The sequence below is a fragment of the Kribbella sp. NPDC002412 genome (genome assembly GCF_053592935.1).
The window spans coordinates 1-57,454 of sequence record NZ_JBSFBL010000050.1; the positions used below are offsets into that span (position 1 = coordinate 1).

Here is a 57,454-nt window from a genome sequence, read left to right on the forward strand (position 1 = left end):
CGCGAAGCCGACACGGACGCTTTCGGGCGAGCCGTCGGCGGGCGCCTCGGGCACCAGCCGGGTGTGCGGGTTGCCGACGACCTTGGCGGCGATCTCGAGCGCGGTGGCGCGGGTGATGGTCGGTGGCTGTGCCGAGCTCCCGAAGTGCGCGAGGTACAGGTCGTCGACGACCTCGGCCACGAGCGGTCCCAAGTCGTCGACCAGGGTGACGCCGGCGTCGGTGTCGCCGGCGACGCCGAGTGAGCGCAGTACGAGCTGGCAGAACTGGTGGGTCGTCGCGATGGTGGCGGCGTCGAAGTTGGCGAGCGCGTCGCGGAGGAGGCGCCGGCGCTCTGCTACTTCGCTCGCACTGCCGCGCGTGAGGTGGCCGAGCAGACCGGTGTCGCCGGCGAATCGGTCTGGAGTAGCGGTGGCCTGTTCGGCCTCCAGCAGTTGGGCACGCACCCGCTCGCGGAGCTCCTGGCTGGCTGCACGGCCGAAGGTGATCAGTAGCATCTCGTCGAGCCGGGCGGCGCCCTCCGCGACGTACCGGGTGACCAGCCCGGCGAGCGCATACGTCTTCCCGGTGCCGGCGCTCGCCTCCAGCACGGTGGTTCCGGTGGGCAGCGGACCGAGGAGGTCGAACGACTCGATCACGGCGCCCCCTGCTCGAAGCGCAGCATCGGTCCCCAGAGCCGGGCGGCGTAGGCCCCCAGCCTGGTCGATTCGCCTGGTTGCTCCTCACCTGGCCGCGGCGGTTGCAGCAGCACGTTCAGCGGGGTGTTGGGACCCCAGACCTGGACGTGAGCGCGATCGGCGTTCTCACCGTCGTACTTCGACGGACGCCAGCGCCGGCCGGCGGCGGTCATCGGGTCGCCGTTGGTCCGGCGGGCGTCGTACCAGGCGTACGACGTCTTGAGCGGCAGCGGCAGTGGTTCCCGGCGACCGGCGTCGTAGATCGCGACCAGGTCGGCCAGCAGCGCACCGGCCTCCGCGCCGATCGGGCCGAACCGCTGCGTTGCGGGGTTGTTGCCCCGCGCTGCGCGGCCGATGACGACACTCGTCCAGTTGTGGTCCTCGTCGTTGGCGGACAGCGCGAGGAGCTGCACCCACGCGCTCAGCAGTTGCTTGGCATCCAGACGGGAGTAGCTGACCGACACCAGCCGGTACGCGTACAGGCCGGGCACGGTGCCGGTGAGGCGCCGGCCGTTGCCTAGGTCAACATCCACGTCGAACGCGCGCGGACTGCCCTGCCGATGGGGATGGGCGGCGATCGCGAGCCCGCGGGCGGCATCACGGATCTCGGTCGCGGTGCGCCAGCCCAGCCTGCCGGGCGGCAGCGTTCCTCGTCGCCACTCCGCGTTGAGCGCGACGTCGGGGTGGATGCCGGCCAGCATGTCGCGGAGCATCCGGTCGCCGACCGACCACTTCTCCAGATTGTCGATCTCGACCGGCATCGCGTCCGACACCCCGTCGACCTCCCAGGGCAACGTCAGGTCGAGCGCCCGGAAGAACCCTTTCACCGGATCACGGAAGAAGGCCAGCAAGTCGGCCAACGCCACGTCGTCGCCCGCGGGCAGAGACAGCGGACCGGCCAGGAACTCCGGCCGCGGTGGCCGGGATCCCGCCGCGGCCCGCCCGGCGACCAGCGCGGCCGGGTCGAAGGTGAACGGACCCGGGCGGCCGAGTCGGCCCGGTTCGAGGTTCTTGCCGTCGAAGGGCTGCAGCGGATGCCTGACCAGGACCGCGTCGCGGACCTCCGACTCGGTGCAGCCGTCCAGAGCATCGAGGAACTCGCCCAGCGGTACGGCGGGCGGCCGCGGCTGGCCGGTGTACTCGTTGGCTCCGGTGTAGGTGATCACCAGTGACTCGGTGGCGGCGAGGATCGCGTCGAGCATGAGCTGGCGGTCCTCGCTGCGGACGTCGCGTTCGCCGGTGACCGGGCACCTGGCCAGTACGTCGTCGCCGTCCGCGAGACCGAAGCGCGGGAACACGCCGTCGTCGAGCCCCAGCAAGCAGACCACGCGGTGCGGGACCGAGCGCATCGGCACCATCGTGCAGACGGTCAACGTGCCGGTCCGGAAGTTGGCGCGGGTCGGTCGCCCGGACAAATGGGCGGACAACAGCGCCCGGACGTCGGGCAGCCTCAGCGCCGTACCAGCGAGGCTGCCGGCATCGGCGGCGACGCCGGCAAACTCGCGCTGGACCTGGCCGGTCTGCCAACTGTCGTCGGGGCCGACCCGGGTCAGCTGCTCGATGCCGGCGCGGAGTGCGTCGAGCCATTCGGCGAGCGGCCGGACGCCGTCCAGACGACTCGCGATCAGCTGCAGGCGGTCGACGTACTCCGCGAACCGGCCGGCCAGATCGATCCGGGTACTGCCGACGTCGTCGAGCGGAAGCGCAGTGCCGATCCAGGCGTGTGCGTCGGCAGACATCGTCACGCCGCTGACCACCCGGTCGAGGCCGAAACGCCAGGTGTTCTGCGGGAACGCGTCCAGGCCGAACGGCCGGCGGTCGTCGCGGTCGAACGCCCACCGGACACCCGACTCGCGGACCCAGGCGGTGATGGTGTCCAGGTCGTCGTCGGTGAACCTGAACCGGAGGCGGACCGGCTCGGCCTGGGCGAGGTCCAGCACCTGGCTGGCGGTGGCCCGGCTCCCGGCGAGGTCGAGCAACTGGGCGGCGATCCCGAGCAGCGGATTCGTCTGGGTCAGCGACCGGTCTGCCAGCTGCACCCGCAGCCGGTGGGCGGGATGACTGTTCCCGCCGAGGTCACCGAGCCCGAACCGGGCGGTGATCAGCGGGGCGTAGGTCTCGATGTCGGGGCACATGACGAGAATGTCGCGCGGTTCGAGCGTCGGATCGGCCTGCAGCATCCCTAGCAGTACGTCGCGCAGTACGTCGACCTGCCGGGCAGCGCCGTGACAGGCGTGCACCTGGACGCTCCGATCGTCCGCCGTCAACCGCCGACCAGCGGGGGAGACCTTGTTGTCGCGCAGGTCCTGCTGCAGCCAACCCAGGAGAGTGTCCGGTGCCGGAGGCGGCGCGGAGTGGTCGTCGACGGACGACGTCGTCGCGAGCGTCAACTGCAGCTCGCGACTGTCTCGTCCAAGCGTGGCCAGCAGCGGGTGGTCAGCCTCCTGATGGCTCTTGTCGAACGATCGATCACCTTGGGTGGTCCCGGCGGCCTTGAGGCGTTCCCACAGCGCGTCGCTGGGATGCGGCAGCCACAGGTGTACGTCGCGATGCTCAGCCAGCGCGGACAGCAGCTCGACCTCCGTGATCGGGAGCCGGGTGTGCCCGAACAGCGACAGGCGCTCCGGAAGGTCGAACGACGTGGGCCGATCGCGGAGCTCGGTGAGCGTCTCGGTGTGGCGCGCGTTCGGCGGTGGCGCATCGATTCGGTCGGCCATTCGTCGCCAGAGCTCGGGCTGCCAGGCCAGGTCGTCGTCGATTGCTGCTCCGCGGCCGTCGGTGTTGCGGCCTTTAGTCCAGTCCGCGAGCAGCGTCGGCCGCTGAACGGCGTACGCCGCGAAGAGCCGTGCCAGCCGGGCGGCGACCGCATACCGCCGGCCGTGACGCAGCTCGGCCTCGGTCCCGGTGTCGAAGTGGCCGAGGTGACGGGCCACCGGCTCGCACCAGGCCTCGTCAAGGGACTCATCCAGTACGGCGAGCAGCGGCCAGGCCATCGCCTCGGCCGCCCACGGGTCGTCGTCGCCGAGCCCCAGCACCGCGGACACCAGCGACCGCGGCGATATGAACCGCACCCCGGCGCACACCCCGTCGCCGCCCGCCGGCGCCGCCCCCAGCCGGTGCGCGAGCCGCTGCGACAGCCATCGCTCCACGCCCCGGGCCGGCACAACGACGAGCTCCTCGGCGAACGGATCGGCCAGCGGCTCGGCGAGCAGGTCACCCAATCCGCGCGCAAGCACGTCCGTACGCTCCGCACGGTGCAGAAACAGCGTCACCGACGCAGCATCCCACGCCCCACCGACGCACCGTGGGACCCCCGATCAGAGCAGCGCCGCCGGCCCTCCTCATCGACCTGCACGCCGAGCAGGCGCCGACGACGGGGTGGCGCAGGTGCTTGCCGCCGGTACCTCGGCCGGCGACGGCGTGCTCCGCCCACGACTCCTGAACTCGGGGTCCCCGGCAGAAAGCTCGCCGATCAGAGCGGCGAGCTGTTGTGAACGATCAGCCGGTCCGGTCCTGGGTGGGGCGCTTCAGCGTACGACCTGCACAGTCGCCTCCCGGCCGTCGAGGCGTTCGAGTTGCTCGGTGGTGGCGTTGTAGGTGCCGAGGTGGAGTGTCTGGTCGGAGAAGCCGACGCCTTCGGTGTTGTAGTAGAAACCGAGGTTGCCCCACGGTACGAAGTAGATGAGATGGCCGTTCTCCGGGTCGGATCCCGGCGATCCCTCATGCTTCAACGGGCGCGGAAGATCTGCGATCTTCTCTCGGCCGTTGAACTCCTCCAGCGTCAGGTTCAGCGGCAGCATGCTGAGGAAGTCACGGGTGGCCGGGCTGTCCTGACCTATGGTCACGTCCACCGCCTCCGACCCCGCCGTGAACCGGACGACCGTACCCACGACGTTTTGGCCGGCACTGTCCGAAGGCGTGCCGGATGTCGTGACCGTGCCGGTAGTGCCGGGGCCTGTCGACGAGGTACTCGGCGCGGCGGTGGGGGTAGTGGCCTGATCGGCTGAAGGTGCTTCGCAGGCGGCAAGGGTGAGCGTCAGCGCGAGCGCTGCCGCGAGATGCTTCTTCCGCATCCGATGGAACCTTTCCAGTCAGGCCGCGCCCGCTCGGGGCGCGGACAGTCTGACTTCATCCAACCTGCCGCCACGGCGAGAAGGGAGTTCCTGCTGAAAGGCGTACTGACAGGGCACCTCTCCGCCGCCCCTGCGCTCGTCGTGGACATCGTCCAATCGCGGCGGGCGGCAGAGACCTCGTCCGCCGATACCGCCTTCGGGTGCGACCTCGTCGATGCGATCCAGGTCGGCGGCGGTCAGCTCTTGGTGAGCACATCGATCGTGTCGATGTCGAGGTTGCGCAGGCTGTTGTCGACCACCTCGCGGACGGGGTTGTCTGCCGGGCGAGTTGTCAGAGGGTGGGGCATGATGTCTCGCATGGAGCACCCTGACCTCGGTTCCGAGCCCGGCGGGATCGCCGAGCGGCTGGCGCAGTTGGCGGTGGAACTGCATGGCACCGAGGGCGTTGAGGAGACAGCTGAGACCGTGCTGCAGTTTGCTTTGCGGGCGCTGCACTGTTCTCACGCGGGTGTGGCGCTGGCTGCCCAGCGGCGCCCAGCCGAGGTGCCGGCCACCACCGATCCGATGGTTGCCGACATCGTCCAGTTCCAGCTGGCAGCGGATGCCGGTCCGCTGGTGGAGTCGATGAATCACCGCGCCACCGTGGTGGTGGCCGACACAGAGACCGAGCAGCGGTGGCCTGAATGGGCAGCCAAGGTCCGAGCGCTCGGGGTGCGCAGCGTGTTGGATGTGCCGATGACGACCGGTACGGGGACTGTCGGCGTACTGGCGTTGTACAGCACCGAATCGGGCGCGTTCGGGCGCGATGACGAGGCCATCGCCGAGCTCTTGGCCCGGCACGCCTCGGTCGCGGTCGACAGTGCCCGCACCGAGCAGAACCTGGCTCGGGCCGTGGACGCACGGATGGTTGTCGGCCAGGCGATGGGGATTCTGATGGAGCGCTACGGCATCGACGCCGGCCGCGCGTTCGCCGTACTGCGGCGCTATTCGCAAGACACGAACACCAAGTTGCGCGACGTCGCCCAGCGGCTGATCGACACCCGCCAACTCCCGCGCAACACAGGCGAGACGCATACGGAGAGAGCCATCCTCCAGAGCGATGGCGATCAGTTCGACCGGCGGCCGGCGTTGGATGTGAAGGTTCGGACGGATCGCTCGGTCGCCGAGACCGCGGCTTCGAGTGGTCCGCGTCGGTAGTAGGAGCGCCAGGCGAGCGCGATGGTCAGGGCGACGATCACGTGAACGATCAGAAGCGCTGCATCGTCGGCGTCATATCCGACTGTGCCGAGTGCGACGACATGCAAGGTGTAGAGCGTGAGCGTCATGCCGCCGGCGGCGGTCAGTGGCGTCAAGAGGGGTGCTGCGACGCGGACAAGCAGTAGGCAGGCGCCGAGCACGGCGAGTGCTGTGCCGATCGTGTGGAGCAGGTCGAGTGGCGTGCCCGAGTGCGGACCGGACACGGCGAGCCACCACCAGGAGGTCGTAGGAGTGGTGCCGCCGAGGGAGGTCGACAATCTGCGCTCGGCCACCGGACTACCTACGATCCGGTCGAGGCCACCGAGCGGGTGCAGCAGGGTCCAGGACACAGCCTTGGTAAGGATGGCCAGGCTCGCGCCGCCGACGAGCAGGCTCGCAGCCACTCGCGTTGAGCCGAGAGCGAGCCGGCCGACGGCCAATCCAGCCAGCAGGTAGGCCATCCACGGCAGCACCGGGTAGTACCCGGTCAGAACCAGTTCCGTGACTAGTACGCGGGGTTCGGCGAGCGAGCCGAAGGTCGGGTTGCCGCTGCCGGATCCGTACAGTGACGAGCGCACGATGTGGCTCAGGACCGGCGCGAGCAGCGCCCAGCCCACCGCGAGCGGCGCGAGCACTCTTGCGCCGAGCGACAGGAAGGGAACGGCGCAGACGAACAACAGTGCGTAGTACACGAGGATGATCGCGACAGGTGTGTCCACCGCGCCGAGCGTCAGCCCCAGAAGTGCGATCAAACCTGCACGGACGATGAGCCCGCTGCGGGTGGCCAGCAGGCGCCTGTCCGAGTACGGACGCGGGCCACCGGTTGCCAAGGCGAGACCCACGCCGGCGAGTACGGCGAACAACGCCGACGCCCGCCCACTGGCCACAACATAGGCAGTACTTATCTGTCCTGTCTCGTCCACGGCCGGAATGATGTGCACCGACATCATCCCGAGCAGGGCGATGCCGCGAGCGGCATCCACACCGGACAACCGGGCACCGATGGCTGAGCTGTGCTGGGAGGTATCGGTCGGCACCTGCTGCAGCACCATCTTGTCTCCTCTGCCGGTGCCTTCGTGGGCGGCGTACGCATACAGCAAACACGGAGACAGCGAAAGCCAGTGCAAAGATCCGGGCGCTCACCGAGTGGCGTCACGTTGTTACGCCTGACCGCTGGACCGGGTACTCGGTTGTTTGGGACGCGTTCTCGCTGGGCAGGACCGGTTCGCCGCCGGTGACGAAGGCGGCGCGTGGGTGTTGTACGGCGGCCAGCGAGAGGATGTCCCGGCCGAACACGGCCGCTGTCAGCCAGATCGCGAGGACCCGGACCTTGCGCTCCCAGCTGGGTGCGGTTGAGATGGCGCCGATGCGACACCGCCGCGTGCCGTGCCTCGATCGAGCCGGCCAAGACCTCGGGGAGGAACGGCTGGTAGGTCATGTACGGCTCGCGCGGTGTACCAGCAGCGGGCTGGGGCGATGGTGGACGAAGGTGACAGGGGCCGGGATCGCTTCGAGCAGGCGACCGATGGCGGATCTGGATCGCCACCGGACGACCCGGTTTTCGGGTACGGCGAACACGACAAGCGCGGCGGACCGTGACGCCTGCGTCAGAAGGGATCCGTGCGGGCCGGTCAACGGCAATCGCTGCAGATCCACGTCGAAGAAGACCTGCACATGTTGCCGCAGGAGGTCGTCGAGGGTGGTCCCACTCGCCGTGGTCGCGTCTGGTGGGTCGGCAAGCACGGTGACTCCGATCCCACGTCGGTGAGCCGCGTTGAAGGCAGCTCCCAGGACAGCCCATGCCGCGGTTGGATCATGACGCGAGGGCACCACGGCGACCACTCGACCGGCGGCGCGCCCGTGAGGCGGCGTCTGGGCGAGGCCAACCACGGCGACTGGTCGCCGGGACCGTGCGGTGACCTGCAGGGTCACCGACTTGCTCCAGCGGCGGGAGGGACCACAGTTGGCCGCGCGACCCAGCACGATCAGGTCCGCTTCGTCGCCCTCGAGGGCGATCGAGCGGCCGGCCTCGCCGGTGCTGATGCGAGTGGCGATCGCAGGGTCGGGTGCGACCCGGTGGGCGCGCTCCGCAGCCTTGTCGAGCACTCGGCGGCCGGCGTCGTACGCGCCGGCGTCGCCCGGCCCGACGTAGGCCAGGCCGAACGGGTCGCAAGGTATGACGTGCAAGATGTGCAGGTTTGCCTGCCGAGCCGATGCCTCGGCCGCCGCCCAAGCGACTGCGTCGAGCCCGTCGGTCTCACGGTCAACGGCGACCAGGACGAAAGTGGCGGTTCTGGACCCGCCCGCGCGTACGGCGTCCACGTGATGCATGGGTGGCTCCCTGGGACGAGGACGCGGGCTTACCCGGCAGCCTTCAGGTACGGAGCCAGGAAGGCGCCCAACAAGGCGAGCATCTGCGCGGGTGCCTGCTCGGCAACCCAATGTCCGGTGCCGGCGATGACCGCGGTCTGGACATCGGTCGCCGCAGGCTGGATCCCACCTGCCGCGGCCGCACCCCAGCTGTTTTCCCCACCGATCCCGAGAACCGGAATCGTCAGCTTCGTCTTCTGGCGCTCGCCGTTCTGCGCCAGGATGGCGTCCCAGGCACGGTACAGACCGAAGCTGGCTCGCAGGGTGTTCCGGTCCCGGTTGTACAGGCTGACGTAGTAGTCGATGGCGTAGTCCGGCAGCGTCGTCCCACCGCCTTGGATGGCGAACTCGTAGCGGTAGAAGGCGTCCGCGTTGCTCCTGACCATGTCGACGATCAGTTCGTCGTCGACCCGGTTGAACGGGATGTGCCACAGCCTGTTGTTGAGGAACTCGGGGACGAAGAGCGGCGGCGGGGGGTGTTCGACATCCACCACTCCTGGTGGTCCGGGGATCTCCGCGACGACCAGGCGGTCGACGCGGTCGCGATGGTCGGCTGCCAGTGCGTACCCGATGATGTAGCCGGTGTCGTGGCCGACCACAGCGAACCGCTGGTGGCCGAGTCCGGTCATGAGGGAGGCCAGGTCGTCGGCCAAGGTGGCTGCGTCGTAACCACTGCGGGTCTTCTCGCTCAGCCCGATGCCGCGCTGGTCGACGGCGACGACGGTGAAGTCGCGAGCCAGTGCCGGCATCAGGAAGCGCCACGCGTACCAGTTCTCGGGCCAGCCGTGCACCAACAGGAGCGCGGGACCGTCACCGCCGATGACGACGTGCTGGCGGATGCCGTTGGCCTCGACGAACCGGCTCTTGAACGTTCTGGTGAAGCCGGCCGGCAGCCTCGGGGCGGTGGAGACCGACCCGAAGCCCTCCTGCAACCGCTTCGGCGCCGCGGAGGCAGTGGACGTCGCCAGCCCGCCGAGCAGTGATACCCCGGTGGCAGCCGCGGCGGTGCCGACGAAGCCTCGGCGGGAGAACCGGGGCCTGCCAGGGGGCGGCGACGACTGATCGCTGACGACCTCGGCCGGTGGTCGTGAGGGCGAGGTGCTCATGGTGAGACTCCTTCGAAAGGGACAGGTTCGGTGTGATCTGCCGACCACACCGAGACTGGCCGCCTCCACGCGCTGTTGCGCCCGTGAGCTTCCCTGGTCCCTGCCCTGGTCCCCGGGCGCAGGGTTGTGGCCCGTGTTCGGCCCGTGGGTGCGCTGACCCGTGGCCGGACCAGTGCCTCTGCCGGGCGCCAGGCGTCCCCCCGTCGATCCACGCTGAACGAGGCACACCCGCTAGGACAGCAAGGGAGCGGACCATGCGGATCTTCGTCGCAGGAGGAACAGGGGTCGTCGGTCGGCCTCTCGTCCAGGCACTCGTCGACTGTGGCCACCAGCTGACGGTCAGCAGTCGTCGGCGCGAGAGCTTTCCCCTGGTGGAGCGACTCGGTGCGCGGCCGGTCCTGATGGACGGGCTCGACGAGATCGAGGTCGGCCAGACGATCATCAAGGCCGAACCCCAGGTGATCGTCAATCTGATGACTGCCCTGTCGGCACCGTCCCAGGACTACGGCACCTGGCTGGCGGCGACCAACCGGCTGCGGCGCGAGGGCACCAAGATCCTGATGCGCGCGGCGCGTGAGGCCGGCAGCCTGCGGGTGGTCGCACAGAGCGCCAGCTTCATGACGCAGCCCGGATCAGGGCCGACGGACGAGTCCACACCGCCGTACCTGGAAGGGCCGGGGCCGATCGGCAGTCACGTCAAGGCGAACATCGCGGCCGAGAACCTGGTGCTGGACACGCAGGGGATCGAAGGAGTCGTGCTTCGGTACGGATTCCTGTACGGCGAGGGCACCGCGATCGGTCCTGGTGGAGACATCGCCAACGCGGTCAAGTCGGGTGAGATGCCGATCGTCGGCGACGGCGCCGGCCATTACCCGTTCGTTCACGTGCGCGACGCGGTGTCGGCCACGGTGCTGGCGGTCGACGGCGGTGGTCCTGGTGTCTACAACGTCGTGGACGACGAACCTGCTCGCCAGGCCGAATGGCTGCCCTACCTGGCCCAGCTCCTGGATGCCCCGTCCCCGATGCGCGTGTCCGAGGAGGAGGCCGAGCGGACGTTCGGCGTCCAGTCCGTCTACTACGGCAACCACCTGCGCGCGGCCAGCAACTCGAAGGCCAGGTCCGAGCTGCGGTTCAGGCCGCAGTACCCCTCGTGGCGGGACGGCTTCCGGAAGGTCTTCGGGTGAGTACCTTCGAAGAGCCGACTGGGCCGCGCGCTGGAGGAATTCCAGGAGTTCAAGACCTATGCACAGCTCACCGGCTGACAACCCGCCGGCAGACGCGTCCGTCCATGACGCCGTCCGACGGCTCGAGGGCCGAGCGAGGAGGGCATCAGGAGGTTTGCGTTGTGGCATGCGCCGAATTCGGGACGGACTGGCGCAGCTCCCTGCGGGTTTGAACGCCGAGCTTGGTGTAGACCTTGCGCAGATGCCATTCCACGGTTCGGCCGCTGAGGAAGAGCGCGGCGCCGATCTCGGCGTTGGTGAGTCCGTCCGCGGCGAGCCGGGCGATGTGGGTCTCCTGCGCGGTGAGACGGCCCGCGGACTCGACTGCCCGCCGGCGCACAGAATCACCCGTCGCGGCGAGTTCCTGACGTGCACGCTCGGCGAATCCCTCCACGCCCATCGCGCTGAACGTCTCGAACGCCAACCGCAGTTGAGTCCGTCCTTCGGCGCGACGGCCCTCACGTCGCAGCCACTCGCCGTACCGGAGCTGGGCCCGGGCGCGCTCGACGTGCAGCGTCGTGTGCGCCAGCCTGTCGGCCTCTTCCCGGTAACAGTCTTCTGCCGCTCGACCTGACTGCAGCAGGGCTCGGCGGCCGGCTTCGACGCCCAGTGCCGCATCGGTACCGCTGGCCTGTGTGAACGACGAGAGCTGTTCGAACGCCGAGGAGGCTGCCGCGGTGTCGTCGCTGTGCACGCCGGCTTCGACGACTTCGGCGAGGGCCCACTTCGGAGGCCCGAGCTCGAGTGGTGACGCGGCGGCCAGCCGGGCCGCGGTCAACGCGTCCGCGTGCCGCCCCAGGCCACTGAACATGATCGCCTGGAACCAGCCGATCATGTTGAGGCCCACTCCTTCGCCGCGAGCCGTGACATCGTCGAGCAGTTTCCGGAAGCGCGGCTCCGCCCGTCCGGCGTCGCCGCGGAGGGCGCTGAGGCAGACCTCGCCGTACGGCAGCATCGTGTTCTGCCCGCCGGTTACCTCGGCGATCCAGGCGCACTCGGCGACCAGGGCCTCCGCCTCGGCGAGGTCGCCGCTGTACAGGTCGTAGATGATGCGGCTGTTGAGGGCGACCGGCAGCACGCTCAAGGCACCGATCTCGCGAATGGCGTTCAGGTGCCGGCGCGTGAGGACGTCCCAGTTGACGTCGTCGAAGAGATCCGTCGCCGCGCAGGCGGCGAGCCACGCGAAGCGCACGGACTCGTCCATGGTGAGCTCGTCGGTGCCGAATGCGCGTACGACGTCGAGCAGGCCGGGCGCGGCTGCCGCATAGCCGTCGGTGTAGAGCACCGCGATGCCTCGCAGCAGCAGATCGGACTTGCCTGCCGATTCCGGTAGCTGGATCTCGCGCATCGCCTCGGCAACCTGACGCATCCCGATGCCGGATCCGGCCGCGAGCCGGCCGGCGAACATCGCCGCGGCGAAGGCGTCCAGGTAGGTCTCCTGTGCCAGTTTCGGGTCGAGCCGCTCGAGTTGGGCAGCAGCAGCCAGGAGCAGCGGGAGCCCTTTGTTCCCGCCTTCGGAGTAGTGGGTGATCTGTGCCTGCAACAGGTCCACTCGAGCGCTCTCGGTCTCGTTGAGCGGTCCGGCCTGCGCCTCGGCGAGCAAGGACAAGGCGTCGTCGAAGACACCGGCTGTTGCTTTTGCGCGCGCGGCGGCCAGTGATCGCCGAGCTCGGTGGTCCGGCTCAGGTGTGAGCGTTGCCGCGGCTTCGAGGAATGATGCCGCCGCGCTGAGCCCGCCGCGGCCGAGGGCACGGTCCGCCGACTGCTCGAGCGCAGTCGCGACCGATTCGTCGGGACCGGTGGCGGCGCGAGAGCGGTGCCAGGCCTGGCGGTCCGGGTCCGCAACCGGGTCAGTGACATCGGCGAGAGCTTGGTGGACGGTGCGCCGCTCCTCCGGAGCAGCGGCACGGTAGACGGCCGACCGCACGAGCGGGTGCCTGAACTCGACTCGATGACGCAGTTCGAGCATGCCCGTCGACTCGGCCGCTGAAATCGCCTCCGCGCCGATGTCGAGTCGCCGTCCGGCGCGACGTACCAGGTCGACGTCTCCCACCGGGTCGGCGGCGGAGAGGACGAGGAGTTGCCGGGCCTGATCGGAGAGCGAGTCCAGCTTGCGGAGGAACCGTGCCTCCAACCGGTCGGCCAGACTGGCGCTCGGAGTGTTGTCGTCCACGGGTGCCCGGCCGGGCGCAGCCAGCTCGCGCGGGAGCTCGAGCAGTGCGAGCGGGTTGCCGTGCGACTCGGCCACGAGGCGCTCCTGGACCTGGGCGTCGAGCCGGCCGGCCACCACCGAGTCCAGCAGGTCGGCGGCATCGCGGTTGTTCAACCCTTGCACGGGCAGCTGCGGTAGTGCGGTCAGGATCGGCTGTTCGTCCGTCGTACGGAGAGCGAAGACCATCGCAACAGGCTCCGCACGAAGCCGGCGGGCGACGAACTCCAGTGTTTGCGCGGATTCCTGGTCGAGCCACTGGGCGTCGTCGATGACGCAGAGCAACGGCTGGTCCTCGGCCGCGGAGCTCAGCAGGTTGAGCACACCGAGTCCGACGACGAACCGGTCGGGCGGGGTGCCTGACGCCAGACCGAATGTGGTGTCGAGTGCCGTCCGCTGTGGAGGTGGCAAACGCTCCAGCCGGTCGAGGAAGGGAACACAGAGCTGATGCAGGCTCGCGAAGGCGAGCTCCATCTCCGACTCGACACCGGCTGCCCGGCTCACTCCGTATCCGTCGGCATTGTCCAGCAGGTATTGCAGCAGGGCCGTCTTGCCGATTCCCGCGTCGCCGCAAAGAACCAGAACCTGGCTGTGCCCGTCTCGGGCATCATCGAGCAGTGAAATCAGCGACTCGCACTCGGTACGGCGTCCGCGAAGGCCCGGCCATCTTGGGCCGACAGTCATGACCACCCCATTCGTCGCGATCCAGCAGGGCAGATTAGGCCTCGGCATGGGGCGACGTCGGAGCCTGGCGCAGGTTTCACTCTGGCACCGACTCCGGCTGCGAGCAACGATTCTCAGTCAGACGACCGGAGGTGCCGGCGGTCATCCTGCCGTGGTGCCCCGAACTCCCCGACCACCCTGCCGAGGTCGAGCTCGGCGCCCATCGGCGTCTGCAGGCCGCGTTCGAGGAGGTATCGCAGCCGTACGGCGTTCACCGGCCGCCACGCGGTCTGGAGCAGCGCGATCATTCCAGGCCCGAGCTCCTCGTCGGCGGGCAGCGACGCGAGGTCCAGCAGTGCTTTGGCACCGGCGATCACGGTTTTGTCGAAGCCGGCGATACGGCGTGCGAATCGATCGACGAACTCGTTGAGCTCGGTGTCGGGGACGACCCGGTTGACGTAGCCGTACTGCTCGGCGAGCGCAGCCGGGAAGTCGTCGGCACCGAGGACGATCTCGGCGGCTCGCGCACGGCCGACCAATCCGACCAGGCGGGCCATCGCGCCGCCGCCGGGCACTGCGCCCATGCCGACCTCCACCTGGCCGATCACGGCGTTGTCGCCCGCGAACCGGATGTCGGTCGCCAGCAGGAACTCGCTGCCGGCGCCACGGGCCCGCCCCCGGACAGCCGAGATGGTGACCGCGGGGACCTTGCTCAGCCGGACCAGGTTGTCCAGGTAGGGGTGCAGTCCGGTCGGGCCCGGCCTCATCGCAGCCAGCAGGCTCCGGTCGGCGGTGATGTCCCAGTGCGCCATGAAGAAGTCCGGGTTCCAGCTGTCGAAGACCACAACCGTGAGTGCGGGAGCCTCCTCGATCCGGGCCACGAGGTCGCCGAGTTGCTCGATCGTGCCGAGGTCGATCAGGTTCACCGGTCCGTTCTCGAACGACGCTCGCCAGTAGGCGTCCGAGATCTCGGTGACGTGAAACTGCGGAGCGTGCATCGAAGATCTCCGATCACGAGACACCCGCCTGGGGTTCCATGTCTCGACCATCACTCACCGTGCACGTGATGGCGCCAGTACCAGGCACTGGCCGATGTACTGGTGTGTCGGCGGTGGGCGGCCTGGGCGGTGCGCGCCATCGGGCATTGCGCGTCGCGGGGATCCGATGCGAGCGTGAGACGACTGTGCTTGGAGGGGGTCGTGTCCCGGAGAACCAGCCGTCCCCGGCCGCACTTGCGCGGCCGGCGCGAGGAGTGCGAGATGCTGGACCGTCTCGTTGCTTCCGCGCGTGGAGGCGGTCACGGTGTTCTCGTCCTGCGAGGTGCGCCCGGCATCGGCAAGAGTGCCCTGCTGGAGTATGTCGCGACAGCGGCCACGGACTGTCGCATCCTGCACGTTGGTGGCGTCGAGTCGCAGATGGAGCTTGCCTTCGCAGGCCTGCACGAGCTGTGCGAGCCGTTGCTGGGCATGCTCGGCCGGCTCCCAGGGCCGCAGGCTGATGCCCTCTCGACGGCGTTCGGTCTGCGCGAGGGCACGCCCCCGGACCAGTTTCTGGTCGGGCTCGCGACCTCGACCTTGCTGTCCGAAGCTGCCCGGGACGGTCCGGTGGTGTGCACCGTCGATGACGCACAGTGGCTTGATCAAGCCTCTGTGCGGACCCTGGCCTTTGTTGCGCGCCGGCTCGCGGCCCAGTCCATCGCTCACTCCGTCGCCTTGGTCGCCGCCGTGCGAGCGGGCGAGGGTGTCAAGATCTGGGCAGGTCTTCCGGGTCTGTCACTGCGTGGTCTGGCCGCGCCGGAGGCTCGGGCACTGTTGGAGTCAGCTGTCAGCGGGCGGCTGGACGCACGCGTGCGAGAGCGCATCCTGGCAGAGGCGCACGGGAACCCGCTGGCGCTGCTGGAGTTGCCGCGATGGTTCACCGGGGCTGAGCTCAGCTTCGGTCCGGGGCCCGGCAGCGCGGCCGGGAAGCGTTCCCTCACCAGCCGGATGGAGGAGGGATTTCGCGCGCGGCTCGAGTTGCTTCCGCCCGAGTCGCGTCTCCTCCTGGTGACTGCGGCGGCAGAGCCGCTCGGTGATATCCGCCTGCTGTGGCGTGCGGCCGAGCGGCTCGGCGTCGGCGTGGATGCCGCCCGGTCTGCCGAGCAGGCGGGCCTGATCGAACTCCGCGAGACCGTGCGGTTCCGGCACCCTCTGGTGCGTTCGGTGGCCTACCGCTCGGCCACTGCAGCAGAGCGTCAGGCGGCGCACAGGGCGCTGGCGGAGGCCACCGACCCGCGGGCGGACCCACATCGACAGGCTTGGCACCGGGCATGCGCGGCTACCGGCCCCGACGAGGCGGTAGCCGCGCAGCTTGAACGCTCTGCTGATCGCGCACTGGCACAAGGTGGACTGGCCGCGGCAGCCGCCTTTCTCGAACGGGCCGCAGTCCTGACGCCCGACGCCGGCGACCGGGTCCGGCGTCGGCTCAATGCGATACAGGCCATGATGCATGCCGGCACCCTCGAGACCGCGTCCCAACTGCTCGTCGTGACCGAACACGGACCGCTCGACGAGCTCCAGCACGCTCGTCTCGACGTCCTGCGCGCCCAGATCGGGCTGGCGGCGAATCAGAGCCGCGAAGCTCTCCCGTTGCTGGTGAGCGCTGCCCGCCGCTTGGAGCCGCTCGACGTCGAGTTGGCCCTCGACAGTTATGTCGACGCCTTCACGGCGGCCTGGTTCGGCGGACATCTGGCCGCCGAGCCGGGCGCGATGGCAGTTGCGCTGATGGTGCGCGACGTACGGCGGCCGACGCGGCCACGACGTGGAGACGACCTGCTGCGCGCACTCGCAACCCTCTTCGGCGACGGCTACGAAACCGCGGCTCCGTTGCTCCGCGCCGTTCTCGAGGCGTTCGACAGCGACGACATTTCGGTGCAGGACGCGGTCCGGTTCCTCTGGCTGGCGACGGTGGTCGCGATCGATCTGAGGGACGACCGGGCTTGGGACCGGCTGACCGGCCGGCACCTGCAGATCGCACGGGACTCGGGTGCTGTGAGCGCCTTGCCACTCGCGCTCAACTCGCGCGTCTTCGTGGACTTGTACTCCGGCGACCTGCCCGCCGCGGCAGCGTTGGTCCACGAGGCCGACGTGGCGACTGAGCTCGCGCAGATCAGGATGACGCCGTACGGCGCTATCGGCCTGACCGCGTTCGAGGGGCGCGACGGCCACCCGCAGAGCTTTCTCGCGTCGGCGCGGCGGGAGGCTGCAGCGCGCGGCGAAGGACTCGGTGTGTCTCTGACCCACTGGGCGAACGCGCTGCTGAGCAACAGCCTTGGCCGGTACCCCGCGGCTCTCGAATCCGCACGGGCGGGCGCCGCCCACCCCGAGGAGATGGTGGTCAGGTCCTGGAGTCTTGTGGAGCTCGTGGAGGCCGCAGCCCGAACCGGCGATTCTGCCACCGCCGCAGCTGCCGCCGAGCAGCTTGCCGAGACGGCTCGGGCCGGTGGCACGGACTGGGCGGTGGGTGTGGCGGCGCGTTCGGAGGCCCAACTTGACGGTCCGAACGCGCACGAGCTCTACCGCGAAGCGGTCGACCGCCTTGCGCGCACGAACCTGCGCGCCGAGTCGGCTCGGGCCCGTCTGCTGTACGGCGAATGGCTCCGGCGCGCCGGTCGCCGGCTCGATGCACGTGAGCAACTCCGTGCTGCGTACGACGCGTTGGCAGCGATGGGAATGGAGGCGTTCGCCGGCCGGGCCCGTCGCGAGCTCGGCGCCACCGGCGAGACGGTTCGCAGACAGCTGGAGACCCAGCCGGAGCTCACGGCGCAGGAACTGCACATCGCTCGCCTCGCGGCGGACGGCTTGACGAATGGCGAGATCGCCTCGGAGCTGTTCATCAGTCCACGCACCGTCGAGTGGCACATCCGCAAGGTCTTCACGAAGTTGCGTGTCACGGCGCGTCGACAGCTGGGAGACGCGCTGCGGGGAATCAACGCGGCGCCCTGAGTACGACGACCATGCCTGCCGCCCTGCGAATCGACTGCCTTCTTTGTCCGAGATCGAGCCCGCCTCCCGATGGAGACGCCCGATGGTGCTCGCATCGGGCGTCTTCCGGTGGGTACGGAACGACCTCGTTCGTCAACGCAGTGCGCGGAAGGCGGCGCGTACTTCGGCCGTGAACAGGTCCGGCTCCTCCCAAGCGGCGAAGTGGCCGCCCTTGTCGACCTCGTTGAAGTAGGCGAGGCCGGGGTAGACCGTCTCGGCCCAGCTGCGCGGAGCGGCCCAGATCTCGCCGGGGAAGGTCGAGAAGCCGACGGGAACCTGGACCGGCGGCGGGGTGTGGCCGGCCGCGGCGTGCAGGAACTGCCCGAACTCCCAGTACCAGCGGGCGGCGGACGCGCCGGTGCCGGTCAGCCAGTACAGGGTGATGTTGTCGACGATGTTCTCCCGGGTGAGGTTGCCGACGGGCTGCCGGTCGACGAACGCGCGAGAGATCTTGTAGTAGCTGTCCGTGTCGTGGTCGAGCATCCAGGCTGCCAGCCCGACCGGTGAGTCGAGCAGGGAGTACCCGATCGTCTGCGGCCGGGTGGACTGCTCCAGGAAGTAGCCGAAGCCGTCCGTCGTGAACGTCTTGAGCGCGGCGTGTGCCGCGCGTTCCTGCTCGGTCTCCGCCGGCAGCAGGTCGACGATGCCCAGCGCCGTCGCGAGCAAGTTGACGTGGATCCCGACCAGCCCGGCCGGGGCTTGGCGACCCATCGCGTCCGTGACCGCCGCGCCCACGTCGCCGCCTTGAGCCACGTAGCGCGTGTAACCGAGGCGGTCCATCAGCTTGGCCCATGCCTGAGCGATCGGACCGTTCTCCCAGCCGAGCTCGGTCGGCTCGCTCGAGAAGCCGTAGCCGGGCAAGGACGGCAGCACCACGTGGAACGCGTCGTCCGCGCTGCCGCCGTGCGCGGTCGGGTCGGTGAGCGGACCGATGGTGTCGAGCAGTTCGATGACCGAGCCGGGCCAGCCGTGCGTCATGATCAGCGGCAACGCGTTCTCGTGCGGCGACCGGACGTGGATGAAATGGATCTCGACTCCGTCGATCTCGGTCGTGAACTGCGGCAGCGCGTTCAGTCTCGCCTCGCACCTGCGCCAGTCGTACTCACTCGTCCAGTAGCGGGCGAGCTCCTGAAGCGTCGCCTGCTGGACGCCCTGTGAGCGGTCCGCGACAAGCTCCTTGGTGGGCCAGCGCGTGGCTGCGACCCGCCGGTGCAAGTCGTCGAGCTGCTCCTGCGGAATCTCGACCTGGAACGACTGAACTCCGGTCGCGGTGTCGACGGTAGTGCTCATGACGCCTCCTTGGAGACCTGATGCGGTCGGTGACGCCACCAAGCCTGTGTTCGGTCACCGCGCGAGGCACCCGTCGTACCCCCTGGTCTGCCCCCGGGTCTGCCCACCCCACCCGTGCACTCCCGCTCGTTTCTTGTCTGCGGTCGGGGGTCATGAGGAAGGTTGGAAGGTTGTGGTGAAGGTTCGGTAGAGGGGGCGGCTTTCGGTCCATTGGGTATCGGGCGTGGACCAGTAGATGCCGTAGGCCTGGTTGTCGCTGGTGACCACGCCGCGGATGAGGACGTGGCGGCGGCCGGAGGGGGTTGCGTAGGTGAACTCCCAGTCGGCGGCCTTCTCGAAGTAGTCGACCGGCTCGATCCGGATGCGCTGGTAGTCGGCGTAGCTGTCTTGGCGGCTTGCTTCCTGCTGACGCCAGTCAGCGACCGGATCCGGCCTGGGTTGGTCGGTCTGGTCGATGAGCAGGAAGCGTGCGCCGCCCGGCTCCCGGAAGTAGACGCGCACTCCTCGCCGCTCCACCGTCCAGCCGGTCGGCACTGCCAATGAGAATCCGGTCGGGTCCGTGTGCCGCTCAAAGCCGGCGGGCACCGAACCCGGCTCGGTGGCGGGAGACTCCGCCGAGGTGGGGCGGCTGCTCGGAGAGGCTGGTTTGCTGGTAGCGGGCGAGGATGGCTGGCGTGTGGTTGGCGGCGGCGTACTCGAAGACGCTGCCGTACTGCGGGGCGCCGTGCTGACTCCACTGGCCTGCGGTGAGACGGGCGACTGCGACTGACTTCCCTGGTTGTCGTCGACCGCTCGGAACAGCGCCCAACCGACCAAGGCGACCGCGACCACTACACATGCGAGCATCGCACCGACAACCTTCGGCAGGTTTCCGTTGGACGACTCCCTCTCTTCCGACGGGGCCGAACCGGGTGCAGCGATCGGACCGCCGGCCGGTGTCGCCACCGGCGTACCGTCTCCGGTCGGCTGAGCATCGGCGTACTCCGGCGGCGGCGTAACGACCGGCGGAATCGGCAGCACCCGCGTCCGCTGACCACTGTCCACCTGCGAGGTGTCGACAGCGTCAGCTCCCGGCGAACCGACAGCAGCCTCCGACCCCGTCTCGGCCTGGTGAAGGAGACGCCTCGCCTCCCAGACGTCGATGCGATCCGCGGGGTCCTTGCGCAACAGACCTTCGAGCGCCGGCCAGAGCGGCCCCGCCAACTGCGCTGGGTCGGGCTCCTCGGTGACAGCGGCCGCCAGCGTAGGAAGCGTGGTTCCCCGGTCGTACGGCGGCCGCCCTTCCACCGCGGTGTAGAGCGTGGCGCCCAGCGACCACAGGTCCGACTCCTTACCAGCGCCCCGGCCCTGGATCCGTTCCGGAGCAATGAACGCCGGTGACCCGAGCAGCGTGCCCGACGTCGTCAACGACGGATCGCCCTCCAAGGTGGCGATGCCGAAGTCCGTCAGCACGACCCGCCCGTCTCCGGTGAGCAGCACGTTGCTCGGCTTGACGTCACGGTGCAGTACACCGGCGCGGTGTGCGGCGTGTAGCGCGGCCAGCACCTGCAGGCCGATCCGAGCCACCTCCCCAGGCGGCAACGGTCCGTACTCGCGGGTCGCCTGCGCCAGCGTGGTGGATCGGACCAGCTCCATCACGATCCACGGACGGCCGTCTTCTTCGACGACGTCGTACACGGTGACGACATTCGGGTGACTGAGCCGGCCGGCGGAGCGGGCCTCACGCAGGGTGCGCCGCCGCAGGACCTCGCGTTCCTCATCGGGCAGTTCCGGCGGCAGCAGGATTTCCTTGATCGCGACCGACCGGCCGAGGAGCTCGTCGCGGCCCTGCCAGACCACGCCCATGCCCCCGCGACCCAAGACCGACACCAATCGGTACCGCCTGGCCAGGAGGTGGCCCGCCATTGTCGAGTCGGTCATCGTACGGCGCCCTCCGACACTCCTGCCAGGACCAAGCGAAAGGCCTAGCGGCCCTCACCGGAGCTCCCCGCACCTACAGGTGCCCACTCCACCTGGTCACGACACGACCCAAGGTGAACCTGACCCAGCGTCGCCGGGTGGACTGTGACGGTTCACCTGGTTGGCGCTGGTGGTCTACTTGGTCAGTTCGGTGCGATGACGGGACCAGAAGCCGCCGTTCCCGCGGGAGAGTTTCTCGTACGGCGGGACGGTGTAGACCCGGATCCGGTTGTCCAGGAAGTCGGAGATCGCCAGCAGGTCGCCGTACTGGCTGATGTCGAGCCCAGTGGTCTGGTTGCCGGCCACGATCGCGTCCAGTGGTCGGCCGGTCCTGGCGTCCAGGACGACCACCGAGCCCCATTCGGGGCCTGGGATGTAGTAGCTCTTCGGATTGTTTCGGCCGCGACAGGATACGTACAGCACTTTGCCGTCCGGGCTGAGGTCGATGGTGTTGGGATGATCATCGACCTTTGCCAGCCGCCGTACCTTGGCGGAAGCCAGGTCGACGACGTAGACGGAGGCGGTGCCCATGTCGCTGGCGTAGAGCCGTCGTCCGTCGCCGACCAGATGCCGCATCGCGCCGCCCGTGCGGAGCAGGAGCTTCTGGTTGCCGCTGCGGAGGTCGATCCTCGCGAGTTCGCCGTTGTCGTAGCCGGCGACATAGAGGCTTCGGCCGTCCGGCGAGGGATAGAGGCCGCGTGGAGTGTGCACGGTGGGGATGACTTTGCGCACCCGCCACGACGGTAGGTCGATGACCGACACGTCGTGGCTGTTCCAGTTCGCCGCATACAGTGTGCGTTCGTCCGGCGACAGCGATAGTACTTTCGTCCAGTTGCCTTGGACCTCCAGGCTGCGCCGCACTCTCCGGGAGGCGGCGTCGACCTGCCAGACGGTGCCGGTCTCCATCTGCGACACGTACGCCGTCTTGCCGTCGCGGGTGAAGATCACTTCGACTGCGCCGCCGTGGCGGCCGAGCCGGATGCCTGCCAACTTGGCACCCGATACCGCGTGGTGCACGGCGACGCCGTCGCCGCCGAGCAGCGTCACCCAGAGTTCTTTACCGTCGGGGGTGAACGCGACCTGCTTGGGTGCGCGCCCGGTGGCGTAGCGGTTGACGGAGCGGACCAACTGGCCGGCCGGGTCTTTGAACCGCGTACTGGCCGGGACCGTCGGAGTCGGCGGCGGCCGGGTGGCGCTCGGTGTCGCCGTCCTCGCGGAGGCCGGCGCCGGGGAAGTCGGAGAGCCGCTGACGGGAGCGGTGGAGCTGGGCGCCGACGACGGTGCCGAGGTGAGACCCGAGCACGCGGTCGCGGTCAGCACCGCGGCCGTGCAGAGCACTGCGGGAATCCCGCTCAGCCCGCGCATTGAGCCAGCATAATCATCATTCCGACCCCAGCAGGCGATGCCTGACGCGTCGTACCTCGGTGTCCCGACCACCGGGAGGCCTGCCCGAGCGCTCGAAGACCGTCATGTGGCCATCGGCGCGAAGAGCTTTCCGGCTCCGCGGCCGAAGAACCGGCCTGCTCGATCGATCCAGAAGTCCTTCGCTGCGCGGGCGTCGCCGTTGACCCCGGACGCGATGTCACGGGCCAGGCCGAGACGTTCGGCCTCGGCGAAGTCGGACTGGACCCAGACCAGAGCATCGGTCACATCGGTGAGCTCGCGCCGGCCTGCGCCAACGCCTTCGACGAGGACCAGGTCCAGGCCCGCCGGTACGTCGATGGCACCGGGCCGGTCGTGGATGTCCCAGGCGGGCGGCCGATACGACACCGCATCGCCGCGTCGGACCGGACCGAGGACACCCTCTGTCAGCAGATCGGTCCACCCGAACATCGGGGCGTGCCAGGCCACATCGTCGATGTGGATGATGGTGGAGTGCGGTACGGCGCCGGCCAGCCGGGTCGCGAAGGTCGACTTGCCGCCACCACTCCGGCCGTCGACGGCCACGACGTACGGATGGGATGACCCGGCAAGGATGCCGGCCGCGAGGTCTGTCAGTTCGACGACCTGCCAGGGACCGGCGGGCGGCTCGCCCGGACCGGGCTCGATGATCACGACCCCAAACTAGCCGGACATCCTGCCGGATAGTCGCGATGTGGCGTTGACGCCTTGAGAGCGCGCGGCACAGGATGAGGGCATCCCCGGGTCAGGACGGCTGTTGATGTCGTCAGCCTGGGGGAGGGGAGGCCGGTCATGGCCACAGCAGAAGTTCTGGCGGCTCCACGAGGTTCAGCCGAACGCAGCTCTTGAGACCGCGTCGCGCCGGCGCTCCTGACCGGCCTGAGCATCACCATGAACCGCCCCGCTAGGTCGCGACTCAGGTTGCCGATCCCACCGCATGATCGACGAAAGTAACCCCCTGTCTGGCTGATCACCACTTTCGACGGACAGAAGGATGTGAGCGACGTGGCCCGAGTCTTCTTCTACAGCCCGCACCCCGATGACGAGACGCTGTCGGCCGGGCTGGCGCTGGTCTGGTATCTGGCCCACGGGCACGAGGTGCACGTGGTCACCATGAACCGTGGGGGAAACGGCGGACCTCTGGGGTCGTTCAATGGGAGCAACGTGTGCAACTGGGCCGAGCACGCCTACAGGCACAATCCTGGCCGCGAGGGCTACCCGACCTTGTCCCCGGCCGCGATCGGTGCGGCCCGCATCCTGGAGTGCCGCTCCGCCATCGGGGCCATGGCCACCGTGACCCCAACTGCCGGATACACCGCCGGCGCCCTGTATCACCACGAGGGCGGGCTGCTGGATGCGTACGGAACCAGCCCGACCGGCGTGAACGACGTGAAGGTCATCATCGCCGGTTTCGCGGCCAGCCACCCGAACTCGTTCCACCACACGATGTCCTATACCGACGACCACCCCGACCACGCCGCCTGCGGCGAAGGCCTGCGGCAACTGAAGCTCGAGGATCCGAGCCTGGTGAACTCGCGGTTCTTCGTGTCCCGGCTGTACTGGGGTCCGAGTCCGCCGCGACCGGCCGATGTGGCTGCGGCACCTGGACTCGCGTGGTTCAACGCCGGTGCCCGTAAGGCCGAATTCGACTCGGTGCTGAGGAACCGGGTGGTGAAGGCCTTCAGTGCCTGGAACCCCGCGGCCGGCTCGTACGCGGTCGGATATCACCAGGTGGCCGGCCAGTTCAGCAGCAACTTCGGGCCGTCGGCATCGATCGCCAACCTCTGGCACGCCTGAGGTCTCGTCGTAGGCTTGTACGCCGCCTCGACGATCTGCGCAGGTAGAGCGACATCGTGGAGGTCATGCGGCGGGGTTGGCCCGGTTCAGGACGTGGTGGGCAGGTTGGAGAGGAGTTCCGGCAGGCGAGCATGTGTCGCGCGCAGTACGTCGCCGTACGCGCGGATCTGCTGGGCCATCGCCTCGGGCCCGCTGGATTCGAGAGCTTCGTGCAACCGGGCGGCTGCAGCTCTGTCCGCCGGTTGGCCCCGCTCGAGCACCGCGCCAAGATGATGCCTGACCACCGTCCCATGGCTGTCCATGTAGTAGCCGTCCGGAATCTCGCCATCACGGCACCAGCCGATCAGGACGAACGCGGCCTGCTCCCTCCAGTCGAGCTCCAGCTCGACGAACGCCTGACCTAGCGGATAGACAAGGGTCGCCTGGAACGGCTTGTCTATTCGCTGCCTCGCTGGGGGCGTTGATTGATCGAGGAAGCTGAAGGCTGTCACGGCCAAGGCAAGAAGATCATCCCTGGTAGGAGCTGACTCGGAAGTCATTGGTCTCGCCTTCCCGGAAGATCATCCATCGCCGGCTCCCCGGAGGAAGTGGCCGCACCAAGGAGGATAGGCCTTGTGTCGGCCGGTACGACGGTGGTCGTCGCCTTCTGCCTCCATGGGTGCACGGACGTCCGGGTAGCCACCGAACCATCCGGCCGCGAACAGCAGGTCCGCGCCGTTGACAGGTGCCACCTCGATCTCGACGACGACCTCGTTGACGCCGGGTCGGCCCCGGGGCATGCCCGGTGTGCCTGGCGGCAGGCGTGATCTGGCCCGTGATGAGATCGGGCCTGTTGCGAGACGCTCAGTCGGCGTCGATGGTGATCAGCACTTTTCCGACCGTGCCCTGCTCGACGGCGGCGTGCGCGGCGCCGGTGTCTTCGAGGCGGTAGCGGTGCAGTGGGAGGCCGGCGTCCTCGCCGACCCGGAACGCGCCGTCGCTGATCGCCTGATTGATGTCGGCGGCGGCGTTCGCGATCCATCCCCACCCGACGGTGTACAGCAGGACGAACTGGTAGCGGGCGTTCAGTGCCATGTTTCGCCGTACGTCGAGATCGAACGGCCGGCCGCCGTCGTTCGCGTAGATCGCGATCGTCCCGCGGGTCCGGAGGACTGCCAGGTCCAGCTCGGAGTTGGCGCCTGCGGCGACTTCGACCACGAGGTCGACGCCGTCGGGGGCGAGCGCCTTGATCGCGTCGGTTGCGTCAGGTTCGCGGTAGTTGACGACGTGGTGCGCTCCCGCGGCGCTCGCGAGCCGCGCTTTGGTTTCCTTGCTGACGGTCGCGATCACGTTCGCGCCGGCCCAGCGGGCGAGCTGGATCGCTGCGTTACCCACTGCACCCGCACCGCCGGCAACCAGAACTGTCCGGCCTGCCATGGCCCCAGGTGCCAGCCGGGCTGGTCCGTCTTCGCCGACCGTCAAAGCGCGGTGGGCTGTCAGGGCGGGAATACCTGTGCTGGCCCCGAGATCGAAGTCCGCGCCCGTAGGCAGTGGGAAGATGCGTTCGGCCGGTAGGACCGTGAACTCCTGCGCTGTCCCGCTGGCCGGGCGACCGTCTCCAGCCAGGGTGACCCATACGTGGTCGCCGACGTGGAGGCCGTCGACACCGGCGCCCAGTTGATCGACCACTCCGGCGCCGTCGTGATTCGGCACCGTCGCCTCCGCGACGTCACCACCGAATCCGCCGCTGCGCGACTTCCAGTCCGTCGGGTTCACCCCAGAGACCATGACCCGGACACGGACCTCGCCGTACCCCGGTTCTGGGATCGGTGCCTCGTCCAGCTCCAGCACGGACGGATCGCCGACGCGCGTGTAACGGATCCTTCTCATGCGATGTTCTCCTCGCCGCCCGCCAATCACTGTAGGCCGGTGCCGAGGTGCGCGACACCCCGTTAGTACGTCGACACGCGCGGCGTCAGGCGGTGTCGGCTGCTCGCTCCAGGAGCGACCAGCGGGGATCGTCGTCGGTCCAGTGGTTGACGAGGGCGTTGACGGCGAGCTGATGGATACCGCTGTCGAGCACGCCGAGGTCGGCGTTCTCGGCGCGCAACTGGTCGGCGAACGCCTCGAGCGCGGTGCCTTTGCCACAGCCGCGGCGAGCGGAATGCCGCCGGTCTCAGCGCCGACGATGAGGTGCACCTCCAGCTGACGTGCGAACCTTCACGGCTGGGGCTGGGAGGTCGTGCAGCAGGCGTGGGTCGCCGTACGCGTTCTCCACTGAGAGGTTTGCGTTGGCCACGGCTCCGCGGGGTTGCAATCTGTTGGAAGCTCATGGTTCGAAGGTCGCGCGCCGCGGTGCGCGGATCTCGGCCCGTTGTCGGCCGACGACGTACTCGGCATCGATCTGCTCAGGGATCCGCCGAGTGTCCGGATCACGCGTCCGGGCGTACCCCGAGTTGACTCTTGCTGAGGGGAGGTCACGAACGATTCTTCGTGCCCGCGCGAGGTCTGGCTCGTCGCCAGGGGCGCTCAGTCCGGATAGCCAAGATGTGTACGGACGTGCGCGCTGTTGATGCGTGGAGGCGGGTACCGGTGGCTCAGATGTGAGAGGAGGCCCGTCATGTCGACACCGTTCCTTCCGGATCCCTCCGACCCCACCGGGCCGTTCCCGGAGCCCGATGTGGATCCCGACATGCCGGCACCCGATCCCGGAGCCGACCCGGATCGACGGCCGGACTTCGATCCGAACCCGGACCTGCCCGGTCGGCCGGACGCCGACCCGCTCGGATGAGGATGACCTGACGGGGCTTCAGGTTCCCCTGCGCCGCTTCACCCCTGTACGTGTTGGAAGGAGGGGATCGACGATGACGATGAGCGCGTTTGATCCCTGGAGTTACCGGCCGGAGACCGGCTACTCGTCCGGGCTGGACCTGGTCGGGTACAAGATCGCGGCGGTCGACGGCGATATCGGCAAGGTCGACCAGGCCACCTATGAAGCCGGCACCTCCGGTCTGGTCGTCGACACCGGACCCTGGATCTTCGGCCGGAAGGTACTGCTGCCCGCCGGTGTGGTGGACCGCGTCGACACGGAGGATCGCAAGGTCTACGTGGACCGGACCAAGGACCAGATCAAGGACGCCCCCGAGTACGACGAAGACGCCGGGATCGACGACGACTACCGAACCCGCCTCGGCGGCTACTACGGAGACAGCTACCGGTAGATCCCAGGCCCTCTAGGCAACTACGTGGCCGCCGGCATCTCGGAGGCGACCAGCACCTGTGCCGGCGAGCTGGCCTCGAAGAGCATCGTCGCGTCAACAAGGACGATGAGGCGCCAACCCTCACCGGCTCGTGGGGATTCGGCCGTCGGGTGGTGAATCGATCGTTTGAGGGCGCGGGGGCGTTCGGTGGCTGGAACGTGAGGGGTCGGATGGTGGTCGGTGGTGCGTGATCGGCGTCACGTGGGTACCGAAGCTCCACTGTTCCGTCTGGAGGAATGTCATGAGTGAGGATGCAGAGCTGGTTCCGTTGTCGGATGAGGAGCTGAACGCCCAGGTCGGCAGTGTGTTGCCGGACAAGGAGGTCGTTTCGATCCTCGACCTCAACGTCGATCTCGCGCTTGTCATTGATGCCGCGGCACCGATCGAGTTGGCGGTGGCCGCGAACGCGAATGTCGCCGCGCCGATCGACGCGGCTGTCGGCGCGAACATCCTGTCCAGTGGCTCCGAGGCCCAGGCGCTGGCCGATCAAGGTGTTCTGATCACGCAGGGCATCGATGCGGACGCGAGCGCTCACGCTGTCCAGGTCAGCGGGATCGATCAGTCCGCCGACCCGGTCGATTCCGGGTCCTCCACGCCGGTTGAGGGCGGCCCCGCTGCGTCTACGAGTGCTGCGCCGAGCGCGGGGTCAAGTGCGGCGTCTGAGCCGGTCAGTGGCGCGAGCACGCCCGCCGGTGGGACCACGACGCCGTCGGAGGAGACAGCCGGCGCCGAGCCTGCGGCTGCCCCTGCGGTGGTTCCGGACACGGGGTTGGAGACTCCTGACACGAGCCAACTGCTGGACGGTAGCCTCCTGGCTGTCAACGTCAACATCGATGCCGATGTCGACCTCGCCGCTCCTATCGCCGGTGCCGTGGCGGCGAACGCGAATGTGGCGGCTCCGATCGATGCCGCAGTCGCGGCGAACGTGGGCGCTGTCGACAGCCAGGCGGTGGCGATCGCGCAACAGGACGCCATCATCACCCAGGACATCACTGGTTCAGCGGACGCCAGCGCCGAGCAGACTTCCGACATCGACCAGTAGCCCGGAACAGTGTCCGGTCCGGAGGAGGATTCGACGGTGCCGGCCGACGCTGCGCGCGTCGTCCGTACCGTCGACTCGGCGACCCGCGGTGTGCCTGTCCGAGCGGCTGATGTGGTGCTGTTGGGTGAGATGGCCGGATCGGGCTATCGCACCCCGCCGGCGCTGGTCCGCCGCGCCGACGGGCAGATGATCCAGCTGACCACGCTGTTGTATCTGGTGCTGCAGGCGATCGACGGTCATCGTGACAACGCGCAGATCGCGGAGGTGGTCAGCGCAAGATACGGCCGGTCCGTGTCGGCGGCCAACGTAGCGGACCTGACGCAGAGGCTGCAGCCGCTTGGCCTGGTGCGCGGCGCGGATGGGTCGGAGCCACGTGTGCGCAGGTCGAATCCGCTTCTCGGGCTGCGGTTCAGGTATACGGTCACCGACCCGCGTCGTACCGAGCGGATCACGCGGCCGTTCGCGCGGTTGTTCGGTCCGCTGCCCGTGGTGGGCTTTGTTGCGTCGTTCGTGTATGTGTGCTGGTGGCTGTTGTTCGACAAGGGGCTGGCGTCGGCGGCGTATGAGGCGTTCCACAGGCCCGGTTTCTTGCTGCTGGTCTTCGCGGTGACCGTGCTGTCGGCGGGATTCCACGAGTTCGGTCATGCGGCGGCCGCCCGGTACGGCGGGTCGACGCCGGGCGCGATGGGCATGGGCTACTACCTGTTCTGGCCCGCCTTCTACACCGACGTCACAGACTCTTACCGGCTCGGGCGTGGCGGGCGCATCCGCACCGACCTCGGCGGCTTGTACTTCAACGCGATCGTTGCGGTGGTGACGGTCGTGGTGGCCCAGGTGACCGGGTACGACGCGCTCCTGCTGGTCGTGGCGACGCAGATCCTGCAGATGATCCGGCAACTGCTGCCGACCATCCGCTTCGACGGCTATCACGTACTCGCCGACCTGACCGGCGTACCCGACCTGTACCACCACATCAAGCCGACCCTGACCGGCCTGCTGCCCTGGCGCTGGCGAGGCCGCGACAAGCGGGCGCTCAAGCTGTGGGCTCAGGCAGTCATCACCGTGTGGTGCCTCACCGTCGTGCCGCTGATGCTGGCCGTGTTGGTCATGACCGTGGTGATGCTGCCCCGGGTCCTGGCCACCGCCAGGGCGAGCGTCGAAGAGCAGTGGGCGATGCTTGCCGGTGGCTGGCGCGACACGGACCTTGTCGAGGTCCTGGCCCGTGCGCTGTCCATCGTCGCGCTGGCGCTGCCGCTGCTCGGCCTGGGGCTGCTGCTGTGGCTGCTGGTCGGCAGGATGGTGAGGTCGGTGTGGCGGCGTACGGCGGGTAAGCCCGCGCAGCGTTCAGTCGCCGCGATCGTCGCGTTGACGATCATCGCAGCGCTCGGCTGGTTGTGGTGGCCCGACGGCGACCGGTACCGGCCGATTACCCCGAACGAGCGAGGCACGATCACCGACTTCATCGATCGGGCCGGGCACACCACCTCGCAACCCCCTACCGGCCGACGACAGTTGCACGAAGGAGAGGTCAGCCGGACACAGGTCGTCTGGCCGACCGGAGTGAAGCGACCCACTCGTCAAAGCCCGACGCTGGCTCTCGTCATGGTGCCTCGTACGTCGGGCAACGCTCGCGTGGCCGCACCGTCGACCCCATCGCCAACCGCCGTTGCACCCACAGCCACGGCAATGCCTTCGAGCGGCCTGCCTGGACGGGACGACCCTCAATCACCCAGCGCTCCGGTGTGGGTGTTCCCCTTCGACAAGCCACTACCTGCGGGGCCAGGCGACAACCAAGCGTTCGCCGTCAACACCACAAACGATTCCGTCATCTACGACATCGCGTTCGCTTTGGTTTGGGCCGAGGGTTCCTCAGGTCCGGTGACGAACACCAACGAGGCCTACGCATTCGCGAGCTGCACGAACTGCGCGGCGGTAGCCATCGCCTTCCAAGTTGTGCTTGTCATCGGCGACGCCGACATCGTCGTACCCCAGAACCTCGCCGGAGCGCTGAACTACGACTGCGTGCAGTGCCTGACCTACGCACTCGCAACCCAACTCGTCGTGACACTGGACCGCGCGCTCTCGACCGATGGCATTGCGGCACTCAACCAGGTCTGGGCGCAACTGGCGGACTTCGCGCGTTCGATCCAGCAGTACCCGTTGTCGGAACTACGCGACCGGCTCAGCTCCTTCGAGCAACAGATTCTCGACGTCATCGCCGCCGACGGAGCGCTCACCACGCCCGAAACTGCGACGCCGACAGCACAACCAGGACAGTCCCCGACAGAGGGCGGTGAGGAGTCGCCCGGCGCCGAAACCCCCACAGCCTCACTCACCCCGAGCAAACCGCCACAGGTCGCGCCCACGAATACGCCAACGACGACGCCGCTCCCAGCACCCACACCAACCACAGCCACGTCCAGCCCGGGGGATCAGACCACACCGACTCAGACCACACCGGATCCATCGACCTCACCGACCCCGACAGAAACCCCGACCCCCACGCCGACTGAGACGGAAACACCGACCGCCACGCCAACAGCGCCCTGACCCTTGAATCAGCGCGATGAGCGTCTGGTGGATGGTGTTCGGGTTCGCGAGGTTCGCCATGGCTCCTCGGCGACGCCTGCGCGGCTGGCGAGGGCGGCACTGGGTGCTTCATCTCCCGGCGTGGGCCAGTAGCCGGCCCGAGCAAGCGCTCGCCCGTGGTCTTCCTGCTCGATGCGGACCTCGGTGAGCTGGCTGGCGAACTGGCCGGGCCACGAGCCTAGGAGAGGACCGGCAGCAGGTACACCGCCCCCAGCGCCGGACGTGGCTGTCCTCGCAGCCGGCGGCTTCAGCGCTTGCTTGCCAGCGCCGCAAGGGTGACGTTCGCGTCGGGGTACTGGGGTGTGGGGGTTCAGAGGAGGAGCCTCGGAAGGGCCGGCGCTGCGCCGGGTAGGACTGGGAGGCTCTCGCGTGGGGAACGCCGAGTCTGTCGGCCCCGCGGTGGGGTTGAGGCATCCGCTGCCGGGCGCGCCGATGATTGATCAAGGTGGCCGGCCGGGCGGGTCGCCCATGGATGCTGCGTCGCTTCAGTCGCGCCGGTGGAGGGGACGCAGGCCTGCGGGTGCGGCCGGTGATCGCCGTTTAGTTGCCGCGCCAGGGCGTGCCTCCGGTCATCACCTCCTGGGAGGAGCATGCCGAGGACCCCGCCTGAGCGGTCCGAGGGGGCGCCGTGACCGAAGTGCCGGAGTGGTGGGGGAGCTACGGCCGCATGCCCGTAACGGCACGCTCGAGCTGCTCGGCCTCCGGACCGGTGAAGCCCGATCCACCCGCCGATGCCTGCACGACCTCATCGACGCCGCCGAGCATCACGCGCCGGCAGCCCTGGACGATGTGGAAGCCCCACTGGTGGAGCGCCTGCGGGCGCTTGGTCCCGAGCGCGTAGTCCCGTGGTTTGCGGAGGTGTTCACAGCATGCAGCTCATGACCCTTCCGGGCGTCTTCGCCCCGATCTCCGACTCGTGGATGCTGGCCGACGCCATTCGCCAAGAGGCGATTGGTCCGGGCGGGCAGGCGCTCGACGTCTGCACCGGCAGCGGTGTCCTCGCCCTGACTGCGGCGCAGTGCGGTGCCTCCTCGACCGCGGTCGATGTGTCTCGGCGTGCGCTGCTGACGGTCCGGCTGAACGCGGCTCGGCACGGTCTGCGGGTCCGGACGGTCCGGGGGCGGACGTTTGGGCCGGTGGCCGGGGAGCAGTTCGACCTGATCGCGAGCAACCCGCCGTACGTGCCGTCGCCGCGGCCCGACGTACCCCGCCATGGCGCGAGCCGGGCATGGGAGGCGGGCAACGATGGACGCATTGTTCTCGACGCGCTGTGCGATGCGGCGCCCGCTCACCTGCGCCCCGGCGGGGTGCTACTGCTCGTGCACTCGTCACTCATCGGCATCGACGCGACTTTGCAGCGGCTGCGGCGCGCCGGTCTGGTGGAGGTCGAGGTGCGGGCGAGTGCGCGGGGTCCGCTGGGTCCGCTGATGCGGGCGCAGCAGGCCGCCGGGACGATCCCCGCCGACGTCGACCACGAGGACGTGGTGATCATCCGGGCCACCCGCTGCCGAGCTCAGCCTGCCGCGGTCTCGGTGTCGAAGCTGCAGGATGAGCGGAGTCCGCAATCTGGTTGATCTGGTAATGGGACTAGTGCGGTACGGCAGCCCGATGGCAAACCGCGAAGCGCCGGTCTGTTGAGCAGTCAGGACCGGTGTGCCCGGCGCCGAGGAGGGTGTCGCGGGACGAGCGCCACTCGACCCGACCAACGACAGCCGAACGAGCAAGCCGGCGGCGAGCGTCACCGCGTAGTGCCGAGCGTTGTGCCGAGCGCCCGGATCGGGCCACAGCACGGTCGAGTGGGAATTGGCTGGTGTTGGACGCTGCCAATCGGATGTGCGCATGGCGTCGTCACCTGCCTCGAGCCAGCCAGTGGTCGACACCTCTTCGGAGAATCTCGGCTTCGGCCCGGTCGCGACTGCGCTACCTGGCCCGCTGTCTCGACGACACAACCCCCGCAACAACCGCATCCGCGTCCCGTGACAGGCGGTGACCCGAGGCACCTGTCGTTCAGTCCGATCCGGCTGATCTGGGATATGAGCGGACTTGGCCCGGTACGGCGACTCCGACCAGATCGCCTGGTTGAGGTGCACTGTGACCGGGGACGCGCGCTACGAGGCGGGTCGTGGTGTCGGTGAGGTCGAGGCGGACCATGGCGTCCGGTCCGTGGTAGGCGACCGAGACCACGCGTGCGGCCAGGCCTGACGGAGCGCCGAGTGCGAGCTGCTCCGGCCGGATCATGACGAGAACCTCGTCAGTCGCCGGTTGGGCCAGTTCGAGTTTGCCCAGAACGCAGTCGACCACGCGGCCGTCGGCGAGCCCGGGCAACAGCATCGTGTCGCCGAGGAAGGCGCCTACCTCGGGGGTTGCCGGATCGTCGTACACCTCGGCGGGGCTGCCGATCTGAGCGAACCGGCCGTCGAGCATCACCGCCACCTGATCAGCGAATGAGAGTGCCTCAGCCTGGTCATGGGTGACGAGGACGGTGGTGGCGCCGCGCTCGGCGAGGGCGGTGAGGGTTGCTTCCCGGGTTGCGGCGCGCAGCGCGGTGTCCAGGGACGAGAAGGGCTCGTCGAGCAGTACGACGGCAGGTTCGCGGGCCAGCGCCCGAGCCAGGGCGACTCGCTGCTGCTGACCGCCGGACAGTTCGTCAGGGCGGCGCCGGGCCAGGTTTGCGGACAGTCCGACGAGTTCGAGCAGCGGGCCGATCTGGGTGCCGCGGCGGCGCTCGGCCCGGGGGAGTCCGAACAGGATGTTGGCGGTGACATCGAGATGCGGGAACAGCGCGCCGTCCTGACGGACGTAGCCGATCCCGCGGCGTTCCGGCGCGACCAGCGTCTGTCCGTTGGTCAGGACCTTTCCACCGATCTCGATCCGGCCGTGCGCCGGCCGGACGAATCCGGCCAGCGCTCGCAAGAGCGTGGTCTTGCCGCTGCCGGACGGCCCGAGTACGGCGGTGGTCCCGCCAGGGCGCACCTGGAGACTCACCCGGTCGAGCACTGGTGGGCCGCCGTACCCGACGGTCAGGTCGCTGATCTCGATGCCGGCGCTGGTCATCGCTGGTCCAGGATCTGTCGGCGCAGCAACACGGTGAGTGGGGCGGACAGGGCGATCATGGCTGCGGCGTACGGCGCACTGGCCACGTAGTCCAGTTCGTCGCTGGCCGACCAGAATGCGGTCGCCAGGGTCTCGGTCCCGGTCGGGGCGAGCAGCAGGGTGGCGGTCAGTTCGGTCACCGTCGCGAGGAAGACGAGCACGAATCCGGTCAGCGCGGAGGGGAGCACGAGCGGAAGAACCACGCGGGCAAAGGTACCTGGCCCTGACACGCCGAGCGACCGCGAGGCCTCGATCAGTTCGGTCGGCGCCGCGGCCAGACCGGACCGCCAGGCGACCATCGCTCTGGGCAGGAAGAGGATGGTGTACGCCGCGACGGCGAGCGCAGCTGTTTGGTACACGGGCCGGGCCCACTGGACCGCGAGGGTGACCAGCGCCAGCCCGATCACCACGCCGGGGAGGGCGCTCGCCACGTAGGTCACGCGTTCCAGCATCACCGCCAGCCGGGATGGGTAGCGGTGCAGCAGCCAGGCCCCTGGCAATGCGGCGACGGTTGTCGCCAGTCCGGCGAGCAGGGCGAGACCGATGCTCGATCCGGTTGCCGCGAGCAACGATCCGGTGTCGACAGCGTTGCCGACGATTGCCCGCTCCAGCCAGCGCAGCACGATCACGGCGGGCACGAGCACAGCCAGCCCGACCAGTACGGCGAGCGCGCCGAGAGCCGGAACGGTCCAGGCGCCGAGTCGGTGAGCGACTGGCCGCTGCCGCGCGCCAGGCCCGAGGCGGGCGATTCGCTTCCGGCCGCGCAGCGGCACCTCGACTGCTAGCAGGCCGAGGCAAAGCACGACGAGTACTGCGGCCAGGAGGCTGCCGGCGGCGTTGCTGAATCCGACCGCGAACTGCTGCAGGATCGCTGTCGTGAACGTCGGGTACCGCATCATCTGCAACACCCCGAACTCGGCAAGCAAATGCAGCGCGACCAGCAGGGCACCGCCGGCGACTGCTGGTCGCAGTTGGGGAACCACCACTCGCAGCATCGCACCCAGCCCGGAGACCCCGAGTGAGCGAGCGGCGTCGAGGTGGCCCTGGTCGAGTGCGCGGAGTAGCGCGGCCGCCGGGAGGAAGACAAACGGATAGTAGGCGAGGGCAGTAACGAACACGGCGCCGCCGAGTCCCTGGACCGATGGCAGCACCGAGGTCCATGCGTAGCTACTGACGAACGCCGGGATGGCGAGTGGCATCAGCAGCAGCGTGCGCCAGAAGCCGGCGGCAGGCAGCGTGGTCCGCTCGACCAGCCAGGCCGCGCCGCAGCCAACGACAACGGTGATCGGCACGGTGAGTGCGAGGAGCAGCAGAGTGTTCCGGAGCAGTTCTGCGGTCCTTGGCCGGAACAGGAGCCTCGACGCCTCCGCGGCGCCGGCAGACGCAGCCTGCCCGAACACCACAAGCACCGGTGCTACAAGCAGTACGGCAATCAGTACGGCGGCCACAAGCACCAGCCGCGGCGTCCGCGTGGACTGGACGACCGGCGCACTGACTGCCGGCTCGTCGTCCCCGACGAACGCATCGGTGCGAAGGTCAGAGGATGCCGGCATCGGTCATCAGTCTGCTGACCTCGTCGGAGTTCAGCGTGAAGGGGTCGACTGGCGGCGCCTGCAGAGTGTTCAGCGGTGGCAGTGCGGGCGCAGAGGCGACTCCGGTGCCGACCGCGTACTCCATCGACTGGGAGTCAACCAGCACCTTCTGGCCGGCCTTGCTGGTGACGTAGGCCAGGAACTTGCGTGCCTCGGCGGGCTTCTTCGAGCCTGCCAGCACTGCGCCGCCGGACAGCGACACGAACGCGCCTGGGTCCTGGTTGCGGAAGTAGTGCAGGGCGGTGTTGCCGCTGCCCTCCTTGGTGCCGGCCTGGTCGCGGTACCAGTAGTAGTGGTAGATCACCCCGCAGGGGATCTCGCCGGCGTTGACCGACTTCATCGTGGCGATGTTGTTCTGCAAGGCGCGCGCATTGGTCTTCAAGCCGCCGAGCCATTCGGTCGTCTTCTGCTCACCTTGACCGGCGAGCATTCCAGCGACGATGGCCTGGAAGTCCGCGCCGCCTGGCGCGCAGCCCCAGCGGTCCTTCCACTCCGGTCCGGCGAGCTCCATCAAGGACTTCGGCAGGTCCGCCTCGGCGAGCTTGGACGGGTTGTAGACCAGCACCGTGGACCGGGCGGCGATCGAGGTCCACGCCTTCGAGGACGGAACGAGGTTGGCCGGCACCTGAGCGCGGGTCGCGGCGTCGACCGGTGCGAGCAGCTTGTTCCGCTCGACCAGCGTCATGGCCGGGCTGTTCTCGGTGAGGAACACGTCGGCCGGGGAAGACGACCCCTCCGCCACGATCTGGTGACCCATCGAGGAATCCGATCCCTTGCGGATCTGCACCTTGATACCGGTCGACGCGGTGAACGCTTCGACCCAGGCCTTCGTGAGGTTCTCGTGCTGCGAGGAGTACACCTGCAGCGATCCGGGGTCGGCGACGTACTCGCCGTCCTTGGACTTCGACCCGCACCCCACCAGGCTCATCGTCCCAAGGGCTCCGAGGCCGGTCAGGAATGTGCGTCGACGCATGGTCGGTCCTTTCTCACAGGGTGCATCGCCGTTCCACGACGGCGGATCAGGGTGCCGCCGGCCGGATTCGGCAACGGCAGCCGGCGCAGCGCGTAGGTGCTGACCGCGCAGAACACGAGGCCGGCGACGAGTGCGGCGGTGAACTGGGCGATCGGGGTGTCGAAGAAGGCGAAGATCTGGAACTGCACCAGGTAGATGTGCAGCGAGGCAGCCGCGAGGACGCCGAGCGGTCTGACCAGCAGGCGTGGAACCGGCACGGTCGGCAGGAACGCCAACAGTAGGAGTCCGGCCTGGATCGTCAGGTTGCGTTCCCACGAAGGAAAGAAGCCGATCGTCGCCGAGGCTGCGATGAGCGCCGTGACGAGCCGGCGACGCCGGGTGTCCGCGACCGCGATCGCGAGGCCGGCGACGAACAACCACGCCACTGTGCCCGGCAGCCCGCGGACTGGCCCGTCGAACAGCGCGAGTACGAGGTAGCGGGGCACCAGCAGGACGGCGAGTGCAGCCATCGCGGTGCGCCAGGGATCGGCGGCGTACGCGGCCCGCACGCGTGGAACAGCCAACACCGCGGCCGTGATCGCCGACACCAGCAGGAGAGCTTCGACAAACCAGAAGATGTTGATGTCCCGCGGCCGAACCAGCCAGTGCACCAACGCCAGATTCGACCAGTGGATGGATCTGAATCCGAAGACCATCACCGCGGCCACCACGACCGCGGGTACGGCGATTCCGATCGCAGCCCGGGTGGTCCGTCGTACCCGATCGGCCGTTGACTGTGCGGTGAGGACGTACCGGGCGAACAGGAATCCGGCGACCGCGAGCAGGACGTGCGCACCGCCCGCGAGGCGGAACAGTCCGACGTGACTGCCGCAGATGGTGATCACGGCCGCACCACGCAGCAGCACGGTGGTCTCCACGCGCTGGGTGAGGGAACGCCAAACCGGTCGCTGGTCGTCATGCCGAGCGGCAAGCTCCACCAAGTCTCGGACCGGCCTGTGGTGCCAGTCGGCCGGCAGATGGCCAAGCAGCCGGGTCAACCCGAGCGACGCCGCGACATGGTTGAACGAGTCGCCACCGAGCTCCGCGAAGGATCGGTCCGGATCGATCTCGCGGCGGCCGATCAGCGGTGCGAGGACGTTCGTGACCGCGGCGAGCGAGTCGCCCGTGGTGACCGTGACGTTCCCGGTGGCGAGGTGCAACGCGGCGCAGGCTCGGCGGTCTGGTTTGCCATTCGGCAGCATCGGGAGGTCGGCGACCTCGTGGACCGAGACCACGGACGAGCCGAGGCCGGACGCGGACGCCGCCCGATGCTGGATCGCTGCCGGCTCCTGTCCGCAGGCGCGATAGGTGATCTGCAGCTGATCGTCGGTGCCGGTGACACAGCACGGGACGCCGTCGGCGCGCAGCACGCGCTCGACGCGGCCGAGGTCGATCCGGATGCCCATGATCTTCACGTAGTCGGAGCGCCGGCCGACGATCCGGACCAGACCGTCGGCGTCGATCCGGGCCAGGTCTCCGGTGCGCAGCTCGGTGTGCATCCGGCCGAGCGCGAGGTCGTCGGGTTGCTCGGCGTACCCGAGCATCACGCCAGGACCGGCGAACACGAGCTCGCCGACCGGGCCGCCGGCGGGATCGAGGTCGCTGGGCTGCTCGATGCCGTTCTGGTCCAACCGGAACGTCGAGCCGGCAACCGGCCAGCCCACGGCGTCCGGGTACTGACCGGTCAGTTCCGGTGGCAGCACCGCCATCCGGGCGGTCGCTTCGGTCTGCCCGTACATGACGGCCAGCCCCCAGCCGCCCGCGCGGCCACGTGCGTCGAGCTCGCGAACGCGTGCGGGCGGCAGGGCGCCGCCGGCTTGGGCAAGCAGCCGCAGCGACGGTAGGTCGTCCAGGATTCCCTGTACGTCGAGCAGGTCGACCACATGTGGAGTGGCAGGGAGCAAACTGACTCGGTTCCTGCGCAGCTCGTCGGCGAAGGCGGGGTCGGTTACCGGTCCATGCCACAGCACCGTGGTCGCGCCGGCCCTGAGCTGGGCGTGCAGGACCGAGAGACCGAAACAGTAGTGCAGGGGGAGCGATGTGACCGCCCGGTCGTCAGCGCTGATCGACAGCGCTGAGACGATCGCATCCGCGTTGCTGATGAGGCTGGCGCGGCTGAGCCGCACGAGCTTGGGTGAGCCGGTGCTGCCGGAGGTACTCAGCAGGAGAGCGAGTTCCGGGTGAAGCTCGTGCCGTGGACTGGCGTCGTGGTCCAGTGGGCCGCCGGTCGCATCCGCGAAGGAGCCGTCCTCGCAGAGCCAAACGTCCGGCGGATAAATGGCCGTGATCGAGGCGTGCTCGGCCGGAGTGACCAGCGCGACGTGCCCAGCCTTCAGGACGGCGAGATAGCCGAGCACCAGATCGCGCTCGGCAGCGAGCGGAACGTGTACCAGCCGGCGCCCGGTGTGAACAGTGGGAAGGCTGGCGGCGAGCGCGTCGACTCGTTCGTTCAGCGCTCGATAACTCAGCGGTCCGGCCGCGTCGACGAGGGCTGGGTGGTCCGTCTCGGCGGTGTCGGACACCAGGACGGCCCCGGCCGTCAGCCGGGCTTGCGGTGGGGACACAAGGTGAGGCTAACCTAAGAATTCGTGACTGCTCAACAACCTGCGATCGTGACGGTCTTCACCGTCGGACTGACCGCAGCGGACGTCGGGCTGCTCGACGTACTCGACGATCGGGAGCGCTTGCGGGTGGCCCGTTGTGCAGGTGAGGCGGATCGCGGTCGGACGCTACTCGGCGCCGCCTTGCTGCGAGCGGCCGGGGGCGCGCTGCTCGGCATTCCCGCCGCAGAGCTGAAGGTGGACCGCGCCTGTGCCGAGTGCGGCGGCTGGCATGGCCGGCCGACGATCGTCGGCGCCGATCTGGACGTTTCGGTGTCGCACAGCGGCACGGTGGTGGTGGTCGCCACGCTCGTCGGTGGCGGCCGCGTCGGCGTCGATGTCGAGCGGAGAGCCGGCCGATCGACGAAGGAAGCGCTTGCCTGGACGATCGCTGAAGCCTGCTTCAAGGCGGGCGGTGCATCCGGTCTGACCGTCCACGAACTTCCGAACCCGGCTCCTGGCCACGTGCTGACACTCGCCACCGACCGGACGGACGCCGCGGTCGAGGTGCTCGACGGAACCGCGCTGCTCACCGAGTTACTCGTCCACAGCAGGAAGTGAAGACTCCGTCGCCCGTACCCCTGCCGGCTACTCGATTGGAGAACTTGTCCGGGCTGCCAGCCGCGGACGATTCACCCTCTCACGCAGGCGGCGTACCCTGACCGTGGCCGCGGGACCAGGTCCGCCAACTGTCCGAGCGCGATGCCGAGGTCGTGCGGAGGTGGTCAGCGGTCGGGCTCCATCGGCGCGTCCTGATGCTGTTCGAGCAGGTGAAGCACCGGTACGCCGAGATGGCGGCGAGCCTGGGCCGACCAGTCGATGTGGAGCAGGTCGGCGACGACGTGCGGGCGGGTGAGGACGATGACGCCCTGGCCGTTGACGCGTTTGATCTGCTCGACGAGTTCGTCCACAGGTCGCCGATGGGTGATCAGTCCTTCCGCGTCCTGATCGAGTGACCGAAGCCGGTCGAGGCTGCGTTCGACCGCTGCCGTGGCCTGGGCATCGACGGCGTGTTGGGCATCGTGCTGGGCCTTGAGAGCTTCTTCGTCCGATCCGATGGAGTGGCGCGTGGTCACGATGCCGTAGAACTCCGTTCCGGCGAGCTTGGCAAGGGACGTCTCCACTCTGCGCTGTGCATCCGCGCAGGGAATGATCACGTGGAACCGCACGTGGTCCGGCGCATTCGCGCAGAGCTCAACCACCCGCTGCGCGTCCGGCACACTCAACTCTTCCTCGACCAGCAGGACGACGTCGTACATCGAACTCACCTACCCTCGACGTCCGCTCCACCCGCCAGTACCCACATCCGTGGTCTGGCGAGCGGCGCTCAGGGAGACGAGGTGTGGCGGCGGGTGGCCAAGGCCAGTGCGCCGAGGAGCGCGGGAACCGTGATGGCGACCGGGAGTGCTCCGCCCGTGTCGAGGGTCTCGCGGCGGGACACGGTGACGTGGACGGGCGGTCCGGCGACGAGCGCGCCGTTCTTCGGGATCAGTACGACGTACACGGCGAAGCGGCCCGGGTTGACCGCCTGGAACTCCCAGTCCATCGAGGTTTCGCCGGCCGGCGCCGTTCGGGTGACGTCTTGGGACCAGTCCTCGAGGTCGACGTACACGCCGTCGAGACTGACGACGTTCAGGTGTGCGATCGCCGGCCCGGTGACGACCGATTCGACTGTGAGGGTTTGTCCGATGACGGCGGTGAGGTCGTCTTCGCCCATGGTGATGGCCGGATCGGCGAGCAGTACGGCGGCGATCAGGCTCAACGTGGTCATCGCAACCCCGCTGTCAGCCGGACGAGTCGTGGACCGGCCACGATCAGGATCGTCGCGACGGTCAGTGCGACCACGGTCGGAGAGGCCAGGTAGCTGAGGTCGTGTGTCCAGCCGCGCCGGTTCACGAGAATCTGGGAGATGTAATGCATTGCGGATCCGATCGGGTTGACTCGGGTGGTCAGCTCTCCGACGCCCGTCTTCGGCAACGCCGGCAGTTGGGTCGGCGCGAAGAGCGCGAGAAGTAGCAGTAGTCCGACGGCGAGGCTGGTCTTGTTCGAGTTCGTGACGGCGCTGATGAGGAGGGCGAGCCCGCCGAGGCCGGTCGCGACCAAAGTCCCGACGGTGAGCGCGAGGAGTGCTGCCTGCGTGGCGCCGGCGACGCCGCGGCCGAGCACCCACAGGTAGGGGAGCGTGACGGCAAGGCATGCCAGCCACATCGACGATGCGGCAGCCAGTTTGCCGACGACGATCGCGCGCCGTGATGCGGGAGTGAGGAGGAGGCACTCGAGGGTGCCGCGTTCGCGCTCGCCGCTGATCGCGTCCGCGCTGACGACCACAGTGAGCAGGACCCCTACGGCGAGCCCGACGTCGACGGTGAGGTTGACGGCCTCGCGCTGTTCGAGGAAGTTCATTGCGCGGTTGGTCGCGGCCAGGTAGGTCATCGTGCTGAGCAGGACGCTGAATCCGAACACCAGAACGGGCCCGCGTCCGCCGATCCACAGGTCGCGGCACTCCTGCTCGGCGACGACCTCCCAGCGGTTCCTAGTCATGGCTGTCCTCCTGGGTGAGGCGGAAGAATGCTTCGCTCAGGCTGCGTGCTCCTGCCACGACCTCATGGATCGGTCCGGCCGCGCGAAGCCTGCCGTGGTCGAGGATGAGGACGCTGCTGCAGACCTGCTCGACCTCGGCCAGCGTGTGGGTCGACAGCAGCACGGTCGCCTCTCGCCTGAGCTCGCTGATAGTGGCGAGGATCTCGCGCTGGCCGGCCGGGTCCAGGCCGAGCGTGGGCTCGTCGAGGAACACGACCGCGGGATCGTTGACCAGTGCTCGCGCGATGCCAAGCCGTTGCTTCATCCCCCGGCTGTACGTCGAGATCCGCGAGCCCGCGCGATCGCTGAGCCCGACCTCGTCGAGCAACCGATCGGCCACGGTGCGTGCGCCCTGTCGGGTCTGGCCGAACAGGCGTGCGGCGTAGCGGAGGTACTCGCCGCCGGTCTGCCGTGGTGGGTAGCCCGCGCTTTCCGGCATGACGCCAATGCGTTGCCGGATCCGGTGCGGCTGATCGCCAGGCACACCGGCCACGGTGAAGGTTCCGTCGGTCGGTTCGAGGATGGTGGTCAGGAGGCGGATGGTGGTCGTCTTGCCGGCGCCGTTGGGGCCGAGCAGGCCGAGGACCTCACCGGCTTCAGCGGCGAACGTGAGTGCGTCGACGGCGTTGCGCGCGCCGTACCGCTTGCTGAGGCCGATCGCTTCGATGGCTGCCATGCGTCCGACGGTAGGTCCGTGGTGCTTAATGCCGGCTGAACGGTGCATTCAGCGCGGATTCAGCGAGAATGAAGGAGGATCGGCTGGAGGTGGCTGATGCGGGCATTGGTGGTGGAGGACGAGCCTCGGCTTGCTGACGGCCTGCGGAAAGGGCTGGTTGCCGAGGGATACGCCGTCGATGTCGCGCTGACCGGGCCGGACGGGTTGTGGTTCGCGCGTGAGCACGACTACGACGTTGTCCTGCTGGACTTGATGTTGCCGGAGATCGACGGCTTCGAGGTCTGCGCGACGTTGCGCGCGGAGCAGGTGTGGACGCCGATTCTGATGCTCACGGCAAGGGATGCCGACACCGACCAGATCCGGGCACTCGACACCGGGGCGGACGACTATCTCACGAAGCCGTTCTCGTACGACGTCCTGATCGCACGGCTGAGGGCGTTGGTACGACGCGGTGCGGCGGAACGCCCGGCCGTACTGCAAGCCGGCGAACTGCGCCTGGATCCGGCGTCGCGGCGCGCGTGGCGTGGGGGAGCCGAACTGGTGCTGACGGCGCGGGAGCTGTCGCTGCTGGAGTTCCTGATCCGCAGGGGCGGTCAGGTGGTGTCGAAGCGGATGATCCTGGATCACGTCTGGGACTACGACTTCGAGGGCGATCCGAACATCGTCGAGGTCTACATCCGCCGGCTGCGTACGAAGGTGGGCGAACAGAACATCAGCACGTTGCGCGGCGCAGGCTATCGATTGGTGTCGACATGCGAATCCGGGTGACGCTGGCTGCGGTGCTGGTCGTCGGACTGGCTCTGGTGGCCGGCGCCTTCGTCCTCGTAGCCCTGCTCGGGTCCGTGCTCACCGCGCAGGTCTGCACCGAGGCGCGGGAGCGTGCCGCGCAGCTTTCCGTCAGCTCGGCTGTGCGACCCTCGTCGACCCGCGTTGAGCTCGTGCAACTCGTTGATCGGTCCGGTGACGTGGTCGGTGGCTCGGACGGTGGCAAGCTCGTTTCGCCCGGCAGCGATTGCGTCAAGGTCGAGCCACCCGGGTATGCGGAGGATTTCGTGTTCGCGGCCGCGTCGGTGGAGTCCGGCGGTCAGGTGATCGTGGGTCGGCCGTTGGTCGACGTACTGGACTCGACGCGGTTCGTGAGCCGGGTGCTGGTGGTCGGTGTGCCGGTGATGATGCTGATCGTCGGAGCGGTGACGTGGGTGGTCACCGGGCGGGTGCTGGCGCCGGTGACCGCGATCCGGCGCGAGGTGGACGGGATCACGGCGAACGCGCTGCATCGGCGGGTTCCCGCCGTACGCAAGGACGAGATCGGGCGGCTGGCGAACACGATGAACCGGATGCTCGACCGGTTGCAGCGTTCGCACGAGAGCCGGCAGCGGTTCGTGGCCGATGCCTCGCACGAGCTGCGGTCGCCGATTGCGGCGATCCGTCAGCATGCCGAGGTCGCGCGGGCGCACCCCGAGCAGACCAGCGTGGAGGAGTTGGCGGCTACCGTTCTCCACGAGGACCTGCGCATGCAGCAGCTGGTCGATGACTTGCTCCTGCTGGCGCGCCACGACGAGGAGCACACTGAACCACCGCGTACGCCGGTCGACCTCGACGACCTGCTCTTCGCCGAGGCCGAACGGTTGCGCTCAGCAACTGACTTGTCCATCGACACGACGGCGGTCTCGGCCGGCCAGGTGCTCGGGGACGCGGCCGCCCTCGCCAGGGTGATCCACAACCTCGCCGACAACGCGGCCCGGTACGCCCGCAGCCAGGTCACTTTCGCGTTGACCGAGTACGACGGCGCCGTAGTACTCACCATCTCCGATGACGGACCCGGTATCCCGGCCGAAGACCGGGCCCGGGTCTTCGACCGGTTCGTCCGCCTGAACCCGGCCCGCTCCCGCGACACCGGCGGCTCCGGCCTCGGCCTCGCGATCGCCGCCGAGATCATCACCCGCCACCAGGGCACTGTCCGGATCACGAGCGGATCAACCTTCCAAATCCGCCTTCCCAGCGCCGACCTCCAACTCTGATCCTGGGCCCTACCTCCGTCGGATCGGCGCACAGTTGGAGCGTGCAAGCCTGCCGGTTGGGGAAGTGCGCCGCCTTAGCTCGGGTGCGCCAGCTCGGCGTGCCCAGAGAGCAGGCCGACGCGTTGACGTGGCTGCTTCACGGTGGGCAGATCCGCCGGGTTGGCACGCACGAGCCACAAGCGGGCGGACTACGCATACTTCCGCGACTGCATCCGCGCCGCTTAGCGGATGTGTCGGGCATCCGTCAGGGTGGCCTCTCGCGTACCAGCGTCCCGCCATCCCGTGGCGCCCGTGGCCGGACTGTGCCGGGTCAGTTGTCGAGGTTGGTGAGTCTTTGCTGCTGCGCGTCGCGGCGGCGCTGCGCAATCGTTGTGTTCCTGGTGGTGCGGGCCAGTTCGACCTGGAGGCGCCTGGTACGGCGGTTCGCGTCGCGCAGCGCCTGGCGGGCCTGCTCGAGCTCCTGGGCGAGCCGTTCGATGTCGGCCTCCAGATCTGCGATGAGATGCTCGTGCGCGTCCAGCTGTGCCTCGGCCTCGGCCCGTTCGGCCTCGGCCGCGGCGTAGTCGTGTTCGGCTTCCTGCGCGCGGGACTGGAGGTCGGCCCGGCGCCGGCGGTGCCGCTGCAGTGTGTCGTCAACGCTCGCGGCGCGGCGCGTCGGCCGCGGCGGCTTCTCCGCCGGCGGTTTCGGTCGGCTGCGGACGACCCTGGGTTTGATCGGGGCGAGCTCCGCGAAGCCGCCGGTCTCGTCGACGACCCCGAATCCGACGTGGCGCAGCGCGCTGGTGAGCTGCCCGGATCGCAGTAGCTGGGCGGCGCCGGGGTCGACCACGGCGGCGTCGAGGGTCTCGGTCAGCCGCTCTGTGATCTGCTGGCTCACCGGGCGGCCCTGCGCCCGGGCGAGTGCCCGGGCAGTCTTGACCAGCTGCTGGACGAGGATGTGGCGGCGCGGCGTCAGCTGGCGCAGTCGCTGCCCGTCTCCGGATACCTGCGCCTGGCGGAGGTTGTCTCCGAGTTCGGTGAGGTCATTGACCTGGTCAGGGGCGGCCCGGACGAGCTGATTGGCCAGCCACGCGGCTAGAGTCGGCTTCCGCAGCGCCTTGATTGCCTCGCTGGCCCGAGGGTCGCCGGCATCCTTGGCGACTTGGGCGAGCTCGTTGCGGGCATGCGTGAACTCCTCGGGCGCCAGCCCGTACAGCTCGATCACCGCCGCGTCGACGTCCACGTGATCCACGATGCGGTGGGCGTCCGGGTGGCGCAACGTCGGTCGCGGTGGGCGTCTGGTCGCACACGGTGCGGATCGCGGGCTTTCGGCAACCATCGGAGGAGCCCTGCAGTCCGGTACGGCGTTTGCGCGGTCTCGTGACGACTTAGCCGCGGCGCTGCGGCGAGGCAGAGCGTGCTTACGCTATGGCCGAGTGGCGCTGCGGTAGGTGAGTGTGGGGTCTGGTCCACAGTGAACTGAACGAGCTTTGGAGAGGGGAAGCGATGAGCGTCCGGAGTCTGACCCAAGCTGAGGCTGAGGGGCGCTCGAGCCTGCTGACGGTCGAGCGGTATGACGTTGCCGTCGACCTGACCGACCTGCCGACCGGCTCGCGGGTTCGGTGTGAGTCGACGATCACCTTCGGCTGTAGCCGCCCCGGAGCCGAGACCTTCGTCGACTGCGTGGCGGAGGTTGCCAAAGCCGTGCTCAACGGGGTCGCGCTGCCGGCGGCCGTCGAGGGCCGGATCGCACTGGCCGGTCTCGGCGAGCGCAACGTCCTCACTGTGGTCACTGTCCCGGACTGCTCGACCGATGAGCAGGGTGTTCACAAGGCCGTCGATCCCGCCGACGGCGAAGTGTATGCGTACACGGACTTCACTCCCGACTACGCCCGGTATGTATGGGCGTGTTTCGATCAGCCCGACCTGAAGGCGCCGTACGCATTCACGGTGACAGCTCCGCCCGGTTGGCTGGTGTTGACCAACAGCGGCGATCCGCGGATCGAAGATCTCGGCTCCGCGCGGCGCTGGACCTTCCCGCCGACGCCACCGCTGGCGACGTACAACACCGTGATCAACGCCGGCCCGTACTACGAACTGCGCCGGAGCGGCGCGGGTCACGATCTCGGCCTCTTCGCTCGCCAGTCACTGGCTCCGCTCCTTGACCGGGACGCCGACGAGCTCTTCACCCTGACCACCCAAGGGCTCGAGTTCTTCGCCGACAAGTTCGGCATGCCGTTTCCCCAGCACAAGTACGACCAGGTCTTCACGCCCGAGTTCCCTGGCGCGATGGAGAACTTCGGCTGCGTCACCTGGATGGACTGGTTCCTGCGCCGGACCACCCCGACGCGTGCGGAGTGGGACATCTTCTCGCGGTACCTGTTGCATGAACTCGCGCACATGTGGTTCGGCAACATCGTCACCATGCGCTGGTGGGACGACCTGTGGCTCAACGAGGCGTTCGCGGAGTTCGCGAGCAACTGGGCCGCGGTCAGCGTGACCTCGTACACCGACGCCTGGGTGGCGCATCTGGCCGGCGAGAAGCTCAAGGCCTATTTCGTCGATCAGGGACCGACCACGCACCCGATCCGCCAGCTTGTCCGCGATGTATCCGAGGCAGAAGCTACTTTCGACGCCATCACCTACCCCAAGGGTGCGTCGGTGCTGCAACAGCTGATGACGTATGTCGGTGAGGCAGAGTTCTCCGCGGGGCTGACCAGCTACTTCGCCAAGCATGCCTGGGGCAACACCACGCTGCAGGACCTGATCGATGCGGTCGCCGAGTCGAGCGGACGTGACCTGGACCAGTGGCGTGCGGGGTGGCTGGAAACCGCAGGTACCGACCGGCTGACCCTGGATCACGACGGGGATGGTTTCGTCCTGGTCGCGAAGGGCCCCGGTGGGCAGCCGCGGCCGCAGGTGCTTGCCGTCGGCGCCTATCGGGGACAAGGCGACCGCCTCGAGCGGGCGGCACTCGTTGAGGTAGAGGTCGCGGGCGAACGGACTCGGATCGACCTGCCGGCCGGCGCGGACCTCTACCTGGTCAACGACGAAGATCTGACCTTCGCCTCGACAAGGCCCGATGCCGCGACCAGAAACACGTTCTTCGGCAACGCCGCCCGCCTGCCCACACCCATCTCGCGGAGTGTCGCGGTCACCACAGCCTGGGACATGCTGATCAACGGCCAAGCGTCGGCCGCCCAGGCCGTGCAGTGCCTGACCGGGGTGCTAGCGGTCGAGACGTCCGCGTCGGTGATCGAGCCGTATCTCGACCTAGCTGTCGAGGCCGCGGACCTGTGGAGCCCGGAGTCGGAGCGGGATGTGCTGATGCGGGCAGTAGCGGCGGCGTGCCGGAGCCTCTCCGGCGTCGGCGCCTACCGCAAAGCGGCACTGCGTGGCTTCGCCCGTACCGCAGCCGACCTGGAGCAGGTTGGGTGGCTCCAGGCCGAGGCCGGTGAGGACGTCGATCTCCAGTGGCGAGCGCTGGTCCGCAAGGCTCAGCTCGGCAGCCCGACCGCTACCGAGGCACAGGCCCTGCTCGACCGGGACCCGGATCCCGAGGCGTGGGTCAGCAGGCTTCAGGTCCGTGCGGCGACCCCGGACCCGGCTGAGAAGAAGGCGGTGTGGCAGACGCTGGTGACGGAGCGCGCGGTGCCGCTGGCCTCGGTCTACTCGGTTGCGGCGCTGTTCTGGACCGCCGGCCAGGACGACCTGCTGAGGCCCTATGCGGAGGCCTATCTCGAGCTCGTGCCGACCATCCACCGAGGCGGAGTCATGCCGGCGAAGACCTTCACCAGACACCTCTTCCCGCAGTTCGGTATCGACCTGGCTTTCGTGGGACGGGCGGCGGCCCTTGCGGAGAAAGCTGTCCCGGTCGTCCGCGCGAACCTGCTGGAGCGTGCAGATCGGGTAGGCCGCATGCTGCGCTCCCGCGGCTGAGGTCATCCCGGAGGCGAGCCTGCGGTCGGTGTCACGACCCAAGCCTGTTGTGGGGTGCCGGCGGTAGTGCACGTTCACCGAGCCGGCTGTACGGCGGGCCGCCGGGCTCTCGCTGAGCGCATCTCCGACGGCCGATACGAGCTGAAGTGGGACGGCTTCCTTTACTGAATAAGTCCAGCCGACGTGCCACGCCTTACGGGCGGCGCCGGCGCCGTCCTCGGGCTCACCGGCGGAAGGACAGGTCTAGCGGCAGAGACGTAGCCTTCTCGGATGCGGCTCGAGAGCAATGATCACCCGACTGCCCTGTTGATCACCGGCACGGTCGGAGCGGGCAAGACTTCGGTTGCTGCCGCCGTCGGATCGATCCTGGCCGAAGCGCGTATTCCGCATGCCGTGATCGACCTTGACGCCCTCAGCCAGTCATGGCCGCCTCCACCCGGCGACCCTTTCAACCTCGCGATGGAGCTCCGGAACCTTGACTCGCTCGCCCGGAACTATCTGTCGGCCGGCGCCTGCCGGCTGGTCGTGTCGGGCGTGGTCGAAACCACAGCAGCGCGTGCACGCTATCGCGCAGCACTGGCGTCGAACTGCGCGTGTGTCGCCTTCGTGCCGACCTCGCCGAGGTGCATCGACGTCTTCGGATCCGACATGCGGGCGCCGACTCAGAGCTGCGCTGGCACCTTGACCGGGCCGGACAGCTCGACCAGATCCTTGACCAGTCCGCGGTCGACGATTTCGAGGTCACCTCAGACGGACGGATGTTGACCGATATCGCGGCGGACGTACTCACTCGCGCTGGCTGGCTCTAACCCCGACCCAGCCTCCATCGCCGAGCTCACTACTAACAGGCCGTCGCGCCACTGATCTTGACTTTGGAAACTGCGCCTGACCTGCTGGGTTCGATAGGGCTGGAGCTCGCGAAGCCGGTGGAGCAGGTTCAGACCAGCAGCCCCGGAGCCGCCCACCGCCGGTAACCGATCCGGCGTCGGCAAGCTGTGGCGCCAGGCCTTGCCTAGGGCAACACTGATGGTGTGGGCACCTGGCGCCCGAGCTTCTCGGGCCGGCAGCGCTGGAGCTGGCCCGAGCCGACGAACAGCTGCCTGGGCCCAAGGGCATGCCGGGCGGTTCGAGGTTCGAGCTGAAACGGGATGGTCTTATTCACTGAACTTGTCCAGCCGGCGCCTCGATGGTCGATCAATCGGCGAGCAGGAGGCTAGCGAAGCGCCTTGGTATTGAGGGGGCAGCGGCCACGGGAGGCCGGATTCATGCTCAAAAGGGTGGTCATGAGCAGGGTTGATCGCTGGCGCCCGCTTTCGGGCCGACTCTTCCAGGGAGGTGTGGGCGGCGGCGTTCTGCAGGGAGTACCGGTGAAGGGCGACCCCCGGTGGCGCGAGGCGGAAGAGGTCGCGAACCGTCAGAACTTGGTGAGGACTGAACCATTCCTGGCCTGGTTTGTGCAGTGCCCAGCCGCCTCCGAGAGTGACCGCCGCATGCGTGTTGTTACCGTGAGCGTCGCGCCAGACCAGCACTGTTCCCGGCAGATCATCGTGACCTCCAACCGTGCAGAGAGCGGCTAGCCAAGCTTCAAAGGGCTCATCGTCGGCGCCCTCGACACCGGCTGCCGCCATCACGGTGGCGAAGCAGTATGTTGCACTTCCTCTGGCAATGGAGCTTCCTCTGCTCCCTCGAGCGAAGGTTCCACTGAGTGCTCGGGCATGGGGAAGTATGGATGAAGCCGTGCGCCAGATCTCCTCCGGCACCGACAGTCGCCGGCATCGTAGCTGCCCTTGACTGACAACTCGTTTGAGGACGGAATCGAGTTGAGCCTCCACGAGGGCTGGCCACCAGACGAACCGAAGTCCGTCAGCCTGCTTTCGCAGCCCCTGTGCATCAAGAATATCCGCCCAATCGTCGATGGTGGGCACGGCTCCTCGGCCGTGCCCTACCTGCGCTCGAACAAGTTCGGCACGTACATCGCGCGGCTGAGCATGAAAGGTGTCTTCGTCAAGCCACACGACTTCTAAACCCTTGGCGAGGTTCCACACCTCATAGGTGTCGCGAAGCTCGGGCGACAGGTCGTGTGCGGGACTTTCAGGTGCGAGTCCGATTTCGGCCGCTTCGACGGCGGTCAAGAAGAACGGCTGCCGAGCCGGCGCCAACCAGGCAGCCCAGCGCCGAGCCAGTGACGTTTGGACCTCGATCCCCAACACGTCCATCGCCACACAGTACAAACCGGGCACTGAAATTGCGACGTGGATTTTCCAAGTCGACAGTCGTCGTCTACAGAACCGTGCCTCTGACGTGCCTCCGCGCATCCTCAGAAGGGGGCATCCGTGGTGTCGATCGGTCATTCATGGCTACATGTCTCCGGTGTACGTCGCTTGCAAGGCAACCGTCACCGGAGTGTCAGGCACACAACCGCCTTCGCCCGAAACCCCAGTCGAACTCGCCTACTGACCCGGCGCCAGCACTCCCACCCCACACCACCGAAGTAGCGCCGATCGGCGCGCGAAGAGTTCAGTCGACTAGCCTTCACTGAACCTGTCAACTGGCGTTGAACGTCGCTGGGGCTTGAGCTTGGTCTTGATCGTGCGTCGCCGTGCGGAGTCACCACCCGTGACGCTGCAGCCAGTCGGCCACGATGTCCGTCGCCGGGCTTTCAGGATCGCCGAGGCCACAGCGGCCGTGGTCAAGACCAGCAAACTCGGCGACCTCGATCCCAAGACCGCGAAGGACGTGCTGGTCCTTGAGCGAAACGCGCTGCGCGTCCAGGGTGCCCCAATACATTAACTTCGGTACTGCCATCTCCTGCAGCTCGACGTGCCAGTTGTAGCTGTGGAACCAGTTCCAGAACGTTCGGCTGCCGACTGGGACGCGACGCTCACGGTTCATCCGGGCAAGCCACGCTTCGGACAAACCACGCAGCACGTTGAACCCACCGCACACCATCAGGCGAGCCCGAGGAGTCGCTTGAGCGATCGTGCAGGCCATTGCGCCACCCTGCGAGAAGCCCCACACCGCGAACTCGGGAATGTCTTCTTGGTCGCAGACCGCGAGGATCTGCTCGTGGATGCCGGCTGAGGGGTACAGGTCTGGGCGGTCGCTTCGACAGAACCCGAGCGGCTCAATCTGCACCATTGTGTACTGGTCCGCGAGTTGCTCGAACGGTATATACGAGCCGCGGTCTTTCTTCGGCATCACCACCGCCGGGCCGCTTCCTACGACCGCATAGCGGAGCTGATGGCCGGCAAACGTTGCAGTCTTCCAGTCCACAGCGCCCACGACACCTCCTGGAGCCGTCGAATCACACTCAGACCACTTGCCGGGATGCTATGTGAGAGCGCCGACAGTTGTACCCAGGTCAACGAGCCGGGGCGTCAGCCGCGGCCAGTTGACTCTCGGCCTCGGCACGACGCTGCCTCAGATGCTTCAGTGACTCCTCCAAGGCGGCGACCTCACCGAGCCAGGCCCTGTCTTGCGCCTCGGCCAGGCGGGCTTCGGCGTTGCAGGTCATCTCCTCGATGCGCGGCAGCTGGGCCGGGTCGACGCGCAGGAACCGGCACCGGCTGCAGGCGTGCTCGTGGACACAGGGCGTGCCGTAGGGGCGGTGGCAGTCGCCGAGGGCGACCTTGCGCAGCAGGAAGTGCTGTTCGAACTCGTCCCATTCTTCCCCGGACGCTGGTCGCAGCTCCCCGAATGGGCGCAGGGCGCGGCGGCGCTCGATGAAGTGCTGGTGTGCGGCGATCACCTCGTCGGGGAACACCGCGGTGTAGCCGCGGGTGGTATCGAGGTTGAGATGGCCGAGCAAGGTGGCGGCGCTGTGGAGCGGCAGGCCGCTGGAGACCATCTCGGTGGTGAACAGCCGCCGGAAGTCGTGCGGAGTGAACCGGATCGGCTGCCCGGCATCGGACAGGCCGGCGTGCCTTGCCGAGTCCACCAGACCGGGCCGCCGGGCGCGATCGGAGGTCGCTCTTCGCTCAGGTAGAGGACGAGCCAGACGAACGAGTCGACGCTGGCCGGGATCGTCTCCCGCAGACCGCTGCCCTTGCTGACGACTGTGATCGTGTTCGCGCCCGCGTCCACGTCACCGTCGTGCTTCAGGCCGAGCAGCTCACTCGCACGGGCGCCACTCGACAGCCAGAACGACACCAGCGCGCGGTCGCGGTGACTGCGAAGCGCGCCGAATAGCGCGTCGGCCGCATCGTCGGGGATCGCCCGCCACACCGGCCGAGGTGTCTTCTGCCGATACGTCGCCCGGCGGCGCACCACGAAGTTCTCCATCGGATTGTGGTGCGCGTACAACCGCTCGCCACCTCGTCCGCGCTGCGCCGGCACCGGGTTCAGCAGCGGCCCGGCATCGGTCGAGCACGCCCACTCGTAGAAGCCGAACAGAACACTCAGCTGGTGGTTGATCGTGCGACTGGCATACGTCGCTGCGAGCACCGGTTTGCCGGTGACCGGGTTCACCGAGCCCGGGGGCGGCGCGCCGGGCCGACGGCGTGTCCGCTGCGGATTCGGGGCCTGCTGCAACCACTCGACGAACGACCGCACATCCAGGCGCTCCGCCCGCTCCCACGTCGTGTACTGACGATGCAGGAACCTGAACCAGCGGAGCAAATCGAACGCATAGCTGCGCAACGTCGCCGGACTGCAATCCGACGCTGCCAACTCACGCAGATACCCCGATGCCGCCACATGCTCAAGCTCGGGAAACAGCACCCTCCATCGCAGACCCGACTCGAACTCCACCACGCGACCCGGCTCAACGATTGGCACGCCACACCCTCTCCCAACACCTGCTGTAGCACCAACTGATGCTCAGAAGAGTTCAGTCAACTAGCCGGGCGGCAGCAGTCTCTGCTCCAGCGTCTCGTCGACCAAGATCGGGAACCGCAGCGCCACAGCGACCCGATCCATGACGGCAACCAGCTCCGGGAACTCCATGCCCGGTCGGTCCGATCGCGGCCCGACGCCCACTGCGCGGACCGCGTAGTGGCAGGACCGAAGACGCCCAGCTGACCGCTGAGGCGAGAAGCCACCGGGCCTTCCGCCGTACCGCCGCTGGGGTACTGAACGTCACCATCCGACCTGATCGGCCCGCAGGCCTAGCTGACGCCGACTCCCAGCGGCACGCCCGGACCTGCGGCCCCGAAGGCCTTCCGACGTCGCCGGTGTCGTCCTGAAGGCAGAACCGAGACCAGAGCCCGGCTCGCGCAGTCGGCGCTGACGTTTTGGGGAAACGCACCGGCAGCGCTGGCCGGAAGGTGACCGCCGACCCCTCATGCGCATACCGATCGGATTTCACGGAATTCTGGGACGATCGGCGGTCACGGCCACCCCTTACTGACCAGCGTCGTCACGAAGGACGCATCCGCAAGACCTTGACTCCGATGGTCGGTCCAACCCGCGGGGGTGGATCACTTGGGCAAGCGGCGGGTGTCGATCAGTTCCTGGGCGACGTCGCGGAGCTTGCGGTTGTGCTGCTGCGAGTAGCGCTTCAGCACCTCGAAGGCGCGGTCGCCGTCCAGGTCAAAGCGTTCCATCAAGATGCCCATTGCCTGCCCGACCAGCTTGCGGGCGTCGACCGCCTGGGCCATGGTCGCTTGCTGCCGGGCGTTGGCGATCGCCACCGAAGCGTGCCTGGCCAAGATGTGCGCGATCGCCAGATCGTCGGAATCGAATGCCTGCGGGACGTCGCTGAAGAGACTGAGCACCGCCGTGGCGCGGCCGCCGATCACGAGCGGCAGGTGAACAAGGCTCCGGATGCCCGTCCTGCACGCCTCGGCAGTCCAGGCCGGCGGCCAGAGTGAGTCGGTCGATGCATCGGCGACCACGACCACGCGTTCCTCCCGGATCGCGGTCATCACCGGCCCTTCGCCAGTCTCGATCTGCAGCCGGTACAACGCTGCGACCCGGGGATCGGTCGACGTCAGCACCTGCGGCTGCCGGCCACCGACGAGCAGCACAGCCGCGTAACGGCACTGAACCGCCTGCAGCGCGAACTGCACGACTGACTCGACTGTCTCCTCGATGCCGCCGACTTCATACAGCTCCTGCGCCAGCCGAGCGAACACCTCCGCCGCCCGGTGACCGTCCGCCACGCGGCCCTCCGCCGCGCCGGCACCTGGAGTCGTTCCGCCGGGCTCAGCCACACCGCCATCATCCACCCGCGTGACGCGACAGGCGACAACGAAACCCCGACGCCCCCACATCCCACCGAAGGACCGGCGAAGTTCATAACGCGGCGAAGAGAATTCACCGCGCACTGGCGTGCGGCGGTGCACTGAAGACCGCGGACTCGCCACGTGAGGTTACGCGCTGTGGTCGCCGATGAGCAGCCACCGACAGGCTCGTCGACGTCGATGTGGCCTGGCCTCCAGGCTGGAGTGTCGCACTCCGTGACGGCGAACCCGCTCTGATTGATGCAACAGGACAGTTGGCCTGCCGGCTCGGCGACGAGATAACCGTCGGTGGAGGCTTCGTGGACATAGTCCGGATCGACGTCGTCTCGTGGACAGGCCAGGAGCGGATATTCCAGGCATCCGAGCTCACACGCGTTTGAGCGTTCCCTTGTCGACGAGAATGTCCCCGTCATGTGTGGCCACCCTTCTCCCGCCCCGTCGTGGGAGCGGTGATGGCCTCGGCCAGGCGGAGCGATGAGCCGGTACGGATATCGCCGGACCTGGCTCGAACGGTCGAGGTTGAGCTGGCGCTATCGGTCGACGAGATCCCCGGCCCCCATGCCCCGCCAGGTGGGTCTCGCTACGAAGTGAAGTGGGACGGCTACGTTCACTGAACTTGTCAACCCGTGATGGGTTGCCCGTGACGGGTCCCTAGCTCGCTGTGGTGTGGCGGTAGCGCAGGACGGCCGCTGGGACCGTCACGGCGAGGAGGCCGCCGATCCAGGCGAGGGCCTTCCAGACGTGGGTGGCGGTGGGTCCGCCGAGACAGAGCGCTCGTAGTGCGTCGACGGTGATGGTGATGGGGTTGTTGTCGGCGAAGGCCTGTAGCCAGTCGGGCATTGTTGCCACGGGCACGAAAGTGGAGCTGACGAAGATCAGCGGGATGACGGCGAGCAGTCCTGCGATGCCGGCTGATTCGGGGTCGCGCACGAACAGACCGAGCAGGGCGAAGATCCACGAGAACGCCAGCCCGATGGCGATGGCCAGTGCGATGGCGCCGAGCGCGGCGCCGGGTCCGGCGTGGAACCGGAATCCGTTGAGCGTGCCGACGCCGATCATGAGGCCGATGACGAACAGGTTGCGGATCGCGTCGGCGGCGCATCGGCCGGCGAGGACGGCGGAGCGGGCCATCGGCAGGGCGCGGAACCGGTCAATCATGCCGGTGGCCAGGTCGTCGGCGACGGCGACGCCGGTTTGGGAGGCGCCGAAGGCGATCGAGAGCACGAAGATGCCGGGCAGGACGTAGTCGATGTACTCCTCGACGCCGGGTGGGTGGACTGCGCCGCCCCAGGTGTAGTTGAACAGCACGACGAACAGGATCGGCTGGACGGTGGCGAACGCGATCAGGGTGGGGACACGCACGAGTCGGTGCAGGTTCCGGCCGGTGATCGTGCCCACGTTGGTGATCAGTTGCGCGTGCCTGCTGGTGTAGTCGGCGGTGCTCATGCCCGTCCCCCTGACACGGAGTCGGTGGCAGCGGCCTGTGCCGGTGGCGACTGGCCGGTCAGCGACAAGAACACGTCGTCCAGGGTCGGCCGGCGCAGCGCCAGGTCGGCAATCCGCAGGTTGCCCGCGGCAAGCCGGGCCGCGACTTCTGGCAGCACACCTGGCCCGTCGGTGACCGTGAGCACGACCCGGCTGAGTTCGGCGTCGACGGTCGGCGGGCCGGCACCGAGCCCGCGAAGCGCCTCAGCCAGCCGCGTGGGGTCGTCACCGGGGTTGGCTTGCAGTTCGAGCCGGTCTCCGCCCAGCCTGGCCTTCAGTTCGGTGGCGGTGCCCGCGGCGATGACCCGGCCGCTGTCCATGACGACGATCCGGTCGGCCAGCCGGTCGGCTTCCTCGAGGTACTGCGTGGTGAGCAGCAGGCTGGTGCCCTGCGCGGTCAGTTCACCGAGTAACCGCCACAGCCCGATCCGGCCGCGCGGATCGAGGCCGGTGGTCGGCTCGTCCAGGAACAACACCTCGGGGGCGGTGACCAGGCTGGCCGCGACATCCAGTCGGCGCCGCATCCCGCCCGAGTAGGTGCGCACCGTCCGGTCGGCCGCGGCGCCGAGTTCGAACGACTCCAGCAGTTCGCCGGCCCGACGCCGGGCCGAGCGGATCCGCAGGCCGGCGAGCCGGCCGATCATGCGCAGGTTCTCCCGCCCGGTGAGGTAGCCGTCCACCGCGGCGTACTGCCCGGACAGACCGACCACCCGCCGCACCGCTGCAGCCTGCCGCACCACATCCAGTCCCGCGACCCGCGCTGTCCCGGCGTCCGGTCTCAGCAGGGTCGCCAGGATCCGCACCACCGTCGTTTTGCCCGCCCCGTTCGGCCCCAGCAACCCGACCACCGCGCCAGGCGGAACCTCCAGATCGACGCCGGCGAGCGCCGCCACATCGCCGAACCTCTTGACCAGGCCCTCGGCGACGACCGCTGGCTGTGCGTTCATGGCCCCAGCCTCCGATAGCTAGGATTACTACCTATGGATTGAAGGTAGCATAGCTACCTATGAGGGAGGCGCAAGTACTGAAGGGCCACCTGGACGTGCTGCTGCTGGCCACGATGCAGGACGGTCCGCTGCACGGGTATGCGGTCAAAGAGGCGCTGAAGGCCGGCAGTGACGGCCGGTTCGATCTGCCCACCGGGACGGTGTATCCGGCCCTGCACCGGTTGGAGCGGGCCGGGCTGATCGCAGGTGAGTGGTCGGTCGTCGACGGCCGCAAACGGCGCACGTATCAGCTGACGACCAGTGGTCGGCAGCGGCTGACCCACGAGCGCACCAACTGGCGGGAGTTCGCCGCTGCGGTCACCTCGCTGCTGGAGCCGGCGCCATGGCAGCCCACGTCCTGATCGAGCAGCACCTGGCCCAACTGGGACGCCGGTTGCCCCGCGAGGCGGTCGAC

General features: G+C 68.4%; 47 protein-coding genes and 2 pseudogenes (1 of these 49 cut by a window edge). 16 read left to right on the top strand and 33 right to left on the bottom strand.

The genetic code is table 11. From position 1 onward, the window contains the following. The 3 genes from ACWCOV_RS31900 to ACWCOV_RS31910 form a co-directional block, all read right to left on the bottom strand. Positions 1–636 (bottom strand): UvrD-helicase domain-containing protein (locus ACWCOV_RS31900; protein WP_449833048.1); only part of this gene is annotated, 636 nt, incomplete at its 3' end. After that, positions 633–3,947, bottom strand: coding sequence for an exodeoxyribonuclease V subunit gamma (gene recC / locus ACWCOV_RS31905; protein WP_449833049.1), 3,315 nt, complete (start codon positions 3,945–3,947; stop codon positions 633–635). The genes recC and ACWCOV_RS31900, both read right to left, overlap by 4 nt. A gap of 255 nt (positions 3,948–4,202) precedes the next feature. Next, positions 4,203–4,748: a cyclophilin-like fold protein gene (locus tag ACWCOV_RS31910; RefSeq protein ID WP_449833050.1), complete on the bottom strand. Its 546-nt coding sequence runs from the start codon at positions 4,746–4,748 to the stop codon at positions 4,203–4,205. 3 nt (positions 4,749–4,751) lie between these two features. On the opposite strand from ACWCOV_RS31910, the gene ACWCOV_RS31915 reads away from it, so the two are divergent. Continuing rightward, complete coding sequence (locus ACWCOV_RS31915; RefSeq protein WP_449833051.1) at positions 4,752–5,945, top strand: GAF and ANTAR domain-containing protein; 1,194 nt, start codon at positions 4,752–4,754, stop codon at positions 5,943–5,945. On the opposite strand, the gene ACWCOV_RS31920 is transcribed toward ACWCOV_RS31915, so the two are convergent. The 3 genes from ACWCOV_RS31920 to ACWCOV_RS31930 all read right to left on the bottom strand — a co-directional run bounded on the left by ACWCOV_RS31920 (position 5,855) and on the right by ACWCOV_RS31930 (position 9,460). Continuing rightward, complete coding sequence (locus ACWCOV_RS31920) at positions 5,855–7,036, bottom strand: heparan-alpha-glucosaminide N-acetyltransferase domain-containing protein (protein WP_449833052.1); 1,182 nt, start codon at positions 7,034–7,036, stop codon at positions 5,855–5,857. The two genes, ACWCOV_RS31915 and ACWCOV_RS31920, sit on opposite strands and share 91 nt — an antisense overlap. A 382-nt stretch (positions 7,037–7,418) precedes the next feature. Further along, complete coding sequence (locus ACWCOV_RS31925; protein WP_449833053.1) at positions 7,419–8,315, bottom strand: universal stress protein; 897 nt, start codon at positions 8,313–8,315, stop codon at positions 7,419–7,421. Positions 8,316–8,344: 29 nt separating this feature from the next. Beyond that, positions 8,345–9,460, bottom strand: coding sequence for an alpha/beta fold hydrolase (locus ACWCOV_RS31930; protein WP_449833054.1), 1,116 nt, complete (start codon positions 9,458–9,460; stop codon positions 8,345–8,347). A 254-nt stretch (positions 9,461–9,714) separates the two neighbouring features. Between ACWCOV_RS31930 and ACWCOV_RS31935 the strand changes: the two genes are divergently transcribed. Beyond that, the gene (locus ACWCOV_RS31935) at positions 9,715–10,644 is read left to right on the top strand and encodes an NAD-dependent epimerase/dehydratase family protein (protein WP_449833055.1); all 930 of its coding nucleotides are present in this window, start codon (positions 9,715–9,717) and stop codon (positions 10,642–10,644) included. A 145-nt stretch (positions 10,645–10,789) separates the two neighbouring features. Here the strand turns inward: ACWCOV_RS31935 and ACWCOV_RS31940 are convergent, their stop codons facing one another. Together ACWCOV_RS31940 and ACWCOV_RS31945 are read right to left on the bottom strand one after the other, a co-directional pair. Further along, complete coding sequence (locus ACWCOV_RS31940) at positions 10,790–13,576, bottom strand: ATP-binding protein (RefSeq protein WP_449833056.1); 2,787 nt, start codon at positions 13,574–13,576, stop codon at positions 10,790–10,792. Between the two features lie 113 nt (positions 13,577–13,689). Then, a complete protein-coding gene (locus tag ACWCOV_RS31945) occupies positions 13,690–14,553 on the bottom strand; it encodes an enoyl-CoA hydratase/isomerase family protein (RefSeq protein WP_449833057.1) in 864 nt (287 codons plus the stop codon). A 201-nt stretch (positions 14,554–14,754) separates the two neighbouring features. On the opposite strand from ACWCOV_RS31945, the gene ACWCOV_RS31950 reads away from it, so the two are divergent. Continuing rightward, positions 14,755–17,538, top strand: coding sequence for an AAA family ATPase (locus tag ACWCOV_RS31950; RefSeq protein WP_449833058.1), 2,784 nt, complete (start codon positions 14,755–14,757; stop codon positions 17,536–17,538). A gap of 132 nt (positions 17,539–17,670) precedes the next feature. Here ACWCOV_RS31950 and ACWCOV_RS31955 read toward each other — a convergent pair whose 3' ends face one another. From ACWCOV_RS31955 to ACWCOV_RS31970, 4 genes are all read right to left on the bottom strand, one after another. Continuing rightward, complete coding sequence (locus tag ACWCOV_RS31955) at positions 17,671–18,867, bottom strand: epoxide hydrolase family protein (RefSeq protein WP_449833059.1); 1,197 nt, start codon at positions 18,865–18,867, stop codon at positions 17,671–17,673. 150 nt (positions 18,868–19,017) lie between these two features. Further along, positions 19,018–20,787 carry a protein kinase domain-containing protein gene (locus ACWCOV_RS31960; protein ID WP_449833060.1) on the bottom strand — a complete coding sequence of 590 codons (1,770 nt, stop codon included), beginning with the start codon at positions 20,785–20,787 and terminating at the stop codon, positions 19,018–19,020. Positions 20,788–20,961: 174 nt separating this feature from the next. Then, complete coding sequence (locus ACWCOV_RS31965) at positions 20,962–22,191, bottom strand: YncE family protein (RefSeq protein WP_449833061.1); 1,230 nt, start codon at positions 22,189–22,191, stop codon at positions 20,962–20,964. A 102-nt stretch (positions 22,192–22,293) separates the two neighbouring features. Continuing rightward, entirely contained in the window at positions 22,294–22,881 is a 588-nt protein-coding gene (locus tag ACWCOV_RS31970; protein ID WP_449833062.1) for a uridine kinase family protein, read from the bottom strand. Positions 22,882–23,223: 342 nt separating this feature from the next. Between ACWCOV_RS31970 and ACWCOV_RS31975 the strand changes: the two genes are divergently transcribed. After that, on the top strand, positions 23,224–24,024 hold the full coding sequence (locus ACWCOV_RS31975; protein WP_449833063.1) for a PIG-L deacetylase family protein: 801 nt from the start codon (positions 23,224–23,226) through the stop codon (positions 24,022–24,024). A gap of 86 nt (positions 24,025–24,110) precedes the next feature. Here ACWCOV_RS31975 and ACWCOV_RS31980 read toward each other — a convergent pair whose 3' ends face one another. The 4 genes from ACWCOV_RS31980 to ACWCOV_RS31995 form a co-directional block, all read right to left on the bottom strand. Further along, positions 24,111–24,563 (bottom strand): hypothetical protein, encoded by a 453-nt coding sequence (locus tag ACWCOV_RS31980; RefSeq protein WP_449833064.1) that lies wholly within the window; start codon positions 24,561–24,563, stop codon positions 24,111–24,113. A 21-nt stretch (positions 24,564–24,584) separates the two neighbouring features. Beyond that, a complete protein-coding gene (locus ACWCOV_RS31985) occupies positions 24,585–24,803 on the bottom strand; it encodes a hypothetical protein (RefSeq protein ID WP_449833065.1) in 219 nt (72 codons plus the stop codon). Between the two features lie 64 nt (positions 24,804–24,867). After that, positions 24,868–25,893 carry an NADPH:quinone reductase gene (locus ACWCOV_RS31990; protein ID WP_449833066.1) on the bottom strand — a complete coding sequence of 342 codons (1,026 nt, stop codon included), beginning with the start codon at positions 25,891–25,893 and terminating at the stop codon, positions 24,868–24,870. Positions 25,894–25,978: 85 nt separating this feature from the next. Beyond that, entirely contained in the window at positions 25,979–26,113 is a 135-nt protein-coding gene (locus ACWCOV_RS31995; RefSeq protein ID WP_449833067.1) for a hypothetical protein, read from the bottom strand. A gap of 510 nt (positions 26,114–26,623) precedes the next feature. On the opposite strand from ACWCOV_RS31995, the gene ACWCOV_RS32000 reads away from it, so the two are divergent. From ACWCOV_RS32000 to ACWCOV_RS32020, 5 genes are all read left to right on the top strand, one after another. Then, positions 26,624–26,794: a hypothetical protein gene (locus ACWCOV_RS32000; protein ID WP_449833068.1), complete on the top strand. Its 171-nt coding sequence runs from the start codon at positions 26,624–26,626 to the stop codon at positions 26,792–26,794. Between the two features lie 73 nt (positions 26,795–26,867). Continuing rightward, entirely contained in the window at positions 26,868–27,224 is a 357-nt protein-coding gene (locus tag ACWCOV_RS32005; RefSeq protein WP_449833069.1) for a PRC-barrel domain-containing protein, read from the top strand. 280 nt (positions 27,225–27,504) lie between these two features. Beyond that, positions 27,505–28,305, top strand: a complete 801-nt coding sequence (locus ACWCOV_RS32010) for a hypothetical protein (RefSeq protein WP_449833070.1) — start codon at positions 27,505–27,507, stop codon at positions 28,303–28,305. Positions 28,306–28,341: 36 nt separating this feature from the next. Then, entirely contained in the window at positions 28,342–30,855 is a 2,514-nt protein-coding gene (locus ACWCOV_RS32015; protein WP_449833071.1) for a hypothetical protein, read from the top strand. A gap of 908 nt (positions 30,856–31,763) precedes the next feature. After that, positions 31,764–32,468, top strand: a complete 705-nt coding sequence (locus ACWCOV_RS32020; protein ID WP_449833072.1) for a HemK2/MTQ2 family protein methyltransferase — start codon at positions 31,764–31,766, stop codon at positions 32,466–32,468. A 433-nt stretch (positions 32,469–32,901) separates the two neighbouring features. Here the strand turns inward: ACWCOV_RS32020 and ACWCOV_RS32025 are convergent, their stop codons facing one another. Genes ACWCOV_RS32025 through ACWCOV_RS32040 form a run of 4 tightly spaced genes read right to left on the bottom strand, consistent with a single transcriptional unit; the run spans position 32,902 to position 39,155 of the window. Further along, positions 32,902–33,948: an ABC transporter ATP-binding protein gene (locus ACWCOV_RS32025; protein WP_449833073.1), complete on the bottom strand. Its 1,047-nt coding sequence runs from the start codon at positions 33,946–33,948 to the stop codon at positions 32,902–32,904. Further along, positions 33,945–35,540: an ABC transporter permease gene (locus ACWCOV_RS32030; RefSeq protein WP_449833074.1), complete on the bottom strand. Its 1,596-nt coding sequence runs from the start codon at positions 35,538–35,540 to the stop codon at positions 33,945–33,947. The genes ACWCOV_RS32025 and ACWCOV_RS32030 overlap by 4 nt, the downstream gene beginning before the upstream one ends. Further along, positions 35,524–36,552, bottom strand: coding sequence for an iron ABC transporter substrate-binding protein (locus ACWCOV_RS32035; RefSeq protein ID WP_449833075.1), 1,029 nt, complete (start codon positions 36,550–36,552; stop codon positions 35,524–35,526). Before ACWCOV_RS32035 ends, ACWCOV_RS32030 begins: the two co-directional genes overlap by 17 nt. Further along, a complete protein-coding gene (locus ACWCOV_RS32040; RefSeq protein ID WP_449833076.1) occupies positions 36,531–39,155 on the bottom strand; it encodes an AMP-binding protein in 2,625 nt (874 codons plus the stop codon). Before ACWCOV_RS32040 ends, ACWCOV_RS32035 begins: the two co-directional genes overlap by 22 nt. 48 nt (positions 39,156–39,203) lie before the next feature. Here ACWCOV_RS32040 and ACWCOV_RS32045 point away from each other — a divergent pair, with 48 nt between their 5' ends. After that, positions 39,204–39,752 carry a hypothetical protein gene (locus tag ACWCOV_RS32045; RefSeq protein ID WP_449833077.1) on the top strand — a complete coding sequence of 183 codons (549 nt, stop codon included), beginning with the start codon at positions 39,204–39,206 and terminating at the stop codon, positions 39,750–39,752. A gap of 164 nt (positions 39,753–39,916) precedes the next feature. Here ACWCOV_RS32045 and ACWCOV_RS32050 read toward each other — a convergent pair whose 3' ends face one another. From ACWCOV_RS32050 to ACWCOV_RS32065, 4 genes are all read right to left on the bottom strand, one after another. After that, a complete protein-coding gene (locus tag ACWCOV_RS32050) occupies positions 39,917–40,450 on the bottom strand; it encodes a hypothetical protein (protein ID WP_449833078.1) in 534 nt (177 codons plus the stop codon). Between the two features lie 68 nt (positions 40,451–40,518). Then, on the bottom strand, positions 40,519–40,962 hold the full coding sequence (locus ACWCOV_RS32055; protein ID WP_449833079.1) for a hypothetical protein: 444 nt from the start codon (positions 40,960–40,962) through the stop codon (positions 40,519–40,521). Then, on the bottom strand, positions 40,959–41,732 hold the full coding sequence (locus ACWCOV_RS32060; protein WP_449833080.1) for an ABC transporter permease: 774 nt from the start codon (positions 41,730–41,732) through the stop codon (positions 40,959–40,961). Before ACWCOV_RS32060 ends, ACWCOV_RS32055 begins: the two co-directional genes overlap by 4 nt. Next, positions 41,725–42,447, bottom strand: coding sequence for an ABC transporter ATP-binding protein (locus ACWCOV_RS32065; RefSeq protein WP_449833081.1), 723 nt, complete (start codon positions 42,445–42,447; stop codon positions 41,725–41,727). The genes ACWCOV_RS32060 and ACWCOV_RS32065 overlap by 8 nt, the downstream gene beginning before the upstream one ends. Before the next feature lie 96 nt (positions 42,448–42,543). Here ACWCOV_RS32065 and ACWCOV_RS32070 point away from each other — a divergent pair, with 96 nt between their 5' ends. Together ACWCOV_RS32070 and ACWCOV_RS32075 are read left to right on the top strand one after the other, a co-directional pair. Further along, the gene (locus tag ACWCOV_RS32070) at positions 42,544–43,215 is read left to right on the top strand and encodes a response regulator transcription factor (RefSeq protein WP_449833082.1); all 672 of its coding nucleotides are present in this window, start codon (positions 42,544–42,546) and stop codon (positions 43,213–43,215) included. Further along, positions 43,200–44,468 carry a sensor histidine kinase gene (locus ACWCOV_RS32075; protein WP_449833083.1) on the top strand — a complete coding sequence of 423 codons (1,269 nt, stop codon included), beginning with the start codon at positions 43,200–43,202 and terminating at the stop codon, positions 44,466–44,468. Before ACWCOV_RS32070 ends, ACWCOV_RS32075 begins: the two co-directional genes overlap by 16 nt. A gap of 310 nt (positions 44,469–44,778) precedes the next feature. On the opposite strand, the gene ACWCOV_RS32080 is transcribed toward ACWCOV_RS32075, so the two are convergent. After that, positions 44,779–45,690 (bottom strand): hypothetical protein, encoded by a 912-nt coding sequence (locus ACWCOV_RS32080; protein WP_449833084.1) that lies wholly within the window; start codon positions 45,688–45,690, stop codon positions 44,779–44,781. Positions 45,691–45,953: 263 nt separating this feature from the next. Between ACWCOV_RS32080 and pepN the strand changes: the two genes are divergently transcribed. Together pepN and ACWCOV_RS32090 are read left to right on the top strand one after the other, a co-directional pair. Then, the gene (pepN, locus tag ACWCOV_RS32085; protein ID WP_449833085.1) at positions 45,954–48,386 is read left to right on the top strand and encodes an aminopeptidase N; all 2,433 of its coding nucleotides are present in this window, start codon (positions 45,954–45,956) and stop codon (positions 48,384–48,386) included. A 270-nt stretch (positions 48,387–48,656) separates the two neighbouring features. Then, positions 48,657–49,151, top strand: coding sequence for a hypothetical protein (locus ACWCOV_RS32090; protein WP_449833086.1), 495 nt, complete (start codon positions 48,657–48,659; stop codon positions 49,149–49,151). A 389-nt stretch (positions 49,152–49,540) separates the two neighbouring features. Here ACWCOV_RS32090 and ACWCOV_RS32095 read toward each other — a convergent pair whose 3' ends face one another. The 8 genes and pseudogenes from ACWCOV_RS32095 to ACWCOV_RS32130 form a co-directional block, all read right to left on the bottom strand. Next, on the bottom strand, positions 49,541–50,602 hold the full coding sequence (locus ACWCOV_RS32095) for a hypothetical protein (RefSeq protein ID WP_449833087.1): 1,062 nt from the start codon (positions 50,600–50,602) through the stop codon (positions 49,541–49,543). A gap of 391 nt (positions 50,603–50,993) precedes the next feature. Further along, positions 50,994–51,668: an alpha/beta fold hydrolase gene (locus ACWCOV_RS32100; protein ID WP_449833088.1), complete on the bottom strand. Its 675-nt coding sequence runs from the start codon at positions 51,666–51,668 to the stop codon at positions 50,994–50,996. Between the two features lie 79 nt (positions 51,669–51,747). Beyond that, positions 51,748–52,194 (bottom strand): hypothetical protein, encoded by a 447-nt coding sequence (locus ACWCOV_RS32105; protein WP_449833097.1) that lies wholly within the window; start codon positions 52,192–52,194, stop codon positions 51,748–51,750. A 9-nt stretch (positions 52,195–52,203) separates the two neighbouring features. After that, positions 52,204–52,323: pseudogene (locus ACWCOV_RS32110) on the bottom strand (hypothetical protein); the annotation flags it as partial. 566 nt (positions 52,324–52,889) lie between these two features. Further along, positions 52,890–53,162, bottom strand: a pseudogene (locus tag ACWCOV_RS32115) (site-specific integrase); the annotation flags it as partial. Positions 53,163–53,803: 641 nt separating this feature from the next. Continuing rightward, positions 53,804–54,487, bottom strand: a complete 684-nt coding sequence (locus tag ACWCOV_RS32120) for a GAF and ANTAR domain-containing protein (RefSeq protein ID WP_449833089.1) — start codon at positions 54,485–54,487, stop codon at positions 53,804–53,806. Positions 54,488–55,219: 732 nt separating this feature from the next. After that, entirely contained in the window at positions 55,220–56,014 is a 795-nt protein-coding gene (locus tag ACWCOV_RS32125; RefSeq protein WP_449833090.1) for an ABC transporter permease, read from the bottom strand. Then, positions 56,011–57,000: an ATP-binding cassette domain-containing protein gene (locus tag ACWCOV_RS32130; RefSeq protein WP_449833091.1), complete on the bottom strand. Its 990-nt coding sequence runs from the start codon at positions 56,998–57,000 to the stop codon at positions 56,011–56,013. The genes ACWCOV_RS32125 and ACWCOV_RS32130 overlap by 4 nt, the downstream gene beginning before the upstream one ends. 59 nt (positions 57,001–57,059) lie before the next feature. Between ACWCOV_RS32130 and ACWCOV_RS32135 the strand changes: the two genes are divergently transcribed. Both ACWCOV_RS32135 and ACWCOV_RS32140 read left to right on the top strand, forming a co-directional pair. Then, positions 57,060–57,401: a helix-turn-helix transcriptional regulator gene (locus ACWCOV_RS32135; RefSeq protein WP_449833092.1), complete on the top strand. Its 342-nt coding sequence runs from the start codon at positions 57,060–57,062 to the stop codon at positions 57,399–57,401. Beyond that, a protein-coding gene (locus ACWCOV_RS32140) for a permease prefix domain 1-containing protein (RefSeq protein ID WP_449833093.1) crosses the window boundary here: on the top strand, positions 57,383–57,454 show its 5' end (the start). Its footprint extends 501 nt past the window's final position; 72 of the gene's 573 nt are visible here — the first part of the coding sequence; it begins with the start codon at positions 57,383–57,385; its stop codon lies beyond the right edge, outside the window. The genes ACWCOV_RS32135 and ACWCOV_RS32140 overlap by 19 nt, the downstream gene beginning before the upstream one ends.

Bases quoted from the DNA above. Each gene is read 5' to 3' on its own strand.
- ACWCOV_RS32125 (WP_449833090.1), bottom strand. From the start codon at position 56,014: ATGAGCACCGCCGACTACACCAGCAGGCACGCGCAACTGATCACCAAC.
- ACWCOV_RS31935 (WP_449833055.1), top strand. From the start codon at position 9,715: ATGCGGATCTTCGTCGCAGGAGGAACAGGGGTCGTCGGTCGGCCTCTC.
- ACWCOV_RS32000 (WP_449833068.1), top strand. From the start codon at position 26,624: ATGTCGACACCGTTCCTTCCGGATCCCTCCGACCCCACCGGGCCGTTC.
- ACWCOV_RS32050 (WP_449833078.1), bottom strand. From the start codon at position 40,450: ATGTACGACGTCGTCCTGCTGGTCGAGGAAGAGTTGAGTGTGCCGGAC.
- ACWCOV_RS32055 (WP_449833079.1), bottom strand. From the start codon at position 40,962: ATGACCACGTTGAGCCTGATCGCCGCCGTACTGCTCGCCGATCCGGCC.
- ACWCOV_RS32095 (WP_449833087.1), bottom strand. From the start codon at position 50,602: ATGGACGTGTTGGGGATCGAGGTCCAAACGTCACTGGCTCGGCGCTGG.
- ACWCOV_RS32025 (WP_449833073.1), bottom strand. From the start codon at position 33,948: ATGACCAGCGCCGGCATCGAGATCAGCGACCTGACCGTCGGGTACGGC.
- ACWCOV_RS32075 (WP_449833083.1), top strand. From the start codon at position 43,200: ATGCGAATCCGGGTGACGCTGGCTGCGGTGCTGGTCGTCGGACTGGCT.
- ACWCOV_RS31960 (WP_449833060.1), bottom strand. From the start codon at position 20,787: ATGACCGACTCGACAATGGCGGGCCACCTCCTGGCCAGGCGGTACCGA.
- ACWCOV_RS31910 (WP_449833050.1), bottom strand. From the start codon at position 4,748: ATGCGGAAGAAGCATCTCGCGGCAGCGCTCGCGCTGACGCTCACCCTT.
- ACWCOV_RS31940 (WP_449833056.1), bottom strand. From the start codon at position 13,576: ATGACTGTCGGCCCAAGATGGCCGGGCCTTCGCGGACGCCGTACCGAG.
- ACWCOV_RS32090 (WP_449833086.1), top strand. From the start codon at position 48,657: ATGCGGCTCGAGAGCAATGATCACCCGACTGCCCTGTTGATCACCGGC.
- ACWCOV_RS32135 (WP_449833092.1), top strand. From the start codon at position 57,060: ATGAGGGAGGCGCAAGTACTGAAGGGCCACCTGGACGTGCTGCTGCTG.
- ACWCOV_RS32020 (WP_449833072.1), top strand. From the start codon at position 31,764: ATGCAGCTCATGACCCTTCCGGGCGTCTTCGCCCCGATCTCCGACTCG.
- ACWCOV_RS32130 (WP_449833091.1), bottom strand. From the start codon at position 57,000: ATGAACGCACAGCCAGCGGTCGTCGCCGAGGGCCTGGTCAAGAGGTTC.
- ACWCOV_RS31980 (WP_449833064.1), bottom strand. From the start codon at position 24,563: ATGACTTCCGAGTCAGCTCCTACCAGGGATGATCTTCTTGCCTTGGCC.
- ACWCOV_RS32035 (WP_449833075.1), bottom strand. From the start codon at position 36,552: ATGCGTCGACGCACATTCCTGACCGGCCTCGGAGCCCTTGGGACGATG.
- ACWCOV_RS32070 (WP_449833082.1), top strand. From the start codon at position 42,544: ATGCGGGCATTGGTGGTGGAGGACGAGCCTCGGCTTGCTGACGGCCTG.
- ACWCOV_RS31915 (WP_449833051.1), top strand. From the start codon at position 4,752: ATGGAACCTTTCCAGTCAGGCCGCGCCCGCTCGGGGCGCGGACAGTCT.
- ACWCOV_RS31930 (WP_449833054.1), bottom strand. From the start codon at position 9,460: ATGAGCACCTCGCCCTCACGACCACCGGCCGAGGTCGTCAGCGATCAG.
- ACWCOV_RS32030 (WP_449833074.1), bottom strand. From the start codon at position 35,540: ATGCCGGCATCCTCTGACCTTCGCACCGATGCGTTCGTCGGGGACGAC.
- ACWCOV_RS31990 (WP_449833066.1), bottom strand. From the start codon at position 25,893: ATGAGAAGGATCCGTTACACGCGCGTCGGCGATCCGTCCGTGCTGGAG.
- ACWCOV_RS32060 (WP_449833080.1), bottom strand. From the start codon at position 41,732: ATGACTAGGAACCGCTGGGAGGTCGTCGCCGAGCAGGAGTGCCGCGAC.
- ACWCOV_RS31985 (WP_449833065.1), bottom strand. From the start codon at position 24,803: ATGCCCCGGGGCCGACCCGGCGTCAACGAGGTCGTCGTCGAGATCGAG.
- ACWCOV_RS32065 (WP_449833081.1), bottom strand. From the start codon at position 42,447: ATGGCAGCCATCGAAGCGATCGGCCTCAGCAAGCGGTACGGCGCGCGC.
- ACWCOV_RS32005 (WP_449833069.1), top strand. From the start codon at position 26,868: ATGACGATGAGCGCGTTTGATCCCTGGAGTTACCGGCCGGAGACCGGC.
- ACWCOV_RS31955 (WP_449833059.1), bottom strand. From the start codon at position 18,867: ATGAGCACTACCGTCGACACCGCGACCGGAGTTCAGTCGTTCCAGGTC.
- ACWCOV_RS32010 (WP_449833070.1), top strand. From the start codon at position 27,505: ATGAGTGAGGATGCAGAGCTGGTTCCGTTGTCGGATGAGGAGCTGAAC.
- ACWCOV_RS31920 (WP_449833052.1), bottom strand. From the start codon at position 7,036: ATGGTGCTGCAGCAGGTGCCGACCGATACCTCCCAGCACAGCTCAGCC.
- ACWCOV_RS31945 (WP_449833057.1), bottom strand. From the start codon at position 14,553: ATGCACGCTCCGCAGTTTCACGTCACCGAGATCTCGGACGCCTACTGG.
- ACWCOV_RS31925 (WP_449833053.1), bottom strand. From the start codon at position 8,315: ATGCATCACGTGGACGCCGTACGCGCGGGCGGGTCCAGAACCGCCACT.
- pepN (WP_449833085.1), top strand. From the start codon at position 45,954: ATGAGCGTCCGGAGTCTGACCCAAGCTGAGGCTGAGGGGCGCTCGAGC.
- ACWCOV_RS31965 (WP_449833061.1), bottom strand. From the start codon at position 22,191: ATGCGCGGGCTGAGCGGGATTCCCGCAGTGCTCTGCACGGCCGCGGTG.